We start from the raw sequence: 56675 nt of genomic DNA, 5'->3' as shown, positions 1-56675 counted from the left end.
CGGTCTGGGCGAGCTGGACCGGCCCGGGCGCCCCGGCGGCGCCGACGCCTGGGACGCGCGGTCGGAGGAATGGCTCCCGGGCGTGGCCGAGGGCGGCTCGGAGGACGCACTGTCCGGGAGCGGGTCGCCGAGGCCGGTTGCGATGTCCGGCGGGGGCTTCTCGGGCGGCATGGCGACCGCCAAGGACACCGCGGGCAGCCGCAGACCCACCCAACGACGTGGCGGTGCCGACCCCGTGAAAGCGCTGATGCACCGCCACCGCGCGCTCTGCGAGCGTGCCGTCGACCCGCTGGACATCGCGGCCGGCCTGGAAGCACACGGCGTCACCGACCGGACCGCCGCCCGCTTCCGGCACCGTGACGTCTTCTCACTCGCCGAGGAGCTCTACGCGCGCGTGCCCCGCGACGGCGACCGGCGCCCGCGCCCGGAACCGGCGCCCGCGCCCCGCGTGCGCGCCGACTGGGCACTGCTCACGCTGCTGCCGGGCGCGGTCGGCGTGGGGGTGGTGACCGGCGTACGGCTCACCGAGGGCCGCCCGCGTCTCCTGGTGGCGGCCGCCGGCATGCTGGCTCTCGCCCTGGCCGCAGGTCTGACCCTGCGCCGCGGCCCCCTGGCGGTGCCTGCGGGCACCCTCGCCCGGCACACCGTGACCGGCACGCGCGTGTGGACCTGCTGGCTCCTCGCCTACGCCCTCCTCGGCAACGGCCTCCTGCGTGCCGTCCTGGACGGCGGCCCCGACGCCCTCCCGACCGGCGCCGCGCACGGCCCCTGGCCGGTGACCACCGCGCCCGTCCTCGCCGTCGCCCTGTCCTGCGCCCCGGCGGCCTGGAGCGCCCACCTCTTCACGGCGGGTGCCCGCCGCAGGCTCACGGGCAGCCGTGGCCTGGAGGAGTTCACCGGGGCCGTACAGCCGCTGCTGCTCGGCACGTTCGCCCTCTACCTGGGTGTCCTCACCGTCCTGCTCGCCCTGTGCGGCGCGGGCCTGGGCGAACCCGCCGGCTACCCGGAGGCCCTCACCCTCGGCGCCCTCCTCCTGCCCGCCCGCCTCCTCACCGTCCACAACGTCCCGCAGGGCCCCGCCCTCGCCCTCGCCGCCGCCACCGAGGCGGCCGCCGTGGGCCTGGTCCTGGTCGGCCGGCTGCCCGGCTGCGCCTTCCTGGCGGCCCCCGTCGAGGCCCTGGCCGACGCGTGGGGCGCGGGCGGCGTCCCCGCTCTCGTCTGCGGCGCCGCCGCCCTGGCGCTGCTGTTCCAGGCGACCCGCACCCTCACCCGGGCCTCGGCCCACGCGCCGACCGGAGACCCGGAGTGAGCAGAGCCGCCGTTCTCTTCGTCTGCCTCGCCGTGCCGTCCCGGCGGCAGGCATCCGGCACCCCGCCGAAGGCAACCGCATCACCCCTTGAAGGAGACCACCAGATGACCACCTCCCGACCCGGACCCGGAGCGTCCGGAACCACCGGAGTCGCCGGAGCGCACACCCCGGGAGCCAAGCGATGAGGGTTCTGCTGATCGGAGCCAACGGATACCTCGGCCGCTTCGTCGCCGACCGGCTGCTCGCCGACCCGGCCGTCCAGCTGACCGCGCTCGGCCGCGGTGACGACGCCGACGTCCGCTTCGACCTCGCCACCGGCAGCCCCGGCGCGCTCACCCGCTTCCTCGACGCGGTCCACCCGGGCGTCATCGTGAACTGCGCCGGCGCCACCCGAGGCGGTGCCCGGGAACTCACCCGGCACAACACCGTCGCCGTCGCCACCGTCTGCGAGGCCCTGCGTCGCAGCGGCTGCGGCGCCCGCCTGGTGCAGATCGGCTGCAGCTCCGAGTACGGCCCGAGTCAGCCCGGCTCCTCCACGGCCGAGGACGCCGTACCGCGCCCCGGCGGCCCGTACGGCGTCAGCAAGCTCGCCGCCACCGAACTGGTCCTCGGGTCGGGCCTGGACGCGGTCGTCCTGCGCGTCTTCTCGCCCGCCGGGCCCGGCACCCCGGCCGGTTCCCCGCTCGGCCGCCTCGCCGAAGCCATGCGCCGCGCCATGCAGTCCGGCGACGGCGAACTCAAACTCGGCGGCCTCGGCGCCCAACGCGACTTCATCGACGTACGCGATGTCGCCCGCGCCGTCCACGCGGCCTCGCTCTCCGCCGCCCAGGGCGTCATCAACATCGGCTCCGGCCGCGCCATCCGTCTGCGCGACGCCGCCGGGGTCCTCGCCCGGGTCGCCGGATACGGCGGCGCCCTGCACGAACTCGACGGCCCGCCCGGCCCACTGCGCGGCCCCATCGGCCACCCCCGCCTGGACCCCGACCACGCGGCCACGGTCGCGTACCCGTACCCGGACGGCTGCGGCAGTTGGCAGCAGGCCGACGTGCGCTGCGCCCGCGACCGCCTCGGCTGGCGACCCCGTATCAACCTCGAAGAGTCCCTCGCGGACATCTGGATGGAGGCGGCATGCCGCATCTGACCAGCACCAGGGCGGGCGCCGCGACCACCGGCGTCCGCACCGCCTTCGGCATCCCCGGCTACGCCCACCCCCTCCTCGCCCCGGCGCAGTGGGCCGAACTCACCCGCCCGGGCACCCCTCTGCACTGGGTCGTCCTCAATGTGGCGAACGGCCCCGGCAGCCGCCCCGACCCGCACTGCCTGGAGTCGGCCGGCCGGCTCCGCAACGCGGGCGTCCGTGTCCTCGGCCACCTGGACACCACCTACGGCGCCCGCCCTCAGGGCGACCTGATCTCCGATGCCCACCGCTACTACGACTGGTATCGCGTCGACGGCTTCGTGCTGAACCGCTGTCCCAGCGAGCGCAGCGCGCTCCCCGGGATCCGCCGCGCCGTCGCCGCGCTCCGCACCATCGGCGACGACCTCCATATCGTCCTCGGCCACGGCACCCACCCCCACCCGGGCTACGCCGAGAACGCCGACCAACTGGTGACCTTCGCCGGCCCATGGAGCGACTACCGCTGGTCCCACGTCGCCGAGTGGACCGCGGACTACCCGCCGGACCGCTTCTGCCACTTCGTGCACAGCGTGCCCCGCGGCCACCTCGACGAGGCACTGCGCATAGCCCGCTGGCAGGGCGCCGCCACCATCTACTTCACCGACCGCACAGATCACGGCGGCCGCGTGGACCCCTGGGAGAACATGCCCGGCTACTGGGACGAGATCGTCTCGCGGGTCGGGACAGGTGTCTCGGAATGATGATGGCCGTGGCAGTGTTACAGGGAGAACAACTGTAGTGATTGACCGATCAACGGAGTCCCCGTGTCGCTGCCACCCCTGGTCGAGCCAGCCTCTGAGCTCACCGTAGACGAGGTCCGCAGGTACTCCCGCCACCTGATCATCCCCGACGTCGGGATGGACGGGCAGAAGCGGCTGAAGAACGCCAAGGTGCTCTGTGTGGGCGCCGGCGGCCTGGGTTCGCCGGCGCTGATGTACCTCGCCGCGGCCGGTGTCGGCACCCTCGGCATCGTGGAGTTCGACGAGGTCGACGAGTCGAACCTGCAGCGCCAGATCATCCACAGCCAGGCCGACATCGGCCGCTCCAAGGCCGAGTCCGCCCGTGACACCGTCAAGGGCATCAACCCGTACGTGAACGTGATCCTTCACGAAGAGCGGCTCGAGGCCGAGAACGTGATGGACATCTTCAGCCAGTACGACCTGATCGTCGACGGCACGGACAACTTCGCCACCCGCTACCTGGTGAACGACGCCTGCGTGCTGCTCAACAAGCCGTACGTCTGGGGCTCGATCTACCGCTTCGACGGCCAGGCCTCGGTCTTCTGGTCCGAGTACGGCCCCTGCTACCGCTGCCTCTACCCGGAGCCCCCGCCGCCGGGCATGGTCCCCTCCTGCGCCGAGGGCGGCGTGCTGGGCGTGCTGTGCGCGTCCATCGGCTCCATCCAGGTCACCGAGGCCATCAAGGTCCTCACCGGTACCGGTGAGCCGCTCGTCGGCCGCCTGATGATCTACGACGCCCTGGAGATGCAGTACCGCCAGGTCAAGGTCCGCAAGGACCCGAACTGCGCGGTCTGCGGCGAGAACCCGACCGTCACCGAGCTCATCGACTACGAGGCCTTCTGTGGTGTCGTCTCCGAGGAGGCCCAGCAGGCGGCCGCCGGCTCGACGATCACTCCCAAGCAGCTCAAGGAGTGGATCGACGACGGCGAGAACATCGAGATCATCGACGTCCGTGAGCCGAACGAGTACGAGATCGTCTCCATCCCGGGCGCCAAGCTGATCCCGAAGAACGAGTTCCTTCTCGGTACCGCCCTGGAGGGCCTGCCCCAGGACAAGAAGATCGTCCTGCACTGCAAGACGGGTGTCCGCAGTGCGGAAGTCCTCGCGGTCCTGAAGTCCGCGGGCTTCGCGGACGCCGTCCACGTCGGCGGCGGCGTGATCGGCTGGGTCAACCAGATCGAGCCGGAGAAGCCGGTCTACTGAGGACGGTCTCCGCGGTGGGCGGGGGCTTCGGGTGCGGCAGGCGCCCGGAGCCCCCGCCTCCGTCATGAGCAGACCTTGCCGTCCTTCGGGACCGAGCCGTTCAGCAGATAGGCGTTCACCGTCGAGTCCACGCAGTCGCTCCCGCTGCCGTAGGCGCCGTGACCCTCGCCCTTCCAGGTCAGCTCGATGCCGACACCCTTGCCCAGCTCGTTCGCCATCCTCCGGGCGCCCTCGTACGGGGTCGCCGGGTCGCCGGTGTTGCCGACCAGCAGGATCGGGGCCGCGCCCGGGGCGCTCACCTCGGGGGTGTCGTATTCCCCGGCCACCGGCCAGTCGTGGCACCAGCCGGCCGTGTCCCAGCCCAGGAAGTCGCCGAAGACGGGCGAGATCTTCTCGAACTCGGGCAGCAGTTCCTTCGTCCGGGCGAGCGTGGGCCGCTGCTTGTCGTCCAGGCACGATATGACCCGCTGGGAGTGGGTGGTCGTGCCGTAGTGCCCCGAGGAGTCACGTTCGTTGTACTGGTCCGCGAGCGACAGCAGCTCCGAGCCGTCGCCGTCCTCGGCCGCCTGGAGCGCGCTGGTCAGCGTGGGCCAGCTGTCCTTGCTGTACAGCGGCAGGACGATACCGGTGACCGCGAGGGTCTGGGTCAGCTTCCGCCCGGAGGACGTCGCGAGCGGCTTTGCGTCGAGCTTCTTCAGCAGGTCCACGATCTTCTGCGAACCCTGCTGCGGGTCCTGCCCGGTGGACTTGAGGTAGTCGTCCAGAGCCCGTTGGAAGCCCTGGGCCTGGTTCTTCGCGTGTCCGACCGAGTCCGCGGTCGGGTCGACCACCGCGTCCAGGATCAGCCGTCCCACCTTCTTCGGGAACAAGTGCGCGTACACGCCGCCCAGTTCGGTGCCGTACGAGATACCGAAATAGTGCATCTTCGAATCACCGAGAACCTGGCGCATCAGGTCCATGTCCCGGGCCGTGTCGGTCGTCGAGACATGCGCGATCAGCTCGCCGGCCGCCGTCTCGCAGCCCTTGCCGAAGGCGGCGGCGTCCTGGAAGTACGCCTGCTCCTCCGCCGTCGTGTCCGGCGTGGCGTCGATCGACTCGGCGGACTGGATGTCCTTGTCGCCGCGACACCGGATCCCCTCACTGGCGCCCACCCCGCGCGGATCCCAGCTCACCAGGTCGTACCGCTCGCGCAGCGTGGAGACGGTGGTGGCGTAGTACGGCATCATCGAGACGCCCGAGCCGCCCGGGCCGCCGAAGTTGAACAGCAGCGAACCGAGCCGCTTGCCCGAGCCCCCGCTCGCCTTCGCCCGGATCAGCGCCAGCCCTATGGTCTTCCCGTCCGGCTTCGCCCAGTCCAGCGGCACCTTGAGCGTCGCGCACCGCCACTCCCCACCGGGCGCGACGGAGTCCGAAGTGGCTTTGCAGCGGCCCCAGTCGAGCTTCTGGGAGGTGAGAGAGGAGGGCAGAGCGGCAGAGGTGGCCGAGGCGGCAGAAGAAGGTGACGGCTGTTCGGACCGTGTCTTTCCTTCGTCCCCGCCCGCGCCGGACGACCCACCGCCGCACCCGGCCACGAGCAACCCGGCGGCAACAGCGGCCGCCCACCGTGCAAAACGCAACATGCGCCCACACCCCCCTCACAGGCTCTCCGCAGGTTCGTCGCGGAAAGCGGTCAGGTCATAGTAGGCGGATCGAGCACAGGCCGTTGCAGTCTGTGGATAACCCTTTGACCTGCGGTTTCTTGACGATCTGGAGGCTGGCGCGACTCTCTTCCGCCCCCGCGCTCACGAACAGACCGTGCCGGCCCTCGGTACCTTCCCGTCCAGCAGGTAGCCGTTCACGGCGGACTGCACGCACTTGTTCTTGCTGTCGTAGGCCCCATGCCCCTGCCCCTTGTACGTCAGCTCCACCCCGACGCCATTCCCCAGCGACTCCACCATCTTCTTCGCACCCTCGTACGGTGTGGCCGGGTCACCCGTGTTGCCCACGACCAGGATCGGCGCCGACCCCGGCGCGCTGACGTCGGGATGGTCGGCGGCGCCCGGCACCGCCCAGTTCGTGCAGCTGACCATGCCCCACGCGAGGAAGTCGCCGAACAGCGGGGAGGCGGCGCGGAATTCGGGCAGTCTCTGCTGGACATAGTCGGTGGTGTACCGCGGCTTTTCGTCGGCGCAGTTGATGGCGATGTTCGCCGCGGTGATGTTGCTGTACTCGCCGTTCTGGTTGCGGCCGTTCATCGAGTCGGACAGCAGCATCAGGATCTTCCCGTCGCCGTTGTACGCCTCCTCTAGGCCCTCGGTGAGGTACTCCCAGAAGTCCTTGGAGTACAGGGACTGGGCGATGCCGTTGGTGGCGGCGGTCTGGGTGAGCTGGCGGGGGAGGATGCCGGGGATCGGCTTCTTGTCGAGGTCCGTGAGGAGCTTGGCGATGCGGTCCTTCACGTCCTGCGGGGTGTTGCCGATCGGGCAGTCGGTCTTCTTGGACGTGCAGTCCTCGGCGAAGTTGTCGAGCGCGAGCTGGAAGCCCTTGGCCTGCCCCAACGAGCTCTGCTCGGGGTTCTGGGTGGGGTCGACGACGGCGTCGAAGACGGCCCGCCCCACGTTCTTCGGGAACAAGTGGGCGTAGACGCCACCGAGTTGGGTGCCGTAGGAGATGCCGAAGTAGTGCAGCTGTCTGTCGCCGAGGACCTGGCGCATGAGGTCCATGTCGCGGGCCGCGTCGGTGGTGGGTACGTGCGGCAGGATCGTCTTGGAGTTCTTCTCGCAGGCGGCGTTGAACTGCTTGGTGCGGTTGATCAGCTGGGTGCGCTCGGCGCTGGTGTCGGGCGTTGCGTCCTGCTGGAAGTAGTTGTCGAGCTGGGAGTCGTTCTCGCACTCGACGGGGTCGCTGCGGCCGACGCCGCGCGGATCGAAGCTGACGAGGTCGTAGCGGGTGCGCAGGGCCGCGTAGTCCTCCGCGAACGCGGGGAGCGTGGTGACGCCGCTGCCGCCGGGCCCACCGAAGTTGAAGACGAGAGAGCCGATCCGTTTGCTCGCGTCGCCGCTGGCCCTGGCACGGATCAGCGCGATACCGATGGTGTCGCCCTTCGGCTTCGACCAGTCCAGGGGTGCCTTCATGGTGGCGCACTGCCAGGCGCCGCCGCCGGGCAGCGGCGAGGGGGCGCCGCCCCCGCCCTCGGCCTCGTCGGGGGCCGGGCAGTCCTTCCAGTTCAGCTTCTGTGCCGCCAGGTCCCCGTCCTTGGAGCCGTCGCCGCACCCGGTCAGCAGGGAGGACAGCACCAGGGCGGCGGTCAGGGCGGCGACACGGATCCGGAAGGGGTTCGGCATGCTCCCATCCTGGGGTCGCGCGCGGCCACGCGCGCGGGGCGCGAGCCGTACGAGGTACGACCCCGGTACGGCCGTAACGCCTCGCGCCCTCGTGCCTAGAGCGCGTCCTTGCGGGACAGGTGGTTGAAGGCCAGCCACCCGGGCAGGACCGGCAGCCACAGGGTCAGCAGCCGGTACAGCAGGACGGCGGGGGCCGCGACCTCCTTGGGGAGGCCGACGGCGATCAGGCCGACGGTCAGGGTCGCCTCCACCGCGCCGACACCGCCCGGGGTCGGCGCCGCGGAGCCGAGCGCGTTTCCGGCGAGGAAGACGACGGCGACGCTGGCGATGCTGAGGGAGGTCGACTGGTCACCGAACGCGCGGATGGAGGCGTCCAAGCACATCACGAAGCAGGCGGTCAGCAGCAGCATGCCGCCGATGCCGGTGACGAGCTTCTGCGGCCGCTGGAGCACGTCCAGCATGCGCGGCACCACACCGGCGAAAAGCGACCGCACGCGCGTGGCGACGAATTTCCGCAGGAACGGCACCGAGGTCACCACGAGGACGAGTACGGCGACGGTCAGCAGGCCCGCGATGACGGTGCGGGACGGCGACAGCGACGGGGTTTTCTCGGTGCCGGTCAGATAGCCGAAGGACAGCAGCATCAGGATGTGACAGCCGAGCCCGAACAGCTGCGAGGCGCCGACGCTCGCGACCGCGAGCCCGGGGCGCACGCCCGCGCGCTGCAGGAACCGTGTGTTGAGGGCGACACCGCCGACCGCCGCGGGCGCCACGATCTTCACGAACGACCCGGCGACCTGCGCCGCCACGGTCCGCACGAACGGCACCCGCTCGGGCACGAACCCGAGCAGTGCCATCGCGGCGGCGACGTAACTGACCGCCGAGAACAGCACCGCGGCGATCACCCAGCCCCACTGGGCGTTCGCGACCAAGGGGCCGAACTCGATGTGGGTGAGCTGGGTCAGCAGGTAGTACGCGCCGATCGCGCCGGCGATGAGGCTGATCAGGGTGCGCGGTCGCACCCGCTCCAGGCGGGCCGGTTCGACGGGCGCCTGCGGCCTGATCTTCAGCACCTGGTGCCGGATCTGGGTGAGCAGATCCTCCTCACGGGCCTCTTCCAGCGCGTCGTCCAGGGCCCGCTTCTCGGCCCGCTGCTCGGCGCGCACCGTCTTCTTGTCAGGCTTCTCGGCCTCCTCCGCGCGGGCCTGCTTGGCCTGCCGGGACGCCTCCAGGACCGCGTCGCGTTCGCGTTGGGCGCGCTCTCTGGCCAGTCTTCGCAGCGTCGCGCGCGTGGAGCGGGTGAGCGCGATCGGCTGGAGCATCGGCAGACAGTCGGCGACGGCGTCGGGACCGAGGACGCCGACCGCCGAGGCCACCGCCCGCTCGGCGCCGACCCGCAGACCCAGCGTGGTGACCAGCTGGGCGACGTCCATGCGCAGCAGCAGCTCGCCGGCGGCGATCTCGCCGCCGCGCAGGTCCGTGAGGATCACCTTGCCGGAACGATCCACCAGGATGGCGTCACCCGCGAGCCTGCGGTGCGCGATCCGGCGCGACTGCAACGCCTGTACCTGGTGCCAGGTGTTGCGCAGCAGTTCGTCGGTGATCTCCTCGTAGGCCAGCGAGTCGAGCGTGCGGCCGCCGGTGTGCTCGTAGATGAGCATCACGGCGTCGGGGCCCAGCTCGGAGGTGGCGATCAGCTTGGGCGCGTTGGCACCGGCCGCGATCGCCGCGTACGCCAGCAGCGCCTCCTGCTCCAGGGCCTGGCGCAGCGACTGCAGGCTGGAGCGGGTGGCGAAGCCGCGCAGCGTCAGGTTGCGCCAGGCGCGGTAGAAGAAGCCCTGGGCCTGCTGTTCCCGGTCGACGACCGTGACGTCCAGCGGCGGCCCGTCCTCCAGGGTGACGAAGTAGCGCCGGCCCCGGTCGCCGTTCTCGGTGTCCAGGGCCTCCTCGCGGGCCGCGCCGACCGGGTGGAAGCCGACGTGCCGCAGGCCGGCCAGCAGGGTTCGGCCGGTGGGGCGGACGTTGGGGGAGCCGACCGCGTAGAGCGTGCCGTAGGCGACGGTCCAGCCGATCAGTACCGTGAGGATGATCGAGAACGGTGTCGTGTAGCCGGTGACGAGCATGGAGAACGCGTCGAGCAGCAGCACGATCCACAGGACCGCGCGCCATCTCGGCCGCCGGGACATGCCGACGGCCGTCATGTAGGCGATGACGGGCGCGAGATAGCCGTGTACCGGGTCGGTGAGGGCGTGGATGTCGCCGGGGGAGGGCTGGGTGAGCGCCTCCTGGATGGAGTCCGGGGCGGCGCGGGCGACCCACAGGTCGGTGGCGAGGGTCACACCGTGCGCGAGGACGGCCGCGAGCACGCCGTCGGCGATGCGCAGCCCGTCCCGCTTGATCAGCCGCTCGATCGCGAACGCGACCGGCACCAGCAGGATCGCGATGCTGGAGGCCAGTCCCGCGATCCTGATCAGCAGGTCGGGGGCCTGTCCGGTGCCCTTGTTGATGTCCTGTTCGAGTCCGGAGGTGGTGCCGTGCGCGAACGCGGCGATGCCGAGCAGGAGGACGATGGCGAGCACGCCGGCCAGGAGGCGCATGAGGTCGGAGGGGCGGTGCACGCGCGCGGGGAGCAGCGGTTCGTCGCCCTCCACCTCGTCCGTGTGGGTCTCGTCCGGCACGTGTTCCGCCTCAGGGGCGTCGGGGGCGGCGGCGGGGTCCGGGTGTCCGGCGTCCGGCTCCACGGCGTCCGGACGCGTGGATTCCGGACCTGCGGTGCCGGATTCCGCGGCGTCCGGGCGTGCTGCGGCGTCAGAGGTGCCCGCCGCTCCGTCGGGGTGCACGCCCTGCTGCTCGCTCGTCTCTTCTTGGTCTCGTATCACCAGTCACCGCCCGCACGATGGTGGCATGCCCCACCGACACACGAGGGCATCAGGGTGCAGATGCGGGGGCGCACAGTCTGCCCCAAGCGCCGCCCGAGGGCGAGGCGGAGGCCTGACGCGCGCCACAGGGGTTGTCGGTGGGATGCGGCAGGATGGGGCGAATGAGCGAGCAGAGCCTTCCCGAGGACACCCGAGAGGGGTACGCGGACGAGCTGCCCGAGTACGCCGAGCGGGTCCTGGAGGTCGCCGAGCGGATCCCGCCCGGGCGGGTGATGACCTACGGCGACGTCGCGGAGTGGCTGGAGGAGGGAGGGCCGCGCCAGGTGGGACGGGTGATGTCCCTCTACGGCGGCTCCGCCCCCTGGTGGCGTGTGGTGCGCGCCGACGGGGTGTTGCTGCCGGGGCACGAGCTGGGCGCCCTGGACCACTACCGCGCCGAGGGCACTCCGCTGAAGGAGGCGGGCAGGGCCGCGGAGGGTCACCTGCCGCGGCTCGACATGAAGCGGGCGCGGTGGGACGGCGGCGTGGACGCAGGGGCTCACACCTGACAGCTTCCGCCATCCGAGGCCCTCGGGGGGAGCCAGTGGCCCGTTCGAGGGACACCCGGGACGTCCGTGGCATGACGTACGTTCGTGGGGTGCGGGGCGCGCGTGCCACGAGTGCCGCCCGAGGCGGACGGGAAGAAGCGGAAGCTCTGCTTCCGTCCGGTTCGCCGGCGTAGCGTCGGCTGCGCGTGTCCCCCTCACCCCGCGGCCACCACACCGCCCGCACGCCCGCGAGCCAACCAGCACACCCACCAGGACCGGCGAACCACGTGAGCTCCTCTTCCTCCACCAGGCGCCTGTCGCACCTCCCGGTGCGACAGGGGACCCGTGGCGCTTACCGACTGGTGCGTACGCCGCCGGCCGATGCGGATCCCCCTCCTCTGGACGCCGCACAGCGCGCCGTGGTTGACCACGGGCACGGCCCGCTGCTCGTCCTCGCCGGTCCCGGCACCGGGAAGACCACCACCCTGGTGGAGTCGGTGGCCGCGCGGATCGCCCGTGGCGGCGACCCCGAGCGGATCCTGGTGCTGACGTTCAGCCGCAAGGCCGCCGTCGAACTGCGCGACCGCATGGCCCTGCGCGTCGGCGCGGCCCGTGCGCCCCGGGCGACCACCTTTCACTCGTACTGCTACGCCCTGGTCCGCGCCCACCAGGACAGCGGCCTGTTCGTCGACCCGTTGCGACTGCTGTCCGGTCCCGAGCAGGACGTCACCGTCCGCGAGCTGCTGGCCGGCCAGGCCGAGCTGGAGCGGCTCGGGCTCGACCCCGTGCGCTGGCCGGACGAACTGCGCGCCTGCCTGACCACCCGGGGTTTCGCCGACGAGGTCCGCGCGGTTCTCGCCCGCAGCCGCGAACTGGGCCTGGACCCCGCCGCCCTGGACGCCTTCGCGCGCCGTATCGGCCGCCCCGACTGGCGGGCCGCGGCCGCCTTCCTCGCCGAGTATCTCGACGTCCTCGACCTCCAGGGCGTCCTCGACTACGCCGAACTCGTGCACCGCGCGGTGCTGCTCGCCCAGCGCCCCGAGGTCGCCCTGGACCTGGCCGGCCGCTACGACGCCGTGTACGTCGACGAGTACCAGGACACCGACCCGGCGCAGGTGCGGCTGCTGCACGCCCTGGCAGGCGGCGGCCGCACCCTGGTCGCGTTCGGCGACCCGGACCAGTCGATCTACACGTTCCGGGGCGCCGACGTGAACGGCATCCTGGACTTCCCGTCGGCCTTCGCGCGCGGGGACGGCCGTTCCGCCCCGGTCCGGGTACTGCGTACCTCCCGCCGCTCCGGCGCCGGCCTGCTGGCCGCGACCCGCCTGCTGACCCAGCGGATGCCGCTGACCCGGCTGCCCGCCGACAAGGTGCGCGCCCACCGCGACCTGACAGCCGCGCGGGACGGCGGCAGCGTCGAGGTCTACACGTACCCGACGTCCGGCACCGAGCTGGACAACATCGCCGACATCCTCCGGCGCGCGCACCTGGAGGACGGTGTCCGCTGGAGCGACATGGCCGTCCTGGTGCGCGCCGGGTCCGGCACCATCCCGACGGTCCGCCGCGCCCTCACCGCGGCCGGTGTGCCCCTGGACATCGACGGCGACGACGTTGCGCTGCGCCACGAACCGGCGGTCGCACCCCTGCTGACGGCGCTCCGGGCGGTGGCGGAGGCGGAAGCGGCACGCCCTGGTCCGGACGAGGGCGTGGCAGCGGCCCCCCGCTGGCTCGGCACAGAGACCGCGCTCACCCTGCTCACCTCCCCTCTCGCCGGCATGGACCCGGCCGACCTGCGCCGCCTCGGCCGGGCCCTGCGCGACGAGGAGCGGGCGGCCGGCAACGCGCTGCCGCCGCCCTCGGACGACCTGCTCGCGCGGGCGCTCGCCGAACCCGAGCGCCTGGCCGTCCACGACCCCGGATACGCGCGCGGGGCGCAGCGGCTCGGCGCACTGCTCAGGAAGGCCCGGGAGCGCCTGGCGGGCGGCGGTACGGCCGAGGAGGCGCTGTGGGACCTGTGGAACGGCACACCCTGGCCCTCGCGCCTGGAGCGCACCGCCCGGCGAGGCGGCGCGGCAGGCCGCAACGCCGACCGTGACCTGGACGCCGTGTGCGCGCTGTTCGCCACCGCCGCCCGCGCGGAGGAGCGCAGCGGCGGCCGGGGCGCGCTGAACTTCCTGGCCGAGATCGAGGCCGAGGACATCGCCGCCGACACTCTCGCCGGGCGTGCGGTACGCCCCGACGCCGTCCGCCTGCTGACCGCGCACCGCTCCAAGGGTATGGAGTGGCGCCTGGTCGTCGTCGCCGGCGTCCAGGAGGGCCTGTGGCCCGACCTGCGCCGCCGCGGCTCGCTCCTGGAGGCGGACCGAATCGGCCGCGACGGACTCGCCGAACCGCTCACCCCGGGCGCACTCCTCGCCGAGGAGCGCCGTCTGTTCTACGTCGCCGTCACGCGCGCGCGAGAACGCCTCGTCGTCACCGCCGTGAAGGCCCCCGCGGACGACGGCGACCAGCCCTCCCGGTTCCTCACCGAGCTGGGCGCCGAACCCCAGGACGTCACCGGCCGGCCCCGCCGCCCGCTCTCCGTGGCCGCCCTGGTCGCCGAGCTGCGCGCGACCACGGTCGACCCGCGCGCCTCCGACGCGCTGCGGGAGGCAGCCGCCCGGCGTCTGGCCCGGCTGGCCGCGCTCTCCGACGAGGACGGCCGCCCCCTGGTGCCCTCCGCCCACCCCTACCGCTGGTGGGGCATGTTCGAGCCGACCGAGAGCAAGGTGCCGCTGCGCGACCGCGACCAGCCCGTAGTGCTCTCCGGCAGTGCTCTCGACCAGCTCGCCAACACCTGCAGCCTGCAGTGGTTCCTGGGCCGCGAGGTGAAGGCCGACGCGCCTGCCACCACCGCCCAGGGCTTCGGCAACGTCGTGCACGTCCTGGCCGACGAGGTCGCCTCCGGACGCACCCCCGCCGACCTCGCCGTCCTCATGGAGCGCCTGGAGTCGGTGTGGAACGCGCTCGCCTTCGATGCCCCCTGGAAGTCGGCCCAGGAGAAGGACAACGCGCGCGTGGCGCTCGAACGCTTCCTGAAATGGCACGTCCTGGACCGCACCGCACGCACTCCCGTGGCCAGCGAGCAGGACTTCGACGTCAGCCTCGAAGCGGGCGACTACGAGGTGCGTATCCGCGGCCAGATGGACCGTGTGGAGACGGACGGCGAGGGCCGCGCGTACGTCGTCGACTTCAAGACCGGCAAACAGGCCCCGAGCGCGGCCGAGGTGGCCCGCCATCCGCAGCTCGCCGTCTACCAGCTCGCGGTCCGCGAGGGCGCCGTGGACGAGGCCTTCGACGGCGTACGCCCCGAGCCCGGCGGTGCCGAGCTGATCCACCTCCGGCAGGGCGCCGCCCAGCGCGACGGCGGTGAGACCCTGCCCAAGGTGCAGGCCCAGGAGCCGCTGGAGGGCGAGTGGGTCGGCGACCTGCTGGCCACCGCCGCCGGCAAGGTCCTCGACGAACGCTTCACGCCGACCACCGGCCAACACTGCACGCACTGCGCCTTCCGGGCGTCGTGCAGTGCGCGGCCCGAGGGACGTCACGTGGTCGAGTGACGTACGACGCCTGTCCCACCGTTGTCAGTGGTCACCGTTAGCCTCGACGGCATGCCCGCCCGTATCACCGACCCCGAGCAGCTCAAGGAGCTCCTCGGCATCCCGTTCACCCCGGAGCAGACGGCAGCCGTGATCGCGCCGCCCGCCCCGCAGGTGATCGTGGCCGGAGCCGGGTCGGGCAAGACCACGGTGATGGCGGCCCGCGTCGTCTGGCTGGTCGGCACCGGACAGGTGGCCCCGGAGCAGGTCCTCGGTCTGACCTTCACCAACAAGGCGGCCGGCGAACTCGCCGAACGCGTCCGCAAGGCGCTCGTCAAGGCGGGCGTCACCGACCCCGACGCCCTCCCGTCGCCCGGCCACCACCCCTCAACGACAGCACTTCGCGCCGCCCCCTTCTGGTCGGACCCGGACAACCCGCCCGGTGAGCCGACCATCTCGACGTACCACGCCTTCGCGGGCCGCCTGCTGACCGACCACGGCCTGCGCATCGGCCTGGAGCCGGCCTCCCGGCTGCTCGCCGACGCCACCCGCTACCAGCTGGCCGCGCGCGTGCTGCGCGAGGCACCCGGCCCCTACCCGGCCCTCACCCGCTCCTTCGCCGACCTGGTCAGCGACCTGCTCACCCTCGACTCCGAACTCGCCGAACACCTCGTACGCCCCGAGGACCTGCGGACCTGGGACGCCGGACTGCTGAACACCCTGGCAGGCGTCAAGCTCGGCAACGCCGACCTGCGCAAGGTCCCCGAGACGGCCGCCGCCCGCCGCGAACTGGCCGAGCTCGTCCTGCGCTACCGGACCGCCAAACGCGAGCGGGACCTGCTCGACTTCGGCGACCAGATCGCGCTGTCTGCCGCGCTGGCCGACATCCCCGAGGTGGGCCGGCTGCTGCGCGACGAGTTCCGTGTCGTACTCCTCGACGAGTACCAGGACACCTCGGTGGCCCAACGGGTACTCCTGGCAGGCCTGTTCGGCGGCGGCTCCGGCCATCCCGTGACCGCCGTCGGCGACCCCTGCCAGGCCATCTACGGCTGGCGCGGCGCCTCCGTCGCCAACCTGGACGACTTCCCCGAGCACTTCGCACACGCCGACGGGAGCCCCGCCACCCGTCAGGCGCTCAGCGAGAACCGCCGTAGCGGCGGTCGCCTCCTCGACCTCGCCAACGGCCTCGCCGAGCCGCTGCGCGCCATGCACGCGGGCGTGGCGGCCCTCCGCCCGGCCCCGGGCGCGGAACTCGACGGCATGGTCCGCTGCGCCCTGCTGCGCACTCATGCCGAGGAGATGGACTGGATCGCCGACTCCGTCGCCCACCTCGTCCGCACCGGCACGGCACCCGGCGAGATCGCGGTCCTGTGCCGTACGGCGACCGACTTCGCGGAGATCCAGGGTGCCCTCGTCGCGCGTGACATCCCCGTCGAGGTGGTCGGCCTCTCCGGGCTGCTGCACCTGCCCGAGGTGGCCGATCTCGTCGCCGTCTGCGAGGTGCTCCAGGACCCCGGAGCCAACGCCTCCCTGGTCCGGCTGCTGACCGGCCCGCGCTGGCGCATCGGCCCCCGCGACCTCGCCCTCCTCGGCCGCCGCGCCCGGCTGCTGGTGTCCCACGCGCGCGTGGGCGACGCCGACGACCCGGACCGCAGGCTCGCCGAGGCCGTCGAGGGGGTCGACCCGGCCGAGGTGATATCGCTCGCGGACGCCCTGGACACGTTCCTGGAGCTGCCGATGGACACCGAGCAGCGGGACGACGGCCTGCCGTTCTCGCCGGACGCGCGCGTGCGCTTCGCCCGGCTGGCCACCGAACTGCGCGAGCTGCGCCGCTCCCTGTCCGATCCGCTGATGGACGTCCTGCACCGCGTCCTCGCCGTCACCGGCCTGGAGGTGGAACTGTCCGCGTCCCCGCACGCGCTGGCCGCCCGCCGCCGCGAGACGCTCTCCAACTTCCTGGACGTCGCCGCCTCCTTCGCGGCCGGCGACCAGGAGGCGACCCTGCTCGCCTTCCTCGGCTTCCTGCGCACCGCCGCCCAGTACGAGAAGGGCCTCGACAACGCCCTGCCAGGCGGCGAGAACACCGTCAAGGTGCTCACCGCGCACAGGTCCAAGGGCCTGGAGTGGGACGTCGTCGTCGTCCCCGGGCTGGTCAAGGGCGCCTTCCCGAGCAGCCAGGGCCGCGAGAAGTGGACCGCCCAGGCCAAGGTCCTCCCGCACGCCCTGCGCGGCGACACCGACACCCTCCCCGATGTCGAGGCCTGGGACTCGCGGGGCATGAAGGCCTTTCACGAGGCCATGAAGGACCACCAGCACACCGAGGAACTCCGCCTCGGCTACGTCACCTTCACCCGCCCCCGCTCCCTGCTCCTCGGCTCCGGCCACTGGTGGGGCCCCAGCCAGAAGAAACCGCGCGGCCCCTCCGACTTCCTCAAGGCCCTGTACGACCACTGCGCCACCGGACAGGGCGAGATCGAGGCCTGGGCCGACGAACCGGAGGAGGACGAGGAGAACCCGGCCCTGCACACCGCCAGTGCCGACCAGGTGTGGCCGCTGCCCCTCGACGAGGCCGCCCTGGCCCGTCGCCGCGCGGCCGCCGAGACCGTCCTCGCCCACCTGGACGCGCTCACGACTGGGGAGGACGGTCTCCCCGCGGCCGGCCACGACCCCGTCACCCACGAGGACCCGGAGTGGCCCCCGCCGCCCGACGACGAGGAGCCCGAGCCGTACGAGGACGACCTCCCGGACGAGGACGGCCTCCCGGACGAGGACTCCGCCGACTGGGAGGCCTGGAGCGCCCACCGCCCCACGGTCCCGCACCAGGCCACGCCCGCCGAGCGCACGCCCCCGCGCACGCCGGAGCACGAAGGCGCCCAAGACCAGGAACAGGAACGCGTCCCGGAACCTGGGCACCCGCGCGTGCCGGATACCGAGCGCACCCTCCTCACCGCAGAGGAGGCCCGCGCCGTCGCCTCCTGGGACCGCGACCTCGACGCCCTCACCGGCGAGCTGCTGCACGCCCGCCGGAGCGTCACCGACGTACCCCTGCCGGCCACTCTCTCCGCCACCCAGCTGATGCGGCTGGCCGAGGACCCGGACGGGCTCGCCCAGGAACTCGCGCGCCCCATGCCGCGCCCTCCGCAACCGGCCGCACGCCGGGGCACCCGCTTCCACGCCTGGGTCGAGGCGCGCTTCGAAGAGCTCACCCTGCCCATGCTGGAACCCGACGAGCTGCCCGGAAGCGACGCAGAGATCGCCGACGAACGCGACCTCGAAGCCCTCAAGGAGGCCTTCGAACGCACCGAGTACGCCCATCGCACGCCCTACCGCGTCGAGGCACCCTTCCAGCTCGCTCTCGCCGGCCGGGTCGTACGGGGCCGTATCGACGCCGTATACAAGAGCGGGCACGGGGACGAGTCGACGTACGAGATCGTCGACTGGAAGACCAGCCGCACCCGGTCCGCCGACCCGCTCCAGCTCGCGATCTACCGGATCGGCTGGGCCGAGCAGCAGGGCGTGCCGCCCGAATCGGTCACGGTCGCGTTCGTGCACGTCCGCACCGGTGAGGTGGAACGGCCGGACGGCCTGCCGGACCGTGCCGCCCTCGAAAGGCTGATCGTCGGACAAGCCGAGTGTGACGAACCGCCCGCCGAGGATGTCGGTGCGGGCCGATAGGCTCATGACCATGAGCCAGACCCCGGACAGCGCCGTCCGTACGTACATCGAGCAGCAACGTGCCGCCTTCCTCGACGACCTCGCCGAGTGGCTGCGCATCCCGTCCGTGTCGGCCCAGCCCGACCACGCTCCCGATGTCCGTCGCAGCGCCTACTGGCTCGCCGCCAAACTCAAGGAGACCGGCTTCCCGACCGCCGAGGTCTGGGAGACGCCGGGCGCCCCGGCCGTCTTCGCCGAATGGCCCGCGGACGACCCCGAGGCGCCCACGGTCCTCGTCTACGGCCACCACGACGTACAGCCCGCCGCCCGTGAGGACGGCTGGGACAGCGACCCCTTCGAGCCGGTCGTCCGGGAGAACCGCCTCTACGCGCGCGGGGCCGCCGACGACAAGGGCCAGGTGTTCTTCCACACACTCGGCGTCCGCGCCCACCTCGCCGCCACCGGCCGCATCGCACCCGCGGTCAACCTGAAACTGCTGATCGAGGGCGAGGAGGAGTCCGGCTCCCCGCACTTCCGAGCCCTCGTCGAGGAACACGCGGACCGGCTCGCCGCCGACGCAGTGATCGTCTCCGACACCGGCATGTGGTCCGAGGACACCCCCACCGTGTGCACCGGCATGCGCGGCCTCGTCGAGTGCGGGATCGTCCTGCACGGCCCCGACCAGGACATCCACTCCGGTGCCTTCGGCGGCGCCGTCCCCAATCCGGCCACCGTCGCGGCTCGCCTGGTCGCCGCGCTGCACGACGAGCACGCGCGCGTGGCAATCCCCGGCTTCTACGACGGCATCGTGGAACTCAGCGACCGCGAGCGTCAGCTGTGGGCCGAGCTGCCGTTCGACGAGGAGAGCTGGCTGCGCGAAGCGCACTCGTACGCCACCGAGGGCGAGGCCGGGCACACCACCCTGGAGCGCATCTGGGCCCGCCCCACCGCCGAGGTCAACGGCATCGGCGGCGGCTACCAGGGCCCCGGCAGCAAGACGATCATCCCGTCCTCGGCCATGGTCAAGCTGTCCTTCCGGCTGGTCGCAGGGCAGGAGCCCGACCATATCGAGAAGGCCGTCCGCGCCTGGGCCACCGAGCGGATACCCGCCGGGATCCGCGCCGAGATCACCTTCCTGCCGGCCACGCGCCCCTGTCTGACCCCGCTCGACCACCCAAGCCTCCAGTCGCTGGCCCGCGCCATGGGCCGCGCCTTCGAGGGACCGGTCCGGTTCACCCGTTCGGGTGGCTCAGGGCCCGCCGCGGACCTCCAGGACGTCCTCGGCGCACCCGTCCTCTTCCTGGGCATCTCCGTCCCCTCCGACGGCTGGCACGCCCCGAACGAGAAGGTCGAGCTGGACCTCCTCCTCAAGGGCGTCGAGACCAGCGCCTACCTGTGGGGTGACCTGGCCGAGAACTGGCGCCATGCCCCTGACCCGTCGGCGCCGTCCGGAGCGGCATCACGCGCGGGGCACACTGGAAGGGCCGCCCCGCCCGCCCCGCCCCCGCCCGACCTGGTCTCCTCCCGCCCTTCGTCCCGCTGAACCGCCCGCTGAAACATCCGTTGCACTGGGGGAGTTGGAAGCACCCGTGACCACCTGGACCGACCACACCGCCGACCGCCCCATCTCGCTCACCGCCCCGAGCGGCATCGACCGCGCTGCCCACCACCGGCTCGACGAGGCCTGGCTCGCGGCGGCGTGGAGCCACCCCGACACCCGCTGCTTCGTGGTCTCCGGCGGCCAGGTCCTCATCGACGAGACGCCCGACGGCCGGACCGAACTCGTCATGACCCCTTCCTTCGAGGCACCCCTCACCGAAGCGCACCGCTACTTCCTGGGCACCGACGAGGCCGGCGTCAGCTACTTCGCGCTCCAGAAGGACGCCCTGCCCGGCCGTATCGACCAGTCCGCCCGCCCGGCCGGCCTGCGCGAGGCAGGACTGCTGCTGTCACCACGCGACACGGGCCTGATGGTGCACGCGGTCGGCCTGGAGAACTGGCAGCGCACCCACCGTTTCTGCTCCCGCTGCGGCGAGCGCACGGTCATCGCCGCGGCCGGCCACATCCGCCGCTGCCCCGCCTGCGGCGCCGAGCACTACCCGCGCACCGACCCCGCCGTGATCATGGCTGTCACCGACGAGGACGACCGCATCCTGCTCGGCCGCCAGGTCCACTGGCCCGAGGGCCGCTTCTCCACGCTCGCCGGCTTCGTCGAGCCCGGCGAGTCCACCGAGCAGGCGGTGCGCCGGGAGGTCTTCGAGGAGGCCGGGATCACCGTCGGCCCCGTCGAGTACGTCGCCAGCCAGCCCTGGCCGTTCCCGTCCAGCCTCATGCTCGGCTTCATGGCCCGAGCCACCTCGACCGAGATCAACGTCGACGGCGACGAGATCCACGAGGCCCGCTGGTTCTCCCGCGACGAACTGGGCGCCGCCTTCGACTCCGGCGACGTCCTCCCGCCGTACGGGATCTCCATCGCGGCCCGCCTGATCGAGATGTGGTACGGCAAGCCGCTGCCGACCAGGAGCTTCGTCTGAGACGGCGACCCGGCTGATGACCGACACCTACGACACCTACTGGAACCACAACGTCCACTATCACCCGGTGGTCCTGGACGCAGTGCCGCACGGCTGCCGTGCCGCCCTGGACGTCGGCTGCGGCGACGGCCTGCTGGCCGCCAAGCTCGCGACCAGGGCGGAGTCGGTGACCGGCGTGGACCGGTCACCGGAGATGATCCGGCTGGCGCACAAACGGGACGCGGGAAACGTCACCTTCCTGGAGGGTGACTATCTCGACGCCGGACTCCTCGACGAGGGAGGCTACGACTTCGTCAGCGCGGTCGCCGTCATCCACCACGCCCCTTTCGACGACGTGATCGAACGGCTGGCGGGGCTGCTCGCGCCGGGCGGCCGGCTGGTCGTCGTCGGCATGGCGCACAACCGCACCCTCCTGGACCGCGTGATCAGCGGTTGTGGAGTCCTCGTGAACCTGCTGCTGCGCGCGCGCAGACGCGGCGGCGAGCGGGGTCCGTCCGGCATGCCCGTCGAGGACCCCATCATGAACTGGCGAGAGGTCCGGCAGGCCACCGCACACCTGCTCCCCGAACGCAGGTACCGGCGCCGGCTGCTGTGGCGTTACACCCTTGTGTGGGACAAGCCGGGTGACATACGCGAAGGCGGCCCCTGAACCGAGTCAGGGACCGCCTTGCGCGAAGAGTGCGAAGAAAACACGAAGGAGATTACGCGCCGATCTTCTGCTTGACCTGAGCCAGCGAGGGGTTCGTCAGCGTCGAGCCGTCGGCGAAAAGCACGGTGGGGACTGTCTGGTTCCCGCCGTTCGCCTTCTCCACGAACGTGGCCGAATCCGGGTCCTGCTCGATGTTGATCTCGGTGTACGCGATGCCCTCGCGGTCCATCTGGCTCTTCAGCCGGCGGCAGTAGCCGCACCACGTGGTGCTGTACATCGTCACAGTGCCCTGCATCTCGCTCGCGCTCCTTCTGGCAGCTCGGGGAAGGTCGTCCAGGAGAGGAACACATGCGGTCCGTCCGCCATTCCCGCAGCACGAGCCCTGTACGGCGCCTGCCGCATTAGTACGACTGCGAGGGGCTGCCTGTGGACAACCGGCACAGCAGCCCCCGGCGACCTGGCAGCATGGCCGTGTGACAGCAGCAACGCATTCCTCCCTTTTCCCGCAGGCACCGGACTCTGCCGACGCGGTGCTCGAAGGGCTCGACCCCGAGCAGCGTGAGGTGGCGACCGCCCTGCACGGTCCGGTGTGCGTGCTGGCCGGAGCCGGTACCGGCAAGACCCGGGCGATCACCCATCGGATCGCCTACGGGGTGCGGGCCGGTATTCTCCAGCCGTCCAGCGTGCTCGCCGTCACCTTCACCAACCGTGCCGCCGGGGAGATGCGCGGCCGGCTGCGCCAGCTCGGCGCCCAGGGGGTGCAGGCCCGCACCTTCCACTCGGCCGCGCTGCGCCAGCTCCAGTTCTTCTGGCCGAAAGCGATCGGTGGCTCGCTGCCCCGGCTCGTCGACCGCAAGATCCAGCTTGTCGCCGACGCGGCCGCCGCCTGCCGCATCCGCCTCGACCGGGGAGAGCTGAGGGACGTCACCGCCGAGATCGAGTGGTCCAAGGTCACCCAGACCGTCCCCGCCGACTATCAGCCCGCCGCTGTGAAGGCCGGCCGCGAGGCTCCCCGGAACCCGGCCGAGATCGCCCAGATCTACTCGGTCTACGAGGACCTCAAGCGTGACCGAGGGGTCATCGACTTCGAGGACGTCCTGCTGCTCACCGTCGCTGTCCTGCAGGACCGGCACGACATCGCCGAGCAGGTCCGCGCCCAGTACCAGCACTTCGTCGTCGACGAGTACCAGGACGTCAGCCCCCTCCAGCAGCGCCTGCTGGAACTGTGGCTCGGCGACCGCGACAGCCTGTGCGTCGTCGGCGACGCCAGCCAGACCATCTACTCGTTCACAGGAGCAACCCCCGACCATCTGCTCGACTTCCGCACCCGCCACCCCGGGGCCACCGTCGTCAAGCTGGTCCGCGACTACCGCTCCACACCGCAGGTGGTCCACCTCGCCAACGGGCTGCTGGCCCAGGCCCACGGCCGCGCCGCCGACCACCGCCTGGAACTGATCTCCCAGCGCCCCGCGGGACCCGAGCCCGTCTACACCGAGTACACGGACGAGCCCGCCGAGGCCGAGGGCGCCGCCCGCCGTATCCGCGAGCTGGTCGACGCAGGGGTCCCGGCCGCCGAGATCGCCGTGCTGTTCCGCACCAACTCCCAGTCAGAGACCTATGAGCAGGCCCTCGCCGACGCCGGGGTGCCCTACCAACTGCGCGGTGCCGAGCGGTTCTTCGACCGGCCCGAGGTGCGCAAGGCGGGCGTGGCCCTGCGTGCCGCGGCCCGCTTCGGCGGCAACGACGCGCTGCTCGACGACACCGTGGACCTGCCCTCCCAGGTGCGCGCTGTCCTGTCGGGGGAGGGCTGGACCACCGAGCCGCCGGCCGGCTCCGGCGCGGTCCGGGAGCGCTGGGAGTCACTGGCCGCCCTGGTCAACCTGGCACACGACGTCGCCGCCGCCCGGCCCGCCGCCACCCTCGCCGACTTCGTCACGGAACTCGACGAGCGTGCGGGCGCCCAGCACGCCCCGACCGTCCAGGGCGTCACCCTCGCCTCCCTGCACTCGGCGAAGGGCCTGGAGTGGGACGTCGTCTTCCTGGTCGGTGTCGCCGAGGGCATGATGCCGATCACCTATGCGAAGACCGACGAGCAGATCGAGGAGGAGCGCCGTCTCCTCTATGTCGGTGTGACCCGTGCCAGAGAACGGCTCCATGTCTCCTGGTCCCTCTCCCGCACTCCCGGCGGCCGCCCGAACCGCAGGCCCAGCCACTTCCTGGACGGCCTGCGCCCCGGCTCCACCGGCGCCGTCGGCCGCGGCTCCGGTGCCGGCCCCGGCGGAGTCGAACGCGGCTTCACCGGCGGCCCCGTGGCCGCACCCCGGCGCACTCAGCGCACTCCCGCCCGCTGCCGGGTCTGCGGACGCACCCTCACCGACGCCGGCGAGATGAAACTGATGCGCTGCGACAACTGCCCCTCCGACATGGACGAGGGCCTCTACGAGCGGCTGCGGGAGTGGCGCGCGGACCAGGCCCGGCTCAGCGGCCAGCCCGCCTTCTGCGTCTTCACCGACAGGACGCTGATGGCCATCGCCGAGAGCGCGCCCGACGACGACCGGGAGCTGGCCCGCATCCCCGGTGTCGGCATGCGCAAGCTCAACCGTTACGGTGCCGATGTTCTGGCCATCTGTGCAGGCCAGCAGCCCGGGGGAGCAGCCGAGGGGGACTGATGCGAACTCGTCGAAAAAATAGTTTGCGCATGCCCCGGCAATCCCCATAGGTTCTAGGCACGGAAGCGGCGGCCTTCTCGAAGGCCCAGTTCCGTGTTGTACTTGCATATCCGAGCGGACTGGCTCATCCCAGTCCCCCAGACGCCGAGAGGAGGCGAGTCCAGTGATCAGCATCAAGACCAACATCAGCGCGGCCAAAATGACCGATCTCTCGGCCGTCTCCGTGTGCATGCTCGGCGTCTCGAACCTGGGCACCGGTCTGTCCGGCATTCGTGCCGTGCGTCCGGCGTCCTCCTCCGTTTCTCTCGCGGGCCTTCCCGTTCGTGAGCGCAATGAGCGACCGACCAAGGCACTGGAAGCAGTAGGGGCACAGGCCAAGGCCTATGCCTTTGTGGCAGCCGGTGCCGGAAGCCGGAAGCAGACGACGCAGCACCACCTGATGTGGGCCTTCCGTGGGCCAGAACCCTGGAGTGATCCAGCCTGATCGATCAGGCCGGCGCCTTCAGGGCCGCGGAACCCCACCCGGGATCCGCGGCCCTTCTGTTTGTCCCCACCACAGGGACAGACGGGCGAAGGGGCCTCGGGGCAAGAGCAGAACCCGGTACCAGCCGCCAACCGGTCCAACCGGACCGGAACGACCAGACGAGGAAGAACAGCCGTGCAACTCGAAGCGCACGCCCCGTCCGTACCGCCTTCCGAAACGATCCCCCCGCCCTGCCTCACGGAGGACTCCACCTTGACTCCGCTCACCGCGCTCACCGCGCTCGACGACGCCATCGAGAACCTCGGCGTGCCCGTCCCCTGCCGTTCCTACGACCCGGAGGTCTTCTTCGCCGAGTCGCCGGCGGACGTCGAGTACGCCAAGTCCCTCTGCCGCACCTGCCCGCTGATCGAGGCCTGCCTCGCCGGTGCCAAGGAGCGGCGTGAGCCCTGGGGTGTCTGGGGTGGCGAGCTGTTCGTCCAGGGTGTCGTCGTCGCCCGGAAGCGGCCGCGTGGCCGTCCGCGCAAGAACCCGGTTACGGCATGAACATCCAAGGAACGATCGACCGCCCCCTCACGCACGACCCCAAGAAGCAGGCCCCGATGAAGCCGTCCACCAGCGAGCCCACAGGCTCCGCGATCCCAGACTTCACCACCGCCGGTACGACCACCGGCTCGCGTCAGAACAGGACCCGCGAGATGCAACTCATCCCAGAAGCCCTGGCTCGTGCGCATATGCACGAGCGACTGCACGAGGCCGAGCAGGAACGCCGGGCCGTGCGCCTGGCGGCCGCTCGCCGGATGCAGCGCCGGGCCGAGCGCGCCTCGATGCGCGCCCGCCGGGCGCTCGCCATGGCCGTCATGCAGTGATCCCGAACACCTGAAGCGGTGGCCTCCCGGCTGAGGGAGACGAAAGCTTCACGCGGGGGCCGGTCCGGTCGAACGGACCGGCCCCCGCGGTGCGTTGCGCCCGCGGATCCGTGCACCGCGGCGTTATCGTCGCCGGGTGACGAGTCTTCCCGGAGGCAGTGATCACGGTTGCTCCGCCACGGAGCCCCACCCTCCTGTGTGCGCCCGCTGCGGCATCCCGGCCGACGGCCCCCAGCCCACCACGTGGACCTGCTCCGTGGAGAACGGCATCCGCCAGTTCTTCTGCGACGCCTGCTCCAGGGAGAACCTCAGAGCGATCGAGGGCCGGCTCGACTCGTCCTGGTGGTGATCGCCGTCACCGCGCCTACTGCGCCTCTACGGCCACCTCCGCCTCCTCGGCTGCCACGACTTCGTCGGCACCTTCGGGCACGAACCCGGGCAGCCACGCCTCCAGTTCCTCCCGCAGCCGCACCGTCGCGCCCAGCTGACACAGCACGCCGATGGTGCTCAGGGTCACCCGGTGTATCAGCAGGTAGGCAGGCGGCAGGTTGAGCTGTTTGCCCAGCTGGTGGGCGGGGTTGCGGGGGTCGGCGATGCGGGCCGCCTGGCTGCGCATCCAGTTGCGGGTGAAGGTGAACTCGTCGACCCGTGCCGGTTCGATGATCGGCAGCAGATAGTCCAGGACGGCGTCGGGGTCCAGCTCTATGGAATCCTTGACGAATCCCTCGGCGCACAGCAGCTCGTAGACCGCCTCGGCATCACCGTCCAGCGTCATCCGCAGGGAGTCGCCGATCGGGCTGGGCAGGCCGCCCGCGAGGCGGTCGACCGTGCCGAAGTCCAGCACGCCCAGGAGCCACTCCTCCTCGTCCTCCGGCCCACCGGGCAGCAGACGGAAGTTGCCCGGGTGGGGGTCGGCGTGCAGCAGCCCGGTACGGGCCGGGCCCGAGAACAGGAACCGGGCCAGGAGTTGACCGGCCCGGTCACGCTGCTCCTGCGTACCCTCCGAGATGATCTCGGAGAGCGGTATTCCGTCGATCCACTCCGTGACCAGGACCTGCTCGCACTGGTACACCACCGCGGGAACCACCACATCGGGGTCGTCCGCGAACTCCTCCGCGTGCGCCGCCTGGGCCTGCGCCTCCAGGGCGTAGTCCAGCTCCTCGGAGACCCGGTCGCGCAGCTCGGCGATCAGTGGCTTGATGTCCATGCCCGGGATCAGCGGACCCAACAGACGCGCGAAACGACTCAGTTGCCCGAGATCGGACAGCAGGGCCTCGCCGGCTCCCGGATACTGCACCTTGACCGCGACCGCACGGCCGTCGTGCCATACCGCCCGGTGCACCTGGCCGATCGAGGCCGCCGCCGCGGGTTTCTCCTCGAACTCCAGGAACAGCTCCCGCCAGCCCTCGCCGAGGCGCTCGGCGAGCACCGCGTTCATGGTGCGGGTGGGCATCGGCGGCGCGGCGTCCTGGAGTCTGGTGAGGGCCGCCCGGTAGGGGCCGGCGATCTCCTCGGGGAGGGCGGACTCGAAGACGGACAGGGCCTGCCCGAACTTCATGGCCCCGCCTTTCAACTCTCCCAGGACTTTGAAGAGTTGCTCCGCCGTGCGCTGTTGCAGCTCACGCCCGACGATCTCCGCGGACTCACCCACGATGCGCTTGCCCAGACCCCAGGTCGCCCGGCCTGCGAAGCCGAGCGGGAGCGCGGCGAGCTTGGCGGTCCGGGTGACCGCCTTGCGGGGAAGATCAGACATGCGCCCTCCAAGTCCCAGTCGGCCGTGCGGCGTCCGTGTGCTCTTGTCGCTCCGCCGACGGCCGTTGCACCACCATTGTCTCGTGCCGAGCCTCATTGGTTGAGGAGTGTTCCCCCTTAGCTTTCTCCGCCGCTCCGCACGGGCATGCGGAATGCGGCCAGAGCGGCCGCGCATGCCAGTGCAGAGCCGGCACAGAAGCCTCCCAGCGCACTCCCGTACCTGACGGCGACTCCCCGTCGAGGAAGGCCAGGGCATGCGCGGCGGCCAGCCCGGCCACGGCCGTCGCCAGCGTCAGATCGCAGGCCCCCACTCGGCGGGCCTGCCCGGACCGCCACTGGGCGATCAAGCGTGGCCACGCCGGATCACGGTCGGAGCGATGCTCGTGCAGACAGCGGGCGCAGCCCGTCCCGCCCGGCAGGACGAGCGGACCGACGACGCCGGTGCCCTCCACGACCCCCGTGTAGAGGTGAGGCGTCCCGGAGGCCATGAGCGGCTCGGCGGCGCGCGCGTCCGGGGCGTGCACCAGGACGTCGTCGCGCGGGGCGATGATCACCAGGGAGAGGCCGGGCTCTTCCGCGGCCGGATCCGGGCGGCGCGGTGTGCGGTCCGGAGCGGCCCGGCGGACGACCCTGCGCGCGGCCTCTTCCCGCCGCTCGCCCACCGCCTCCGCGGGCAGCCCGCCCGGCGCCACGTCCCACGGCTGGACGCGGCCCACGTCACGCACGTCGACCTCGCCGACGCCCGCGCCCGACAGCAGCGCGGCCAGCGTGACACCGACCCGGCCCGCGCCCCGCACCTGCACCCGCAGCGCACGCCGGGCCGCCAGCCGGCCGATCGCGCCGCCCGGCTCCGGAGTGATCAGGGACAGCGACGCGAGATCGGGGCCGAGCCGGTCCATGACCTCCTGCTTCGCGCGCAGTGTCTCCACCGCCGGCCCGCCGCCGCACGCGTCGTCGACAAGGCCGGCCCGCGACAGCCGCTCCACCAGCGCGTCGACATGCCCGTCCGGCAGGTCCATGCGCCGCCCTTCCGTACGCAGCAGCGCGAGCCCCCGGGTGCCGTTGAGCAGGTCCAGAAAGCTGCCGGTCGCCGTGTCCATCGGCCCGACTGTCATCGCGTGTGCCGGGGTCATCCCGAACTGCACGGTGTTGAGATCACGCCAGCCGCGCCGGAGCGCGGGCTTCACCAACGGATGCATGACAGGCCCCCGTAGCTGTCGAAAGGTCATGGAACGTCCCCGTCTGCCGGTGGAGCCGGTCACGCTCCGCCGACGACTGCCAGCATGCCCGGCCCGCTCGACGGACATCGAAAGTTGTCCACAGGCGGTGGGTATTCGTCGTACAAATCAGACGCATGGTGGGGGCTTGGCATCGAACCGCCCCGGACCCGGGACTTCCCCCGTGTGCAGCGGGTAACGTCGGGGCGTGCCCGCCGACCCACTGCACCGCGCCGGAAAGCCACAGCGCAGCATGACGAGCCAGCCGCCCAGCGGCTTGGGGGTGAGCGCGATCGAGGTTCGCAGGAGCGCCCGGCGCCGCCGGACGGTCTCCGCGTACCGCGAGGGCGATCGAACCGTCGTGCTGATCCCCGCCCGGATGTCCGAGGCGGAGGAGAAACGCTGGGTGACCGTCATGCTCAACAAACTCGCCGCCCAGGAGAGCAAGCGGGTGCTGGGCGACGCCGAACTGGCGGAGCGCGCCGAGCGGCTGTCGGCCCAGTACTTCGACGGCCGGGCCCGCCCCGCCTCGGTGCGCTGGGTCACCAACCAGAACACCCGCTGGGGTTCCTGCACCCCCGCCGAGGGCAGCATCCGCCTCTCGCACCGGCTCCAGGGCATGCCCGAGTACGTCGTCGACTATGTGCTCTGCCATGAACTGGCGCATCTGCTGGTGCCCGGGCACGGTCCCGACTTCTGGCGGCTCCTGGAGGCGTATCCGCGGACCGAGCGGGCCCGGGGCTACCTCGAAGGGGTGGTCGCCACCGGCCGGCTGCCCCATGCGCCAGGTGCGCGCGATGAGTGACACGCCCTGCGAGCGCTCGCTTCGGGGCCGCTGAGCGCGGTTGTGTACCGGGTCTGTACCGACTTCCTCCGATGTCCGAGTTAGCCGTTAGCCTGGCGCGACGCACTCACATTCGGGATGGGGGACGGTCGTAGCGCATGGCCAGGGAATTCCAACGCGGCCACAAGGCCAGGATCAGTGACCTGACGGCGGGCACGGATCTGTACGTAGGTGTGCAGATCGCCGGGCCCGGACTGACCTTCGACATCAGCTGCTTCGGCCTGGACGCCGACGAACGGCTGTCGGACGACCGGTACTTCGTCTTCTTCAACCAGCCGAAGTCTCCAGAGGAGTCCATCCAGCTGCTGGGTGCGCAGGCGGGCGACACGGAGTCCTTCCGGGTCACGCTGGACCGGATCCCGCCGCGGATCCAGAAGCTGGCGTTCACGGCGACCATCGACGGCGCCGGGCAGATGTCGCAGGTCGCGCCCGGTTACATCCGGATCGTCGCGGGCGGCGAGGAGGTGGCCCGGTACTCCTTCAACGGCTCGGAGTTCTCCACCGAACGCGCCGTGATGCTGGGCGACTTCTACCTGAAGGACGTGTGGCGCTTCGCCGCCGTCGGCCAGGGCTTCGACGGTGGTCTGGATGCGCTGCTGAAGAACTTCGGCGGCGAGGTGATGGAGGAGGAGGCGCCCGCCGCGCCCGAGCCGCAGCAGTCGCAGACCGGCCCTGCGCCCGGATTCGCGCCGCCCGCGTTCGCCGCCCCGGCCCCGCACGCGCCCGCCCCGGCACCCGTGCCCCCGCCCGCCCCCGGCACCGTGCCGCCGCCGGCCCCGGCCCCGGCACCCGCGCCCTACGGCCGGCCGACCCCGAGCGCGCCCATGCCGCCCGGTTACGGTCAGCCCCCGGCGGCCCCGCAGGCCCCGGCCCCGCCGCCCGGACACCCCCAGGCACCCCAGCCCCCGACCCCGTCTCCGGGCTACGGCCAGCAGCCGCCGTTCGGGCAGGCCCCAGGCCGGCAGACCTACGGAGTCCCCCAAGGAACTCCCCAGGGCGGTGCCGGAGTCGGTGCGGCGCTCCAGCAGTTCAAGGAGACGCCCACCGGCCAGCGCTGGACGCAGCAGAACAGCAAGCTCGTCCGGGTCGACCTCGGCATGGGCGGTCAGCCGGTGCTGGCCCGGCAGGGCAGCATGGTGCTCTACCAGGGCAAGGTCGACTTCAGCTACAAGGGCGCCGGGTTCATGGGCCGGGTCGTGGGCAACGCGACCGGCCAGGAGATGCAGCTGATGCGCTGCACCGGCCACGGCCAGGTGTTCCTCGCCGAGAACTCCGCACATCTGCACCCCGTCGAGCTCCAGGGCGACGCGATCTGTGTCTCCGCGGAGAGCGTCCTCGCCTTCGACGAGAGCCTCCAGTACGAGGTCCGCCGGATCGAGGGCCACGGCATCCCCGGCGGCGCGCTGTTCACGATGCAGTTCCAGGGCACCGGCACGATCGTCGTCAAGACGCACGGCACGCCCGTGGTGCTGCCCGTCACGCCGACGACGTTCGCCGACTGCAACGCGGTGGTCGCCTGGTCGGCGGCCTCCCAGGTGATCGTCTCCAGCCAGGTCCGGATGCGCCGCAACGCCTACCCGGGCGACACCGGCGAGAGCGTCAACCTGCAGTTCCGGGGCGCCCCCGGCAACTTCATCGTCGTCCAGCCGTACGAGGTCTGAGGGAGCCCGTCATGAACCAGCCGCTCGCGGGCTACGCCCCCGCACCCGTCACCGCCCGCATGGAGAACCACGGCAACCACATGCTGAAGGTCGCCATGCAGACCGGAAACGACCTCCTCGCGCGTGTGGGGTCGATGGTCGCCTACGAGGGCTTCGTGCAGTACGAGCCCAACCCGCCGGCCGTGCGCCAGATCGCCCGTGACTGGATGACCGGCGAGGGCGCGCCCCTGATGAAGTGCTCCGGCGACGGACTGCTCTACCTCGCCGACTACGGCGCCGATGTCGTCGTCATCAACCTCAACGGCGACGGCATCTCCGTCAACGCCACCAACCTGCTCGCCTTCGACGCGCACCTCACCTGGGGCGTGGAGCGGGTCAAGGGGCTGGCGAAGTTCGCCGGGCAGGGTCTGTGGAACACCAAGATCTCCGGGCAGGGCTGGGTCGCGCTGACCTCCCGGGGCAAGCCGATCGTCGTCGACTGCGGCGGCGGCGAGGACGAGACGTACGTCGACCCGGACGCGCTGGTCGCCTGGTCGCCGAACCTCAAGGTGAAGGGCAAGCGCAGCTTCAAGGCGCAGTCCCTGATCGGCCGGGGCAGCGGCGAGGCCTACCAGATGGCCTTCTCCGGGCAGGGCATCGTCGTCGTCCAGCCCAGCGAGGACAGCACCGACCGCCTTCGTTTCCGGGGCTGAGGGGGAGTCAGAGAATCATGCAGAGCCCGCTTTTCGCGCACAACGACTCCCAGGCCCGGGACCGCTACAGCCTGCAGAACAAGCAGATGCTGCGGGTCGTCCTGGAGGGCCACGACGACATCCTCGCCCGCAAGGGCACGATGGTCGCCTACCAGGGGCTCGTCGAGTTCGACGCCGAGTACACGAGCAACCAGCAGTCGCGCGCGCGTGCGTACACCGGCGAGGGCCTGGACCTGATGCGCTGCCACGGGCAGGGCACGGTCTACTTCGCCAACCTCGCCCAGTACGTCCACGTCCTGGACGTCGAACAGGACGGCCTGACCGTGGACAGCGGCTACGTCCTCGCCATGGATTCCTCGCTGCACCACGAGGTGGTCGCCGTCGACAGCCTCTACGGCATCTCCGGGTCCGGGAAGTACCAGCTCAACATCACCGGCCGCGGCAAGGTCGCCCTGATGACCTCAGGCGCGCCGCTGCTGATGCAGGTCACGCCCGACAAGTACGTCAACTGCGATGCCGACGCGATCGTCGCCTGGTCCACCGGGCTGCGCGTTCAGATGCAGGCCCAGACGCATTCCTCGGGCGTGTGGCGGCGTCGCGGCAACACCGGAGAGGGCTGGGAGCTCAGCTTCATGGGAAGTGGCTTCGCGTTGGTCCAGCCGAGTGAACTGCTCCCGCCGCAGAACGCCCAGATCGGCCAGGGCCTCGCCGCGCAGTTCGGGATGGGCCAGCAGGGCGCGCGCGGGATGAACCAGGGGAACGTCTGGAGCTGACGGGCCAGGAAGACCCGCAAAGTAAGGGGCGCACGCAGTGGCGGGCGCCCCTTACGTGCACATGGGGATCACAGCCGGGCGCGGGTCGCTTCCAGCAGTCGTACGACCGAGTCGTCGGCGACCTCCGCGACCCCGTCGTACGCGAACCAGCGCAGGTCCAGGGACTCGTCGCTGATCGCATGGGCGGCGCCCGGCGGGGCCACGGCCGCGTACTGGATGTCGAAGTGCCAGTGGCACGGCGCCGGGATCGGGTGCCGGTCCAGTCGGACCGGGCCGCCCGGCAGCAGCGTCAGCCCGGGGATCCCGGACTCCTCGGTCGCCTCCCGCAGGGCCGCCGCGGCCGGCGTGGCGTCGCCCGCCTCGCAGTGGCCGCCCATCTGCAGCCACATCCGCAGCTTCCGGTGCAGTGTCAGCAGCACCCGACCGTGCTCGGCGTCGACGACCAGCGCGCTCGCCGTGACATGACCCGCGTGACACGCCTTCCACATGCCGTCGGGGTGCGCCGCGAGATGGTCCAGGTAGGCCTGGCGCAGCTCTTCCTGGCCCTCGTACCCCTTGAGGACGAGGACCGTGTCGTCGTACAGGCTCACTCGGTGTCGTCGCCCTTTTCCTGGTCGTCCTTCTTGCGCAGGTCGGGCTTCTGGGCCGCCTCGCCGAGCATCTTGTCCAGCTCGGAGAAGTCCAGCTGCTCGCGGTGGACGAAGCCGTCCGGGTCGTCCAGGTCGCTCGCCGTCGGCAGCATGTCCGGGTGTGCCCACAGGGCGTCCCGGCCGTCGACACCGCGCGCGTCGGTGAGCGAGGCCCACAGCCGGGAGGCGTCGCGCAGTCGGCGCGGGCGCAGCTCCAGGCCGATCAGCGTGGCGAACGTCTGCTCCGCGGGGCCGCCCGTGGCGCGGCGGCGGCGCAGGGTCTCGCGCAGCGCGTCGGCGGACGACAGGCGCGGCTTCGCCGCCGCGTGGACCACCGCGTCGACCCAGCCCTCGACGAGGGCCAGCGCGGTCTCCAGACGGGCCAGGGCCGCCTTCTGCTCCGGTGTGTCCTCGGGCTGGAACATGCCCTGCTGGAGGGCGTCCTGAAGCTGCTCGGGGTTCTGCGGGTCGAACTGGCCGACCACGTCCTCCAGCTTGGCCGTGTCGACCTTGATCCCGCGCGCGTACCCGTCGACCGCGCCGAACAGGTGCGAGCGCAGCCACGGCACATGCGCGAACAGGCGCTGGTGGGCCGCCTCGCGCAGCGCCAGGTACAGCCGCACCTCCTCCTTCGGCACACCGAGGTCCTTGCCGAACGCCTCGATGTTCACCGGCAGCAGCGCGGCCCGGCCGACCGGGCCGAGCGGCAGACCGATGTCGGTCGAGCCGACGACCTCGCCCGCGAGCACACCGACGGCCTGTCCGATCTGCGTGCCGAACATGGCGCCGCCCATCGAGCGCATCATGCCGATCAGCGGGCCCGCCATGGCCTGCATCTCCTCCGGCAGGACATCGCCCATCGCGGCGCCGACCCGCTCGGCGACCGGGTCGACCAGCTCCTGCCAGGCGGGCAGCGTCGCCTCGACCCACTCCGCGCGCGACCACGCCACGGCCGAGCCGGAACCCGACGGCAGCGACGTCGCGTCGTCCAGCCACAGGTCGGCCAGGCGCACGGCCTCCTCGACCGCCGTGCGGTCGGAGGGGCCCACGCTCGCGTCCTTGACGCCGTCCGAGGTGCCCTGGGAGACCGTCTGGCGGGCGATCTGCTTGGCCATGTCCCAGTTCACCGGGCCGCCCTCGTACGAGAGCATCTGGCCCAGCTGCTGGAAGGCCGCGCCCAGGTCGGTGGGGTTCAGCGAACCGAACATGGCAGCGAACGGATTGTCGGCGCCGGGGCCGCCGAACCCGGGCGTGCCGAAACCGAACGGGTTGGCCGGTCCCTGCCCACCACCGCTCTGCTGGTCCTTCTCCTTGCCCTCGTCGCCGTCTTCCGGCTCCTCCGGCGGAAGGCCGAAACCGAATGGGGTGTCACTCACGGGAATCCTCGGCTGGTAAGGCCACCGGTTCTCTCCGGCGGCGCGGCTGCCCGACAACACCACCCAGCGTAGACACCCCGGCGCGATCGGGCCTCGGTGCTTCGCCGACAGTCGGCCTGCGGCAGGATGGATGCCACCTGGTACGTACGCGTCACTCACGCTCGTACTGAAGACAACCGCTGGAGACGCCCGGTGAGTTCCCCAGATCCGCAGGTTCGCGCAGCGCGAAACCCGTCAACCCCTGCCGCCGTGCGCGGGCCCGTCGTCGCCGTCACCGGCGCCGCGACCGGGGTCGGCGCGCTGCTCACCGAGCGGTTGGCCGCGTCCGAGGAGATCAAGCAGGTCATCGCCATCGACGAGCGGCGCGGGGAGTGCGCGGACGCCCAGTGGCACATCCTCGACGTACGGGATCCGGCCATCGCGGACAAGCTCCGCGGGGCCGACGTGGTGGTGCATCTCGCGCTCGATCTGGATCTGGAGACCGATCCGGTCGCCCGTACGGCCTACAACGTGCGCGGGACGCAGACCGTGCTGACCGCGGCGGCCGCGGCCGGGGTGCACCGCGTGGTGCTGTGCACCTCCGCGATGGTCTACGGCGCGCTTCCGGAGAACGAGCTGCCGTTGTCCGAGGACGCGGAGTTGCGCGCCACGGCGGAGGCCACGGGCGTGGGGGACCTGCTGGAGATCGAGCGGCTCGCGCGCCGGGCGCCCCGCGCGCACCCCGGGCTCAATGTCACCGTCGTGCGCCCCGCGGTGCTTGTCGGAGGCACCGACACCGCGCTGACCAGGTATTTCGAGTCGCCCCGTCTGCTTGTCGTCGCCGGGTCGCGGCCCGCCTGGCAGTTCTGCCATGTCGAGGACCTGTGCAGCGCGCTGGAGTACGCCGTGCTGGAGCACGTCGACGGGGAACTCGCCGTCGGGTGCGACGGATGGCTGGAGCAGGAGGAGGTCGAGGAGCTCAGCGGGATCCGGCGGATGGAGCTGCCGTCGGCGGTGGCGCTCGGCGCCGCGGCCCGGCTGCACCGGATCGGGCTGACGCCGTCGCCTGCCGGGGATCTCGCCTACACCATGTATCCGTGGGTGGTGAGCGGGAGCCGGCTGCACGACGCCGGGTGGCGGCCGGGGTGGACGAACGAGGAGGTCCTCGCCGAGCTGCTGGAGGAGGTGTCCGGGCGGCACACCGTGGTCGGACGGCGGCTCGGCCGTAAGGACGCTACGGCCGCGGGTGCGGCGGGTGCGACGGTCGCGCTGCTGGGCGCGGCGGCCGTGGTACGGCGGGCACGGAAGGCCCGGCGGCGGATCTGACCACGGACCGGAGGCAGCGGCCCCGGGCCGGTACCGGCGATCGAGAGCCGGGAGTAGGAGGAGTCTCCAAACGCGCACGCGCGTGTGCCGGGTGTTGGGCGTATTCCCTCTGGTCCCGGGCGTGCGGCACGATGGAGGTATGGCTGCTGTGAACGATCATCCTGGTGAGCTGGGTGCCGAGGATCCCGTCAAGCTGATCGGGATCCGGGAGAGTGCGCTCTCCGTCGACGAGGTCTTCGCGGCCGTGGGGGACGACGCGGCCGGTGGGATCGCGCTGTTCGTGGGGACCGTGCGGAACCACGACGAGGGCGCCGACGTGGACGCGCTCGGCTATTCGTGCCATCCCAGTGCCGAGAGCGAGATGCGGCGGATCGCGGAGAAGGTCGTCGCCGAGTACCCGGTGCGGGCGCTGGCCGCGGTGCACCGGGTGGGGGACCTGCGGGTGGGTGATCTCGCCGTGGTCGTCGGCGTGTCGTGTGCGCATCGCGGGGACGCCTTTGAAGCCTGTCGGAAGCTGATCGACGATCTCAAGCACGAGGTGCCCATCTGGAAGCACCAGAAGTTCTCCGATGGGACGGAGGAATGGGTCGGGGCCTGCTGAAGGGCCCCTGTCCGGCTTCCGGTTGCGTAACCGAACCCCCCGCGTGAGCGTTGTCAGTGCGGATGATTAATCTGCTGATCAGTCAGTCGCGGACGCTCATGGGGTTGGGAGGTCGGCATGGGGGCCCTTGTCTGGTTGCTGATTCCGCTCGTGGCCGCGGTCGCTGCCGGTCTGTGGGGCAGCTGGGCCAATCGGACCAGGAGAGCCCGGAGCGACGGGCCCGAACTCGACGGGTACGCGCGCTTCCGCGAGGCCATGGAGAAGCCCCACTCCGGCAGCTGAGCCCCCTCTGACGGGTGGCCCTGACGGTGCGCTGACAGACACGTCCCGTACTGTCTTTGCATGCCACGCCGCACCGCGACGATGCTCGCCTCCACCCTGATGCTGATCGCGCTCCTGTGCGCCGGAGTGCTCATCAACGTGCCGTACTCGGAGATGTCCCCGGGCCCGACCGTCAACACGCTCGGGGACCACGGCGGCGAGCCGGTGCTGCAGATCTCCGGTCACAAGACCTACGCGACCTCCGGGCATCTGAACATGACGACCGTCCGGGTCACCAGCGCCGACTACAAGATGAACCTCGTCGAGGCCGTCTACGGATGGCTCTCGCACGACAACAGGGTCGTCCCGCACGACACGCTCTACCCGGACGGCAAGACCGAGCAGCAGTCCACCCAGGAGAACGCCGAGGAGTTCAGCCAGTCCCAGGAGAGCGCGAAGGTCGCCGCCCTGAAGGAGCTGGGCGTCCCGGTGAAGTCCTGGATCATCGTCTCCACGGTGCTCAAGGGCTCGCCGTCCGAGGGCAAGCTGCACGCCGGTGACGTGATCCAGGCCGTCGACGGTACGGCGGTCAAGCAGCCGGCCGACGTCGCCATGCTGGTGACCAAGCACAAGCCCGGCGAGGACGTCGTCTTCACGGTCGTGCCCGCCAAGGAGCAGGCCGCCGCCGAGAAGGCGAACAAGACGGCCACCAAGACCGAGAAGGTCACCGTCACCACGACCACCTCCGACGACGGCGGCACGAAGCGCGCCATCGTCGGGATCTCCGCCGGGACCGATCACACGTTCCCGTTCTCCATCGACATCAAGCTCGCCGACGTCGGCGGACCGAGCGCGGGGCTCATGTTCGCGCTCGGCATCTACGACAAGCTCACCCCGGGCAGCCTCACCGGCGGCAAGTTCGTCGCCGGCACCGGCACGATCGAGGACGACGGCACGGTCGGCCCGATCGGCGGCATCTCGATGAAGACCATCGGCGCGCGCAGCAAGGGCGCCCAGTACTTCCTGACCCCGGCCGACAACTGCGCCGAAGCAGCCAAGGACACCCCGAGTGGGCTCACCCTGGTCAGGGTCAAGACGATCAACGACGCCCTCGGCGCCCTCAAGGACATCCGCGGCGGAGACACCGGCGCCCTGCCGAAGTGCAGCACCAAGAGCTGACGACCCGTAGAGAACCTGAAGAGGGCCCGTAGCGGACCCAGAAGACCGGGGGCGCCCCTTCCTGACGAGGGGCGCCCCCGGTGCCGTGTGCGAGCCGTGTGCGCGTGTCTCAGTCCGCGAACGTCGCCTTCAGGGCCTCCGCCAGCCCCGGGACCAGGTCGGGACCGGTGAGGACCTCCGTAGGCGAGTCCTTCTCGCGCAGCCGCACCGCCGAGTCGCGGCTGCCGTCCCGCAGCACGCCGACCGTCATCCGGACCTCCTGGCGGTCGGGGTGCTGTGCCACCCACCTGGCCAGGTTGGCCTCGCTCAGCCCCTCCGGGACCTGGGACTCGGCGGACGGCGGCAGCATCAGCCGCTCCACCGTGAGCGCGCAGCCGACCACGGCGTCCGGCCAGGCGATGGTGCCGAGGAACTCATCCAGCGCTTTGTCCGTTGGCACTTCGTCCTGCTCGATCGGGGTGAGACCGGTGGTCACGGACTCCTCCTCCAGACCGAGCTGGGCGGCGAGAGCCGGTTCCTGGGTGCGCAGCCGTGCGGTGTCGACAAGGGCGAAGAGGCGAGCGGGCTGGTCCCAGCCGAGGCCGGAGGCGTACTCGTCGATCTCGAGGACGGCCCGGGTGAGCGGGTTGGCTGCCATGGGAGTGTTGGACATGGTCACAATCCTGCCTCGTTCATGGCCGGAATCGGGAACCGAGTAAACGGTGAGTAAGTTGCATAGGTGTGGCCCCACGATCACGGGGGGCCACGAAAGGCCCCCGATCACGGGGGTCTGACGGATTCAGAAGCGGATCAACAGCGAACTTCGAGGTGCGCACCTTGGCTTTCCAGATGCCGGACCGCGGCGGAGGCCCGACGGGGCCGCGGATCAGAGCGGCCCGCCCGTCGCGGCGTGTCCGGACCCTGCTCATGACACTGGGCGTGCTCGCCGTACTCGGCATGGTGTTCACCATGTTCGCGGGCTTCTGGACGGACTGGCTCTGGTACCGGTCGGTGCACTACTCCTCGGTGTTCACCACCACCCTGTGGACGAAGATCGGGCTGTTCTTCGTCTTCGGCCTGCTGATGGCGGCCGCGGTGGGCTTCAACATCTGGCTCGCGCACCGGTTGCGCCCGCCGCTGAGCGCCATGTCCATGGAGCAACAGAGCCTGGACCGCTACCGGATGGGCATCGCGCCGTACAAGAAGTGGCTGCTGCTCGCGGTCACCGCGCTGGTCGGGCTGATCGCCGGTGCCTCCGCGGCCGGCCAGTGGCGGACCTGGCTGATGTGGGTCAACGGCGTGCCCTTCCACCAGAAGGACCCGCAGTTCCACCTCGACATCTCCTTCTACACCTTCGACCTGCCCTGGTACCGGTTCCTGTTGGGCTTCGGCTTCGCCACCGCGATCCTCTCCCTGATCGCCGCCGCGCTCACCCACTACCTGTACGGCGGGCTGCGGGTCACCAGCCCCGGCGCGCGTGCCACGGGTGCGGCTACCGGGCACCTCTCGGTGCTGCTCGGCTTCTTCGTCGCCCTCAAGGCGGTCGCCTACTGGCTCGACCGCTACGGACTGGCCGTCAAGTCCAGCGACTTCAAGGCCACCGGGAACTGGACGGGCCTCAGGTACGTCGACGCGAACGCGTATCTGCCGGCGAAGACGATCCTGTTCTGCATCGCCGTCATCTGCGCGCTGCTGTTCTTCGCCACCCTGTGGCGGCGCACCTGGCAGCTGCCCGTCATCGGCTTCGGCCTGATGGTCCTGTCGGCGATCCTCATCGGCGGCCTGTACCCGGCGATCGTCCAGAAGTTCCAGGTCCAGCCCAACGAGCAGGCCAAGGAAGCTCCGTACGTCCAGAAGAACCTCAGGGCGACCCGCGAGGCGTACGGCATCGACGACACCAAGGTCACCGAGTACACGGGCAGGAGCACCACCCCGGACAAGACCAAGCTCCGCGACGACGTCGGCGCCACGGCGAGCATCCGGATCATGGACCCGAACATCGTCTCGCCCACGTTCCAGCAGCTCCAGCAGATGCGTAACTACTACGCGTTCCCGAACAATCTGGACGTGGACCGCTACACCAAGGACGGCAAGATCCAGGACACCGTCATCGGTCTGCGTGAGCTGAACCTCGCCGGCATCCCGAAGAACAACTGGATCAACGACCACTTCCGCTACACCCACGGCTACGGCGTGGTCGCCGCCAAGGGCACCGAGGCCGACAGCCAGGGACAGCCGGTCTTCACCGAGTCCGACCTGCCGTCCACGGGCGACCTGGGGACATACCAGCAGCGGGTCTACTACGGCGAGAAGACCAACACCTACTCGATCGTCGGCGGTCCCCAGAAGGAGATCGACTACTCCGACGACAACGGTGAGAAGACCACCAGCTACGAGGGCAAGAGCGGGGTCAGCCTCTCCAGCCCGGTCAACCGGGCCGCGTACGCGGTCGCGTTCAACGAACCGCAGATCCTCTACTCCGGTGCGATCGGCAAGGGCTCGCGGATCCTGTACAACCGCACGCCCAAGGAGCGCGTCGAGGCGGTCGCCCCCTGGCTGACCATCGACGGCGACGCCTACCCGGCGGTCGTCCAGGGCCGTATCCAGTGGATCGTAGACGCGTACACGACGACCAACGGCTATCCGTACGCCTCCCGTACGACCCTCGGTGACACGACGGCCGATTCGCTGACCGCGACCAACAACTCGCGTGCAGTGGTGGCCCAGCAGGACCAGGTCAACTACATTCGCAACTCGGTGAAGGCGACCGTCGACGCGTACACCGGCGAGGTCAAGCTCTATCAGTGGGACACCGAGGACCCGGTGCTGAAGACCTGGATGAAGGCCTTCCCCGGCACGGTGCAGCCGAAGTCGGCCATCTCGTCGGACCTGATGGGCCATCTCCGCTATCCCCAGGACCTGTTCAAGGTCCAGCGCGAGCTGCTCACCCGCTACCACGTGACGGACGCCCAGACGTTCCTGACCGGCAGCGAGGTGTGGCAGGTGCCCGACGACCCGAGCAACAGGTCGGGCAACGCGGTGCCGCCGTACTACCTGAGCATGAAGATGCCCGACCAGAGTCAGCAGGCGTTCTCGCTGTCGACGACGTTCACGCCCAACGGCCGGGACAACCTCAGCGCGTTCATGTCGGTCGACTCCGAGGCCGGTTCGAAGGACTACGGCAAGATCAGAATCCTGAAACTGCCGACCAGTACGACCGTCGACGGCCCCAAACAGGTCCAGAGCAAGTTCAACTCCGAACAGGACATCGCCGCCGCGATCAAACTCCTCAAGGGCGGCGACTCCGAGGTGGAGTACGGCAATCTGCTGACCGTGCCACTGGACGGGGGCCTGCTGTACGCGGAGCCCGTCTACGTACGCGGTGCCGGGGTCAAGTACCCGCTGCTGCGCAAGGTGTTGGTGACCTACGAGGGCAAGACCGCCTTCGAGAACACCCTCGACGAGGCGCTCAACAAGGTGTTCGGCTCGAACGGTTCGGGCACGGGGTCCTCGGACACCGGATCCTCGGACACCGGGACGACCACGCCGCCGACGTCCGGTAATCCGACGGTCCAGGAGGCGCTGAACGACGCCCAGAAGGCCTTCGAGGCGGGACAGGAAGCCCTGAAGAAGGGTGACTGGACGGCGTACGGCAAGGCGCAGGCCCAGCTGCAGGACGCGCTGAGCCGGGCCGAGAAGGCGCAGTCCAAGGCCGACAAGACCGGTGGGGGCGCATCGCCGAGCAGCAGTCCGAGCCCCGGTGCCAGTGTGAGTCCCAGCGCGAGCAGCAGCCCCGGCGCGAGCAGCAGTCCCAGTCCGAGCGGGTGATCACGCCCGCCCCGCGCCGTGGTACGGTTTGAACACAACGGCGCGGGGTGGAGCAGCTCGGTAGCTCGCTGGGCTCATAACCCAGAGGTCGCAGGTTCAAATCCTGTCCCCGCTACTGAAGTCGAAGGCCCGGATCCAAGAGGATCCGGGCCTTCGTGGTGTCCGGACGGGCGGCGAACGCATGTACCGATGCGTGAGGTAGCCGTGCCGCTGTGGGGAGTTGGCGGAGATGTGTTTGACTTGTCGTTCTGTGGGCATGTCGACAAAACGCTGAAGTGACCTTACGGGTTGCGCTATACCGGATGTACCCAGGTTGCAGGTGGTGCGACGATGGACGTTATGGGGGACAAGGCAACTCTGTTCGAGACAGGGCGATTTGTGCAGCCTTCGGGCGAGGAGCCGACCCGCGACGAGGCCGCTGAGGCCGCTGAGGAGGCACGCTGCCGGCTCCATGCCGAGGCCGGTGACGTCGAGTCGATGAGTGTCCTCGGCGCCATGCTGCTGCGCCGCGGCGACCTCGACGGAGCCGAACCCCAGTTGCGTGCCGCCACCGCCGCCGGTGACCGTGCCGCCGCCAACAACCTCGGCGTCCTGCTGCACCAGCGCGGCTATCCCGAGGAGGCCGCCGGATGGTGGCGGATCGCCGCGGTCGCCGGCTCCGCGGCCGCGGCCCACGCGCTGGGCCGGCACCACCGGGAGCGCGGGGACGAACCCGCCGCCGAGTACTGGCTGCGCCAGTCCGCCGAGCAGGGCCACGCTCTCGGCGCCTACGCGCTGGCCGACCTGCTGGAGCACCGGGGGGACGCGGACGCCGGCCAGTGGATGCGGGCCGCCGCCGAGCGCGGGCACCGGGAGGCCGCGTACCGACTGGCGCGCGCGCTCGACCGCAGAGCGTTGGCGGGCGAGGGCGAGACCGGGGGTGACAACGGTGTCGGTACGGAGGCCGCCGCCGGGGCTCCGGAGGCCGAAGAGGCCGAGCAGTGGTACCGGCAGGCGGCCGCACGCGGCCACCGACGGGCCGCGCTGCACCTCGGGGCGATCCTGGAGAAGCGCGGCCAACTCAAGGAGGCGGGGCGCTGGTACCTGACCTCCGCCAAGGACGGCGAGGCCCGAGCCGCCTGTGCGCTCGGCTTCCTGCTGCGCGACGCCGGGGACACGGAGAGCGCCGCCGTGTGGTGGCTGCGAGCCGCGCAGGACGGCGACGGCAACGCGGCCAACGCACTCGGCGCGCTGCACGCCGAGCGCGGCGAGACACAGACCGCCGAGCGCTGGTACCGGGCGGCGATGGATGCGGGCGACGACAACGGGGCGTACAACCTCGGGCTGCTCTGCGCCGAGCAGGGGCGGACCGCGCAGGCCGAGCAGTGGTACCGGCGGGCGGCCTACGCGGGGCACCGGGAGGCGGCCAACGCCCTCGCCATCCTGCTGCTCCAGGGCGGCGACACGGCCGGCGCCGAACCGTGGTTCTCCAAGGCCGCAGAGGCCGGCAGCGTGGACGCCGCGTTCAACCTCGGGATCCTCTACGCCGGGCGCGGTGAGGACCGTGTCGCGCTGCGCTGCTACGAGCAGGCGGCCGCCGCCGGGCACACGGAGGCGGCACTCCAGGTCGGCATCGCCCGGCTGCGGGAGGGCGACGAGGCCACCGCCGAGCGGCATCTGCGGTGCGCCGCGGGCGGCGGGAGCGCCGAGGCCGCCTACCGGCTCGCCGCCGTGCTCGACGCACGTCGGCCTGCGGTGTCCGAGCACGAGCTCGGTGAGTCCTCGCTGCACACCAAGACCGAGTGCGAGGAGTGGTACGAGCGGGCCGCCTCGCAGGGACACCGGCGTGCCCAGGTGCGCGTCGGGATGCTCGCCGCCGCCCGCGGAGACGTGGTGGAGGCGGCGCGGTGGTACCGGATCGCGGCCGAGGCCGGGTCGCGGAACGGGGCGTTCAACCTGGGGCTGTTGCTGGCCCGGGAGGGAAGCGAGCCGGAGGCCGCCGTGTGGTGGCAGAGGGCCGCCGACGCGGGGCACGGGCGGGCGGCGTTGCGGCTGGCCCTGGTCTACGCGCGTCGTGGCGAGCTGGCGGAGGGGCAGCGGTGGGCGGACCGGGCGGTGACGCTTGGACCGGCCGAGGTGACCGAGCGGGCGGGTCGGCTGCGGGACGCCCTACGCGAGGAGCTGTCGGCCTGAGCCCGAGCCTTTCCGCAGGTCAGGCGGGCTGACAGCAATGGATTTGCTTCTGCTGGCGTCCCTCACGTAATGTTCCATTCATCGCCGCGGGGTGGAGCAGCTCGGTAGCTCGCTGGGCTCATAACCCAGAGGTCGCAGGTTCAAATCCTGTCCCCGCTACTGAAGGCCGAGGGCCGGAATCCAGAAATGGACTCCGGCCCTCGGTGTTTGCATGGGCACGCGCACGGCTACGCAAGGGCGTCGAGCCCAGTTGCCACGAAGGCCCCGGCGCCACAAGGGTGCCGGGGCCCTTCGGGGACGTCCGTCAGGCGGCCGTCGCGCAGTCCGGGCACAGGCCTCGGTACGTCACCTCGACGTCGGAGACCGTGAAGCCGAAGCGCTCGGAGGAGGGGAGGTCGGCCAGCGGGTTGCCGGTGGGGTGGACGTCGCGGATCGAGCCGCAACGGGCGCAGACCAGGTGGTGGTGGGGGCGGTGCGCGTTCGGGTCGTACCGCTTGGCGCGCTTGTCTGTCGAGACCTCGAGGACCTCGCCGAGCGAGACCAGCTCACCCAGCGTGTTGTAGACGGTCGCCCGGGAGATCTCCGGCAGCTTGGCGACAGCCCTGGCGTGGACCTCGTCGGCCGTCAGATGGACGTGCTCGCCGTCGAGGACCTCGGCCACGACACGTCGCTGCGCGGTCATCCGCCATCCGCGTCCACGCAGCCGTTCCAGAAGGTCACTCATAGACACCAGCTTAACAGCAGGCGGACCATTTTCCGAATAGGTGTGACTTTGGAACTCAACTTGACTTGGACTAAGTCCAACATGCGGGCCGGATCCCCGGAGGTCGGAGTCCGGCCCCTTCGGCGTGCGGTCGGGAGTGCTAGACGGGTTGCGGTGTGCGGGCCCCGACCCAGCAGCGGATGATGTCGCGGACCGAGACGATGCCGGCCGGCTCACCGCCGTCGAGGACGATCAGATGGCGGAAGCCGCCATGGGCCATCGCCCGGGCCGCCTCCTCCAGGGTCCAGGTCGGGGCGGCGAACACGACGTCGTTGGTGGTGTGGGCGTGGATGGGCTCCGTGTCCGGGTTCTGGCCCAGGCCGACGGAGTTCAGGATGTCGCGCTCGGTGAGGATGCCGATGCCGCCGGCGTCCGGGTCGTGGACGATCGCCGCGCCCACGCGACGCGCGGACATCAGGGCGGCTGCCTGGCGGAGTGTGTGGGCTGGGCCGACGGTGAGGACCACCGTGCTCATGGCGTCACGGACGAGCATGAAGGGTGCCACCTCCTTAGGGAACCGCGGAGATAGCTCAGCGATTCACAAATGCACAAAGTGGGGATTCTCACAGGGTGGCAGGTAAAGCCCGGGTCAACAAGGGGGTGCGGGCAGCCAACTGAGGGCGCACGCGCTCATATGTGCTGTAGAAGACTGCTCTGTTCTGCCTCAGAAGCCTGTTTCAGTAACGCTGGGTGAGGTATGACAGCAGCTCGTCGTGGAGCAGACCGTTGGAGGCGGCCGCGTTGCCGCTGTGCGGGCCGGGGCGGCCGTCCAGGCCGGTGAAGGTGCCGCCGGCCTCCGTCACCACGATCGCGGTGGCCGCCATGTCCCACAGGGACAGCTCCGGCTCGGCGCAGATGTCCACCGACCCCTCGGCGACCATCATGTACGGCCAGAAGTCGCCGTACGCGCGCGTGCGCCACACCTCGCGGGTGAGGTCCAGGAAGCCGCTCAGCTGGCCGCGCTCCTCCCAGCCGCTCAGCGAGGAGTACGCGAAGGAGGCGTCGGCCAGTTTCGAGACCTTGGAGACATGCAGGCGGGTGGCCGAGGTGAGGCTGCGGCCGGTGTAGGCGCCGTGACCCTGCGCCGCCCACCAGCGGCGGCCAAGCGCGGGCGCGGAGACCACGCCGACGACCGGCCGGTAGCCGCCCTCGGCCGCCTCCATCAGGGAGATCAGGGTCGCCCAGACAGGGACGCCGCGTACGTAGTTCTTGGTGCCGTCGATCGGGTCGATCACCCAGCGGCGCGGGCCGGTGCCCTCGATGCCGTACTCCTCGCCGAGGATCGCGTCCCGTGGGCGGGCGCGCTGCAACTGGCCGCGGACCAGTTCCTCGGCGGACTTGTCCGCCTCGCTCACCGGGGTCATGTCCGGCTTGGTCTCGACCTTGAGGTCGAGGGCCTTGAAGCGGGCCATGGTGGCGGCGTCGGCCGCGTCCGCGAGCACGTGGGCGAGCCGCAGGTCATCGTGGTAGTCCGGCATGTGACGAACGCTATCTGCCGGGGTGGGGGCGGGGCTACACAGGGATGAGGCGCATACGGGGGATGCCCGAGGATTTGTGCAGGATCCACTGCCCGCGTGCGTTGGCCGAAGGGCGCCCCCCGGTGCCTTCGCGAACCCTTGACAGTGGGATCGTGCGCGTCAAATCTGGGCGCAGACTCGCTCGCCCCAGGAGGCGATGATGCCTGCAGCCCGGGAATCCCTGCTGGACGCCGCGTTCACGGCGCTGGCCCGCCGGCCGTGGGCCGCTGTGCGGATGGTCGACGTGGCCGCGGCGGCCGGGGTTTCCCGGCAGACGCTGTACAACGAGTTCGGCAGCAAGGAAGGCCTGGCGAGGGCGCTGGTGCGTCGGGAGGCCGACGGGTATCTGGCGGGGGTCGAGCGGGCGCTCGGCAGCCATACCGAGGTGCGGGAACGCCTGACGGCGACGGCCGAGTGGATGGCGGTGGCGGCTCGTGAGAGCGTGCTGGTACGGGCGATGCTCACGGGAGGCTGGAGCGAGCGGCTGCCGTCGCCGACGTTGACCGCTGTGCCGTCGTCCTCCGCGGTGCCGGCGCAGCGGCGGGCGGATGGGCCGTTGCCCTCGCCCGGGGAATTCGTGCAGATCGTGCGGGATCGCGCGGTGGCGGTGCTGTCCGGGCCGGGAGCGGTGAAGGGGAACGGTGAGCTGGTCCGGTCCTGTGAACTCGTCGTCCGGCTTGCGCTGTCGTGTGTGGCCGCGCCGCCGGTGGAGGGCGGGTTGGCGGAGTTGGTGCGGGGGGTGTTGCAGCGGCAGCCGGTGTGAGAAGGGCCGCGTGTGACTAGTGGGTCGAGCCCGAGAGCTGGAGGCCGATCACGCCGATGATGACCAGGCTGATGGAGACGATCTTCAGGGTGGATACCAGGTCGCCCAGGAAGATCATGCCGTAGATCGCCGTGCCGGCCGCCCCGATGCCTGTCCACACCGCGTACGCCGGGCCCACGTCCAGCTTCCTGAGGGAGAGGGTCAGGAGGCCGAAGCTGCCCAGGGCGAAGGACGCGAAGGCGATCGTCGGCCATAGGCGGGTGAAACCGTGGGAGAGCTTGAGGCACACGGCGAAGCCGGTCTCCAGAATCCCGGCCACGATCACCAGCAGCCACGCCATGTGCCGTCCTCCCGTAAGTCCAGGTGCGATTATGCACTTACCGAACGCCGGCCAGGACAAACAACGCGGTGGTCAGTCGCCTTCCCTGCGCTCCCGCGTGGCCAGCAGCCGGCGCAGCGAGTAGAGACGGGCCGGGTCCGCGTGGCCCTCGGCGACCCACTCGTCCAGCGCGCAGTCCGGCTCGTCGTGGCTGCACGCGCGCGGACAGTTCACCGTGCCGGGCTCCAGGTCCGGGAACGCGTTGATCACCCGGGACGGGTCGACATGGGCCAGTCCGAAGGAGCGGATGCCCGGGGTGTCGATGACCCAGCCGCCGTCTTCGGACAGGGGGAGGGCGAGCGCGGACGTGGTGGTGTGACGGCCCCGGCCCGTCACGGCGTTCACATGACCCGTGATGCGGCGACGGTCTTTCGGGACCAGCGCGTTCACCAGGGTCGTCTTGCCGACGCCCGAGTGGCCGACGAACGCGGTGATCTTGCCGTCGATCTGCTCCCGCACGCGCTGGGCCGCGTCGCCGGTCTCCAGCTCCTCGCGGCTCGTGACGACGTACGGGATGTCCAGCGCGCCGTACAGCTCCAGGAGTTCGTCCGGTGGGGCCAGGTCCGACTTGGTCATGATCAGGAGCGGTGTGAGTCCGCCGTCGAAGGCCGCGACCAGACAGCGGTCGATCAGGCGCGGGCGCGGTTCGGGGTCGGCCAGGGCCGTGACGATCGCCAACTGGTCGGCGTTGGCCACGACCACCCGCTCGAACGGGTCGTCGTCGTCCGCGGTCCGGCGCAGCACCGACGCGCGCCCCTCGATCCGGACGATCCGCGCGAGCGTGTCCTTCCTGCCGGACAGGTCACCGACGAGGGCGACCCTGTCGCCCACCACCGCCGCCTTGCGGCCCAGCTCACGGGCCTTCATCGCCAGCACGGTCCGGTCGTCGACCAGGCAGGTCAGCCGGCCCCGGTCGACGGTGAGGACCATGCCCTCGGCCGCGTCCTCGTGTGCGGGGCGGATGTGCGTACGGGGCCGGGTGCCCTTGCGGTTGGGGCGCTGGCGGATGTCGTCCTCGTCGGTGTGCTTGCCGTAGCGGCGCATGGTCGTACGCCCCTAGGCCCCGTCGCTCCCGAGCATCCCGGTCCACAGGTCGGGGAAGTCCGGCAGGGTCTTCGCCGTGGTCGCCACGTTCTCGATCTGAACACCCTCCACGGCCAGGCCGATGATCGCACCGGCCGTGGCCATACGGTGGTCCTCGTAGGTGTGGAAGACCCCGCCGCGCAGCCTGCGCGGGCGGATGTGCAGGCCGTCGGCGGTCTCGGTGACGTCACCGCCCAGCTCGTTGATCTCCTTGGTGAGCGCGGCCAGCCGGTCCGTCTCGTGGAGACGGAGATGGGACACGCCCCGGAGGGTGGAGGGGGAGTCGGCGAGGGCGGCGACCGCGGCGATGCCGGGGGTCAACTCGCCCACGTCACCCAGGTCGACGTCGATGCCGTGGATCCGGCCGGAACCGGTGAACTCCAGGCCGTACTCGGTCAGTTCGCAGGTACCGCCCATCTCGGTGAAGATCTCGCGCAGCCGGTCACCGGGCTGGGTCGTACGCGACGGCCAGTCCGGGATCAGCACCTTGCCGCCTGTCACCAGGGCGGCGGCGAGGAACGGCTGGGCGTTCGAGAGGTCCGGCTCGACGGTCAGGTCCCGGCCGAGCAGCGCGCCCGGGGTGACCCGCCAGACGTTCGGCTCGCCGCCCGACTCCGGGGTGTCCACCTGGGCGCCGACCGCGCGCAGCATGTCGACGGTCATCCGGATGTGAGGGAGGGAGGGGAGCGTCGCGCCGATGTGGCGGACCTCCACGCCCTGGTTGAACCGCGGGCCGGAGAGCAGCAGGGCCGACACGAACTGGGACGAGGACGAGGCGTCGATCGACACCGGGCCGCCCTCCAGAGCGCCGCTGCCGTGCACGGTCAGCGGGAGCGCGCCCCGGCCGTCGTCGTCGATCCGGGCGCCGAGGGCACGCAGGGCGTCGATCACACCGTGCAGCGGGCGTTCGTAGGAGCGGGGGTCGCCGTCGAAGCGGATGTCGCCCGCGGCGAGGGTGGCGACGGGCGGCAGGAAGCGCATCACCGTGCCGGCGTTGCCGACGTCGACCGTGGCGGGGCCGCGCAGGCCGGCCGGGAGCACACGCCACGCCTCGCCGGAGCCGTCGGGGCCGACGCCTTCGTCGATGCCGACGCCCATCGCCCGCAGGGCGCCGGCCATCAGCAGGGTGTCACGGGACCGGAGGGGGCGGCGGAGCCAGCCGGGTTCGGAGGCGAGGGCGGCGAGGACGAGCGCGCGGTTGGTGACCGACTTGGACCCGGGCACGTGGACCGTCGCGTCGACGGCTCCGCTTGCCTGGGGGGCGGGCCAGAGGGCGGTTGGTGCGGTGGGGTTTGCGGCCATGGGGTCACTTTAGTGGGAGGCCGCGAGTAGAGCCTTCGTGTGCGGCTGTGTGGGGGCCGCCCGTGCCCGCGGCGGAGCCGCCGACCGACACGGCCCCGCGCCCCCGAACAGGAGGGCCGGTCATGCCCCCAGCAGCCACCTGCCCCCACCGATCAGCGAACACAGCGACACCGCGTGGAACAGGAACAGCCACATCCCCGCCGGTACGTGGGTCAGCCGTGACAGTTGGTCCGCGTCCGAGTCACCGGCTCCGCCCCGGGAGCGCTTCGCCTGTAGTTCGAACGCCGGGCGCACGCCGCCCAGCAGCAGGAACCACACCACCGCGTACGCGAACGCCGCCTGCACCTGGGGCCCGGCCAGCCAGGACACCAGCAGGAACGCGCCGCCCGTCAGGAACACCGTCAGGACGCCGTACGCGTTGCGGATCATCACCAGCATGGCGATGAGCAGGGCCGTCGCGACCCACAGCAGAAGGGTGATGCGGCCGGCGCCGAGCAGGGCCGCGCCGCCCAGGCCGAGGAGCGGCGGCGCGGTGTAGCCGAACGCCGCCGTGAGGATCATGCCCAGGCCGTGCGGCTTGCCCCGGCTGACCGTGAGGCCACTGGTGTCGGAGTGCAGACGGATGCCGGTGAGCTGGCGGCCGGTGAGCAGGGCGACCAGGCCGTGGCCGCCCTCGTGGGCGATCGTGATGGCGTTGCGCGCTATCCGCCACACGGTGTGCGGGACGACCACGGCGGCCGCGGCGGCCAGCGTCACGATCACCACCCACAGGTCCGGGTCGGGCTGGGTGCCGGTCAGCTCGTCCCAGAGAGAGGTCGCTGTGCTGGTGTCCATGGTCTCCGGTCGTTCCCTCTCGTCGTACGGAACCGGCAGTGTGACACGTATGTATGTGTGGACGGCATCCCAACGGCCAGGAGAAAGGGAACGTCCCCGGATCACCGGGATCCGTCGGCGAGTTGGGCGCGAGACGCGGGCCGGTCCGCCGTCCCGTCCTCAGTCCCGGGAGTGAAATGTAGGGTTGTGAAGATGTGCGGACGGTACGCGTCGAGTCGTAGGCCCGAGGACCTGGCCGGAATCTTCGAGGTCGAGAAGTGGGAGCCCGAGGAGACTCTGGAGCCCGACTACAACGTGGCCCCCACCAAGGAGGTCTACGCGGTCCTGGACCGGCCCCTGAAGGACGCCGACGACAAGCGGCCGGTCCGCCAGCTGCGCAGGCTCAAGTGGGGCCTGGTGCCCTCCTGGGCCAAGTCGCCCGAGGGCGGAGCCCGGATGATCAACGCGCGCGCCGAGACCGTGCACGAGAAGCCGTCGTACCGCCGCGCCTTCGCCGCCCGCCGCTGCATCCTGCCCGCCGACGGCTACTACGAGTGGGTCACCGCCAAGGAGGAGCGGGACCTGGAGGTCGAGGGCAGGAAGAAGCGGCCGCGCAAGCAGCCGTACTTCGTACTGCCCGCCGACGGCTCGGTGTTCGCCATGGCCGGGCTGTACGAGTTCTGGCGGGACCGCACGCTCCCCGACGAGCACCCGCTGGCCTGGTGGGTGACCTGCTCGGTGATCACCACGGAGGCGGAGACCTCGCCGCTGGCGGTGGCGCCCGCGGAGGGCCCCCGGTCACTGTCCGACATCCACCCCCGGATGCCGCTGATGCTGACCCCGGACCGCTGGGACGCCTGGCTCGACCCGGCCCGCACGGACGTCGAGGACCTGCGGTCGCTGCTCGCCCCGCCCCCGGAGGGCCTGATGCGGGCCTACCCGGTCTCCACGGCCGTCAGCAACGTCCGCAACAACAGCCCGGAGCTGCTGACGGAGCTGGAGGCACCGGAAGAAAGCACGCTCTTCTAGCCTTCCGGCGTGACCTAGCCTTCAGGCGTGACCACTTCGAAGATCGTCGGTACGGAGGCGGGGGACGCCCGCATCACCTGGTACGAGGCGGAGAAGGCGCGGCTGGTGCTCGCCGTGAGCCATGGAGCGGGCGGGGGCATCGAGGCACACGACCTCCAGGCGATCGCCGCGGTACTGCCGGAACACGGTGTGACCGTCGCGCTCGTGGAGCAGCCCTGGCGGGTCGCCGGCAAGAAGCTTGCCCCCGCGCCGAAGACCCTCGACGTGGGCTGGCGGGGCGTGTGGGCCGCGCTCGCCGCACCGGGGCTGCCGGTGGTGTCCGGCGGGCGCAGCGCCGGGGCCCGGGTCGCCTGCCGTACGGCCACGGAGCTGGGCGCGGCCGCCGTCCTCGCGCTCAGCTTCCCGCTGCACCCGCCGGGCAGGCCGGAGAAGTCGCGGGCCGAGGAGCTCCTGGGGGCCGGGGTGCCCACGCTCGTCGTCCAGGGCGGGAACGACCCGTTCGGGAAGCCGGCCGAGTTCCCGGAGGGTGACTACGCACTCGTCGAGGTGCCGTACGGCGATCATGGGTTCGCGGTGCCCAAAAGGGCAGACATCGAGCCGGAACGGGCAGTGGCGATCATCACGAACGCGGTCGTCGAGTGGACCGCACCACTCGGGTGACACCCGGGAATGTTGAGTGGCGGACCACTGTTGAGGCGGACAGAAGTGCTGGGGCACCAGCGCCGACGCCGAAGGAGAGGAAGTCCGCCGCATGGGTTCGACCATCTGCCCGAGCCGCAGCAGCAGCGCTGACCTGGACTGGACAGTGCTGCACGCGGCCAAGACCGCTCCTATTCGAGCGGCGGCAGGCACGGGTCGTGTTCTATCCTCCGAGTCGAGTGGGATCGGTTTCGGTCCTGCCCTGGATCTTGAGGAGGTGGGTCCGGTCACTGGGACCGACGCAGGGACCGACAACGGCCAGGCGGAGCTGCCCGAGGGCCAGGGCACGAGCGCGGAGTCGACCTCGGAGCGCACCGCGCGCTTCGAGCGGGACGCGCTGGAATTCCTCGACCAGATGTACTCGGCCGCGCTGCGCATGACGCGCAACCCGGCCGACGCCGAGGACCTGGTGCAGGAGACCTATGCCAAGGCGTACGCGTCGTTCCACCAGTTCCGTGAGGGCACCAACCTCAAGGCCTGGCTGTATCGCATTCTGACCAACACCTTCATCAACTCGTACCGCAAGAAGCAGCGCGAACCCCAGCGCTCAGCGGCCGAGGAGATCGAGGACTGGCAGCTCGCCCGCGCCGAGTCGCACATGTCGACCGGTCTGCGCTCCGCGGAGTCGCAGGCGCTCGACCACCTGCCCGACTCGGATGTGAAGGAAGCGCTGCAGGCGATCCCCGAGGAATTCCGCATCGCCGTCTACCTCGCTGACGTAGAGGGCTTTGCGTACAAGGAGATCGCGGACATCATGGGGACACCCATCGGTACGGTGATGTCCCGGCTGCACCGGGGCCGCCGTCAACTGCGCGGCATGCTGGAGGACTACGCGCGTGATCGCGGCCTCGTCCCGGCCGGCGCCGGAGAGTCGAACGAAGCGAAAGGCTCGGGCTCATGAGCTGCGGAGAGCCGCACGAGACGGACTGCAGTGAGGTACTCGACCATCTGTACGAGTTCCTCGACAGTGAGATGCCGGACGTCGATCGCGTCAAGTTCAAGCAGCACTTCGAGGAGTGCTCGCCCTGCCTGGAGAAGTACGGGCTGGAGCAGGCCGTGAAGAAGCTGGTCAAGCGGTGCTGCGGCCATGACGACGTACCGAGTGACCTGCGGGCCAAGGTGCTGGGGCGGCTGGACCTGATCCGCTCCGGCCAGGCCGTCCCGGAGCACGACGTCACGGCCACGCAGACCGCACCGGCCAAACAGGCCGCTCCGGTCACTTCGCAGGAGAGCTGAGCGGCCCTCGCCGAGTGCTCCCCGCGGGGCGTCGCCGCCCCGGTGGTCCGTCACCCGAATGTGCTAATCCTCCGGTCATATCCCCCGGACCCTCCGGCTCCCGCCTAGGCTCCTGAGCCTGGACAGGCATGGTCGGGGGAGGGGCGAGATGGAGGCGGTTCCGGCGCGGGTGCGCGCGTACGTGACCTGTGTCGCCCTCGGCGCCCTGTGCTGTCTGTTGCCACTGCCGTCCCTGCGCACGCCCTGGTGGGCGGTGGCCCTGCTGGCCGCGCTGTACGCGGGCTGCGAACACGTCGTACGACGTCGGCTCGGCGGCACCTTCTACCCGGTGCTGCTCGCCGGTGCGTTCCTGCTGCCACCGCCGGCCGCCGCGCTCGTACCGCTGCCGGGTGCGCTGCTCGCGCACGTCGAGCAGCGGCCGCAGGCGCTACGGCGGATCTGGCGGGCCGCCGAACTGGCGCTCGCCGTCTGGGGCGCGGGGCGTGTCCACTGGGCGCTGGGCGGCCGGGACTCCGTCGTGGACTGTGAATTCCCGTACGCGCTGCTGCCCTGCGCGGCGGCGGTCCTGGCGTTCTGCGGGGTGCTCGCACTGCTGGACGGCGGGATCCTCGCCCTGGCCGAGCGCGTCCCGGCACGGCGGGCCTGGCGCGGTCTGCTCTCCCGGTCCCTCGCGTCGATCGGGGTGCACGGGCTCGCCGGGCTGATGATGGCCGTGCTGTGGCGCAGCCCCTTCGGTCCCGTCGCCGCGCTGCTCGTCCTGCTGCCGATGTGCGTGTCCTGGTGGGTGTTCGCCCAGTACCACCGGGAACGGGCCGCCCACCAGGCCACCATCCGCGCGCTCGTCCAGGCCGTCGACATCAAGGACGGCTACACCCGCGGGCACAGCGAGCGGGTCGGACAGGCCTCCGTGATGATCGCCCGTGAACTGGGCATGGACGACGAACGGGTGGAGGTGCTCCGCTTCGCGGGCATCCTGCACGACGTGGGGAAACTGGGCGTCCCGACCCGGCTGCTGCGCAAGGACGGCCCGCTCACCCCGGAGGAACGCCGGATCATCGAGCTCCACCCCGAGTACGGCCACGAGATGGTGCGCGGGATCTCCTTCCTCGGCGAGGCCCGCGCCGCGATCCTGCACCACCATGAGCGCATCGACGGCAGCGGCTACCCCTACGGTCTGGTCGGCAGTCAGATCCCCGAGTCAGCCCGCGTGGTGGCCGTCGCCGACGCGTTCGACGCGATGACCTCGACGCGCTCCTACAGCCGGGCCCGGCCGGTAGGGGCGGCGGTGGAGGAGTTACGACGCTGCGCCGGCCGGCAATTCGACTCGCGGGCTGTCGACGCCCTGGTCCGAGCCCTGGCCAAGGAGGGCTGGCACCCCGCGGTCACCGCCGACGTCCTCCCACCCGGCCCCACCGGTTCCGGTCGGCCGAGAAGCGAGGCGCAGAGCGTCGTGCGGGGCACCCCATGACACCGGGCAACCTGGCGTTCGGCACCGGGCCGAGAGCGGATCGTGGCCCCGCCGGTCCACCTGTCGGACTGCGTTTCCACTTCCCCCGGGCCCTCTGGTGCATCCGGCTCGCCGCCCTTCTCCTCGCTCTCGGCTGTCTCGCCGGCACCCTCTGGGAAGGGCTCGACGGCCGGGGGGTCGCGCTCGCCTTCGGGGGCCTCGTCGCCGTCGGGGAGCTGAACCGCCGGACCGGTGCCGAGGCGCGCGAGGCCGCTCCGCTCGGGGCCGCCGGAGGGCTCGCCTACGCCCTGCTCGGTGCCGACGGCGGGGTCGCCACGCACGACGGGGCCTTTCAGGTCGTCACCGTCGTCTGCGCGGCCTCGCTGCTCGGCAGCGTGCCCCACATAGCCGGCGGCCGCCGGCCCACCCTCGACCATCTCGCCCGCCGGGTGCTCACCGTCGGCTTCGCCGCCGTCTGCTTCCAACCCCTCTACAGCAGGGGCGTGTTGGAGCAGTGGGGCGGACCGGCGTACGCTCTGCTGCTGGTCGCGCTGCTGGTGCTCACCGCGCTGTGCGACGCCGTACTCGCCGCCGCGCAGGCGCACTCCCGCACCGGATGGCCGTTCGGGCCGCTGCTCCGGGACGAGCTGCGCGGACTGCTCGGCATCGGGTCCGCAGTCTGTGCCACCGGGGCGGTGATGGCGCTGGCCGTCGCCGTCGTCGGCCTCTGGGCGCTGCCCGTCTTCTGTCTGCCCCTCCTCCTCACCCAGCTGTCCCTGCGCCGGTACACGGCCGTGCGGGCCACCTACCGGCAGACCATCGCCTCCCTCGCCCGCGCCACCGAGATAGCGGGGTACACCCCGGCCGGGCACGCCCGCCGGGTCGCCACACTCAGCCAGGCCGTCGGGCGTGACCTGGGGCTGTCCGGAGCGGAGCTCACCGTGCTGGAGTACGCGGCGCTGATGCACGACATCGGCCAGCTGAGCCTGGTCGACCCGGTACCGGCCGGGGCCACGGCCGCGCTGCCGCCGGCGGAACAGCGCCGCATAGCCCTGCTCGGCGGGGCCGTCGTACGGCAGACCGGGGTGGACGCGGCGGTCGCCGTGGTCGTGGAGCGGCAGGCCGATCCGTACCGGGAGCAGCCGCTCGCCGCGCGGATCGTGCGGGTCGTCAACGCGTACGAGGAGAAGGCCCGGGATTCCGGGCCCGGTGGGCCGTTGACCGCGCTGGAGGAGTTACGCCTGGCCACTGCGGGGGACTACGCTCCCGAGGTCGTGGAGTGCCTGGCACGCGTACTCTCCAGGGACTGTCTGACCTTGCGCACGGCTGGGTAACCCATGGGTAATGAGCGGCCCTCCCGTCGTACGTGGTTGGATGCGAGGGAGAGGGTGTCCGGGGGCACAAGCCAGCCCACTGTGCGGAAATGGAACTGGCAGGCGGGAATCGTGAGGATCTTCGGCAAGGGACGGCACCGGCCCTCCGCCTCCTGGCGGCAGGCCACCGATCGCGCGTTCACGCTGATCGGCGACGGCCGGTACGAGGACGCGGGCGAACTGCTGACACGTGCCGCCGACCTGGAACCGTGGCTGTCCGAGTCCTGGTTCAACCTCGCCCTGCTGCACAAGTTCCGGCACGACTGGGAGCAGGCGCGGGCGGCCGGGCTGCGCGCGGTGGCCCTCCTTGACCGGGAGACCGGGGCGCCCGACTGGTGGAACGTCGGTATCGCCGCGACCGCCCTGCAGGACTGGCCGCTGGCCCGGCGGGCCTGGCAGGCGTACGGGCTGCG

Annotated in this window: 49 protein-coding genes and 2 tRNA genes (2 of these 51 running past the window's edge); 35 read left to right on the top strand and 16 right to left on the bottom strand. The window is 71.3% G+C overall.

The features are described 5' to 3' along the window. The 4 genes from ACZ7OO_RS00775 to moeZ form a co-directional block, all read left to right on the top strand. Positions 1-1309, top strand: the 3' portion of a protein-coding gene (locus tag ACZ7OO_RS00775; RefSeq protein WP_471500126.1) for a hypothetical protein. Its footprint begins 32 nt before the window's first position; the window shows 1309 of its 1341 coding nt (coding positions 33-1341); its start codon lies off the left edge, out of view; it ends in the stop codon at positions 1307-1309. A gap of 181 nt (positions 1310-1490) precedes the next feature. Beyond that, positions 1491-2450, top strand: coding sequence for an NAD-dependent epimerase/dehydratase family protein (locus tag ACZ7OO_RS00770; protein WP_471500124.1), 960 nt, complete (start codon positions 1491-1493; stop codon positions 2448-2450). Further along, positions 2438-3187: a spherulation-specific family 4 protein gene (locus tag ACZ7OO_RS00765; RefSeq protein WP_471500122.1), complete on the top strand. Its 750-nt coding sequence runs from the start codon at positions 2438-2440 to the stop codon at positions 3185-3187. The genes ACZ7OO_RS00770 and ACZ7OO_RS00765 overlap by 13 nt, the downstream gene beginning before the upstream one ends. Before the next feature lie 63 nt (positions 3188-3250). Beyond that, a complete protein-coding gene (gene moeZ, locus ACZ7OO_RS00760) occupies positions 3251-4429 on the top strand; it encodes an adenylyltransferase/sulfurtransferase MoeZ (RefSeq protein ID WP_352219791.1) in 1179 nt (392 codons plus the stop codon). A gap of 62 nt (positions 4430-4491) precedes the next feature. Here the strand turns inward: moeZ and ACZ7OO_RS00755 are convergent, their stop codons facing one another. The 3 genes from ACZ7OO_RS00755 to ACZ7OO_RS00745 form a co-directional block, all read right to left on the bottom strand. Beyond that, positions 4492-6048, bottom strand: a complete 1557-nt coding sequence (locus tag ACZ7OO_RS00755; RefSeq protein ID WP_471500120.1) for an alpha/beta hydrolase — start codon at positions 6046-6048, stop codon at positions 4492-4494. Between the two features lie 162 nt (positions 6049-6210). Then, positions 6211-7752, bottom strand: a complete 1542-nt coding sequence (locus ACZ7OO_RS00750; protein ID WP_471500118.1) for an alpha/beta hydrolase — start codon at positions 7750-7752, stop codon at positions 6211-6213. 95 nt (positions 7753-7847) lie between these two features. Then, positions 7848-10631: a lysylphosphatidylglycerol synthase domain-containing protein gene (locus tag ACZ7OO_RS00745; RefSeq protein WP_471500116.1), complete on the bottom strand. Its 2784-nt coding sequence runs from the start codon at positions 10629-10631 to the stop codon at positions 7848-7850. Positions 10632-10792: 161 nt separating this feature from the next. Here ACZ7OO_RS00745 and ACZ7OO_RS00740 point away from each other — a divergent pair, with 161 nt between their 5' ends. The 6 genes from ACZ7OO_RS00740 to ACZ7OO_RS00715 all read left to right on the top strand — a co-directional run bounded on the left by ACZ7OO_RS00740 (position 10793) and on the right by ACZ7OO_RS00715 (position 21570). Further along, positions 10793-11179, top strand: a complete 387-nt coding sequence (locus tag ACZ7OO_RS00740) for an MGMT family protein (RefSeq protein WP_471500114.1) — start codon at positions 10793-10795, stop codon at positions 11177-11179. Between the two features lie 266 nt (positions 11180-11445). Beyond that, complete coding sequence (locus ACZ7OO_RS00735) at positions 11446-14754, top strand: ATP-dependent helicase (RefSeq protein WP_471500112.1); 3309 nt, start codon at positions 11446-11448, stop codon at positions 14752-14754. Positions 14755-14805: 51 nt separating this feature from the next. Then, on the top strand, positions 14806-18408 hold the full coding sequence (locus ACZ7OO_RS00730; RefSeq protein WP_471500110.1) for a UvrD-helicase domain-containing protein: 3603 nt from the start codon (positions 14806-14808) through the stop codon (positions 18406-18408). A 10-nt stretch (positions 18409-18418) separates the two neighbouring features. Then, on the top strand, positions 18419-19930 hold the full coding sequence (locus ACZ7OO_RS00725) for a dipeptidase (protein WP_471500108.1): 1512 nt from the start codon (positions 18419-18421) through the stop codon (positions 19928-19930). Positions 19931-19976: 46 nt separating this feature from the next. Further along, positions 19977-20921 carry an NAD(+) diphosphatase gene (gene nudC / locus ACZ7OO_RS00720; protein WP_471500106.1) on the top strand — a complete coding sequence of 315 codons (945 nt, stop codon included), beginning with the start codon at positions 19977-19979 and terminating at the stop codon, positions 20919-20921. Between the two features lie 16 nt (positions 20922-20937). Then, complete coding sequence (locus tag ACZ7OO_RS00715; protein WP_471500104.1) at positions 20938-21570, top strand: class I SAM-dependent methyltransferase; 633 nt, start codon at positions 20938-20940, stop codon at positions 21568-21570. Positions 21571-21622: 52 nt separating this feature from the next. Here ACZ7OO_RS00715 and ACZ7OO_RS00710 read toward each other — a convergent pair whose 3' ends face one another. Beyond that, complete coding sequence (locus ACZ7OO_RS00710; protein ID WP_471500102.1) at positions 21623-21865, bottom strand: mycoredoxin; 243 nt, start codon at positions 21863-21865, stop codon at positions 21623-21625. A gap of 178 nt (positions 21866-22043) precedes the next feature. On the opposite strand from ACZ7OO_RS00710, the gene ACZ7OO_RS00705 reads away from it, so the two are divergent. From ACZ7OO_RS00705 to ACZ7OO_RS00685, 5 genes are all read left to right on the top strand, one after another. Next, on the top strand, positions 22044-24239 hold the full coding sequence (locus ACZ7OO_RS00705) for an ATP-dependent DNA helicase UvrD2 (protein ID WP_471500100.1): 2196 nt from the start codon (positions 22044-22046) through the stop codon (positions 24237-24239). 199 nt (positions 24240-24438) lie between these two features. After that, on the top strand, positions 24439-24723 hold the full coding sequence (locus ACZ7OO_RS00700) for a hypothetical protein (RefSeq protein ID WP_471501210.1): 285 nt from the start codon (positions 24439-24441) through the stop codon (positions 24721-24723). A 174-nt stretch (positions 24724-24897) separates the two neighbouring features. Beyond that, entirely contained in the window at positions 24898-25266 is a 369-nt protein-coding gene (locus tag ACZ7OO_RS00695; RefSeq protein WP_471500098.1) for a WhiB family transcriptional regulator, read from the top strand. Beyond that, positions 25263-25589 carry a hypothetical protein gene (locus ACZ7OO_RS00690; RefSeq protein ID WP_471500096.1) on the top strand — a complete coding sequence of 109 codons (327 nt, stop codon included), beginning with the start codon at positions 25263-25265 and terminating at the stop codon, positions 25587-25589. Before ACZ7OO_RS00695 ends, ACZ7OO_RS00690 begins: the two co-directional genes overlap by 4 nt. Before the next feature lie 136 nt (positions 25590-25725). After that, on the top strand, positions 25726-25938 hold the full coding sequence (locus ACZ7OO_RS00685) for a hypothetical protein (protein WP_471500094.1): 213 nt from the start codon (positions 25726-25728) through the stop codon (positions 25936-25938). A gap of 15 nt (positions 25939-25953) precedes the next feature. On the opposite strand, the gene ACZ7OO_RS00680 is transcribed toward ACZ7OO_RS00685, so the two are convergent. Further along, positions 25954-27342, bottom strand: a complete 1389-nt coding sequence (locus tag ACZ7OO_RS00680; RefSeq protein WP_471500092.1) for an ABC1 kinase family protein — start codon at positions 27340-27342, stop codon at positions 25954-25956. Next, positions 27335-28540 carry a TOMM precursor leader peptide-binding protein gene (locus ACZ7OO_RS00675; RefSeq protein ID WP_471500090.1) on the bottom strand — a complete coding sequence of 402 codons (1206 nt, stop codon included), beginning with the start codon at positions 28538-28540 and terminating at the stop codon, positions 27335-27337. Before ACZ7OO_RS00675 ends, ACZ7OO_RS00680 begins: the two co-directional genes overlap by 8 nt. 226 nt (positions 28541-28766) lie before the next feature. On the opposite strand from ACZ7OO_RS00675, the gene ACZ7OO_RS00670 reads away from it, so the two are divergent. The 4 genes from ACZ7OO_RS00670 (at position 28767) to ACZ7OO_RS00655 (ending at position 32528) form a co-directional block, all read left to right on the top strand. After that, positions 28767-29363, top strand: coding sequence for a M48 metallopeptidase family protein (locus ACZ7OO_RS00670; RefSeq protein ID WP_471500088.1), 597 nt, complete (start codon positions 28767-28769; stop codon positions 29361-29363). 137 nt (positions 29364-29500) lie between these two features. After that, positions 29501-31063 carry a TerD family protein gene (locus ACZ7OO_RS00665; protein WP_471500086.1) on the top strand — a complete coding sequence of 521 codons (1563 nt, stop codon included), beginning with the start codon at positions 29501-29503 and terminating at the stop codon, positions 31061-31063. Positions 31064-31074: 11 nt separating this feature from the next. Next, entirely contained in the window at positions 31075-31755 is a 681-nt protein-coding gene (locus tag ACZ7OO_RS00660) for an AIM24 family protein (RefSeq protein ID WP_352219810.1), read from the top strand. A gap of 17 nt (positions 31756-31772) precedes the next feature. Then, positions 31773-32528, top strand: a complete 756-nt coding sequence (locus tag ACZ7OO_RS00655; protein ID WP_471500084.1) for an AIM24 family protein — start codon at positions 31773-31775, stop codon at positions 32526-32528. A gap of 68 nt (positions 32529-32596) precedes the next feature. Here ACZ7OO_RS00655 and ACZ7OO_RS00650 read toward each other — a convergent pair whose 3' ends face one another. Together ACZ7OO_RS00650 and ACZ7OO_RS00645 are read right to left on the bottom strand one after the other, a co-directional pair. Beyond that, entirely contained in the window at positions 32597-33118 is a 522-nt protein-coding gene (locus ACZ7OO_RS00650; RefSeq protein ID WP_471500082.1) for an NUDIX hydrolase, read from the bottom strand. Next, the gene (locus tag ACZ7OO_RS00645; protein ID WP_471500080.1) at positions 33115-34533 is read right to left on the bottom strand and encodes a zinc-dependent metalloprotease; all 1419 of its coding nucleotides are present in this window, start codon (positions 34531-34533) and stop codon (positions 33115-33117) included. The genes ACZ7OO_RS00650 and ACZ7OO_RS00645 overlap by 4 nt, the downstream gene beginning before the upstream one ends. Before the next feature lie 192 nt (positions 34534-34725). Between ACZ7OO_RS00645 and ACZ7OO_RS00640 the strand changes: the two genes are divergently transcribed. From ACZ7OO_RS00640 to ACZ7OO_RS00625, 4 genes are all read left to right on the top strand, one after another. Continuing rightward, positions 34726-35838: an SDR family oxidoreductase gene (locus tag ACZ7OO_RS00640; RefSeq protein ID WP_471500078.1), complete on the top strand. Its 1113-nt coding sequence runs from the start codon at positions 34726-34728 to the stop codon at positions 35836-35838. A gap of 139 nt (positions 35839-35977) precedes the next feature. Then, positions 35978-36439, top strand: a complete 462-nt coding sequence (locus ACZ7OO_RS00635; protein ID WP_352219815.1) for a molybdenum cofactor biosynthesis protein MoaE — start codon at positions 35978-35980, stop codon at positions 36437-36439. A 117-nt stretch (positions 36440-36556) separates the two neighbouring features. Continuing rightward, on the top strand, positions 36557-36721 hold the full coding sequence (locus ACZ7OO_RS00630) for a hypothetical protein (protein WP_352219816.1): 165 nt from the start codon (positions 36557-36559) through the stop codon (positions 36719-36721). 60 nt (positions 36722-36781) lie between these two features. Next, complete coding sequence (locus ACZ7OO_RS00625) at positions 36782-37879, top strand: YlbL family protein (protein WP_471500076.1); 1098 nt, start codon at positions 36782-36784, stop codon at positions 37877-37879. Between the two features lie 109 nt (positions 37880-37988). Here ACZ7OO_RS00625 and ACZ7OO_RS00620 read toward each other — a convergent pair whose 3' ends face one another. After that, the gene (locus tag ACZ7OO_RS00620; protein WP_471500074.1) at positions 37989-38531 is read right to left on the bottom strand and encodes a PPA1309 family protein; all 543 of its coding nucleotides are present in this window, start codon (positions 38529-38531) and stop codon (positions 37989-37991) included. Between the two features lie 176 nt (positions 38532-38707). Here ACZ7OO_RS00620 and ACZ7OO_RS00615 point away from each other — a divergent pair, with 176 nt between their 5' ends. The 4 genes from ACZ7OO_RS00615 (at position 38708) to ACZ7OO_RS00600 (ending at position 44017) form a co-directional block, all read left to right on the top strand. Continuing rightward, entirely contained in the window at positions 38708-41686 is a 2979-nt protein-coding gene (locus tag ACZ7OO_RS00615; RefSeq protein WP_471501208.1) for a UPF0182 family membrane protein, read from the top strand. A 41-nt stretch (positions 41687-41727) separates the two neighbouring features. Beyond that, positions 41728-41801 (top strand) — tRNA-Met (locus ACZ7OO_RS00610). 215 nt (positions 41802-42016) lie between these two features. Beyond that, the gene (locus ACZ7OO_RS00605; protein ID WP_471500072.1) at positions 42017-43858 is read left to right on the top strand and encodes a tetratricopeptide repeat protein; all 1842 of its coding nucleotides are present in this window, start codon (positions 42017-42019) and stop codon (positions 43856-43858) included. A gap of 85 nt (positions 43859-43943) precedes the next feature. Then, a tRNA-Met gene (locus ACZ7OO_RS00600) sits at positions 43944-44017 on the top strand. A gap of 145 nt (positions 44018-44162) precedes the next feature. Here the strand turns inward: ACZ7OO_RS00600 and ACZ7OO_RS00595 are convergent. From ACZ7OO_RS00595 to hisN, 3 genes are all read right to left on the bottom strand, one after another. Next, positions 44163-44582, bottom strand: a complete 420-nt coding sequence (locus ACZ7OO_RS00595) for a Fur family transcriptional regulator (RefSeq protein ID WP_471500069.1) — start codon at positions 44580-44582, stop codon at positions 44163-44165. A gap of 139 nt (positions 44583-44721) precedes the next feature. Continuing rightward, positions 44722-45114: a CBS domain-containing protein gene (locus ACZ7OO_RS00590; protein ID WP_471500067.1), complete on the bottom strand. Its 393-nt coding sequence runs from the start codon at positions 45112-45114 to the stop codon at positions 44722-44724. A 184-nt stretch (positions 45115-45298) separates the two neighbouring features. After that, positions 45299-46099 (bottom strand): histidinol-phosphatase, encoded by an 801-nt coding sequence (gene hisN, locus ACZ7OO_RS00585; protein ID WP_471500065.1) that lies wholly within the window; start codon positions 46097-46099, stop codon positions 45299-45301. Between the two features lie 196 nt (positions 46100-46295). Between hisN and ACZ7OO_RS00580 the strand changes: the two genes are divergently transcribed. Beyond that, positions 46296-46901 (top strand): TetR/AcrR family transcriptional regulator, encoded by a 606-nt coding sequence (locus ACZ7OO_RS00580; RefSeq protein WP_471500063.1) that lies wholly within the window; start codon positions 46296-46298, stop codon positions 46899-46901. A 16-nt stretch (positions 46902-46917) separates the two neighbouring features. On the opposite strand, the gene ACZ7OO_RS00575 is transcribed toward ACZ7OO_RS00580, so the two are convergent. From ACZ7OO_RS00575 to ACZ7OO_RS00560, 4 genes are all read right to left on the bottom strand, one after another. Beyond that, on the bottom strand, positions 46918-47241 hold the full coding sequence (locus ACZ7OO_RS00575; RefSeq protein ID WP_471500061.1) for a DMT family transporter: 324 nt from the start codon (positions 47239-47241) through the stop codon (positions 46918-46920). 72 nt (positions 47242-47313) lie between these two features. After that, on the bottom strand, positions 47314-48324 hold the full coding sequence (gene rsgA, locus ACZ7OO_RS00570) for a ribosome small subunit-dependent GTPase A (protein WP_471500059.1): 1011 nt from the start codon (positions 48322-48324) through the stop codon (positions 47314-47316). 12 nt (positions 48325-48336) lie between these two features. After that, positions 48337-49665, bottom strand: coding sequence for a 3-phosphoshikimate 1-carboxyvinyltransferase (gene aroA, locus ACZ7OO_RS00565; protein ID WP_471500057.1), 1329 nt, complete (start codon positions 49663-49665; stop codon positions 48337-48339). Between the two features lie 120 nt (positions 49666-49785). Beyond that, positions 49786-50499, bottom strand: a complete 714-nt coding sequence (locus ACZ7OO_RS00560) for a M50 family metallopeptidase (RefSeq protein ID WP_471500055.1) — start codon at positions 50497-50499, stop codon at positions 49786-49788. A gap of 192 nt (positions 50500-50691) precedes the next feature. On the opposite strand from ACZ7OO_RS00560, the gene ACZ7OO_RS00555 reads away from it, so the two are divergent. The 7 genes from ACZ7OO_RS00555 to ACZ7OO_RS00525 all read left to right on the top strand — a co-directional run. Continuing rightward, on the top strand, positions 50692-51507 hold the full coding sequence (locus ACZ7OO_RS00555) for an SOS response-associated peptidase (protein WP_352219827.1): 816 nt from the start codon (positions 50692-50694) through the stop codon (positions 51505-51507). A gap of 27 nt (positions 51508-51534) precedes the next feature. Further along, positions 51535-52167, top strand: coding sequence for an alpha/beta hydrolase family protein (locus ACZ7OO_RS00550; RefSeq protein WP_471500053.1), 633 nt, complete (start codon positions 51535-51537; stop codon positions 52165-52167). 256 nt (positions 52168-52423) lie between these two features. Next, on the top strand, positions 52424-53107 hold the full coding sequence (sigR, locus tag ACZ7OO_RS00545) for an RNA polymerase sigma factor SigR (RefSeq protein WP_471501206.1): 684 nt from the start codon (positions 52424-52426) through the stop codon (positions 53105-53107). After that, the gene (gene rsrA, locus ACZ7OO_RS00540) at positions 53104-53442 is read left to right on the top strand and encodes a mycothiol system anti-sigma-R factor (protein ID WP_471500051.1); all 339 of its coding nucleotides are present in this window, start codon (positions 53104-53106) and stop codon (positions 53440-53442) included. The genes sigR and rsrA overlap by 4 nt, the downstream gene beginning before the upstream one ends. 148 nt (positions 53443-53590) lie before the next feature. Then, positions 53591-54910 (top strand): HD-GYP domain-containing protein, encoded by a 1320-nt coding sequence (locus ACZ7OO_RS00535; RefSeq protein ID WP_471500049.1) that lies wholly within the window; start codon positions 53591-53593, stop codon positions 54908-54910. Continuing rightward, positions 54907-56223 (top strand): HD-GYP domain-containing protein, encoded by a 1317-nt coding sequence (locus ACZ7OO_RS00530; protein ID WP_471500047.1) that lies wholly within the window; start codon positions 54907-54909, stop codon positions 56221-56223. The genes ACZ7OO_RS00535 and ACZ7OO_RS00530 overlap by 4 nt, the downstream gene beginning before the upstream one ends. 111 nt (positions 56224-56334) lie before the next feature. Continuing rightward, positions 56335-56675: the 5' portion of a hypothetical protein gene (locus ACZ7OO_RS00525; protein WP_471500045.1), read on the top strand. The gene runs 640 nt beyond the window's last position; 341 of the gene's 981 nt are visible here — the first part of the coding sequence; the start codon lies at positions 56335-56337; the stop codon falls past the right edge of the window.

Source organism: Streptomyces sp. NPDC111744 (assembly GCF_055634995.1).
The sequence above is the reverse complement of the archived record's forward strand: the minus strand, read 5'-3'. Positions and strand labels throughout refer to the sequence as shown.

What these genes read in the sequence shown, in the direction of transcription:
- ACZ7OO_RS00595 (WP_471500069.1), bottom strand. Translation starts at nt 44,582, where the DNA reads ATGAGTGACCTTCTGGAACGGCTGCGTGGACGCGGATGGCGGATGACC.
- ACZ7OO_RS00560 (WP_471500055.1), bottom strand. Translation starts at nt 50,499, where the DNA reads ATGGACACCAGCACAGCGACCTCTCTCTGGGACGAGCTGACCGGCACC.
- ACZ7OO_RS00625 (WP_471500076.1), top strand. Translation starts at nt 36,782, where the DNA reads ATGCCACGCCGCACCGCGACGATGCTCGCCTCCACCCTGATGCTGATC.
- ACZ7OO_RS00580 (WP_471500063.1), top strand. Translation starts at nt 46,296, where the DNA reads ATGATGCCTGCAGCCCGGGAATCCCTGCTGGACGCCGCGTTCACGGCG.
- ACZ7OO_RS00725 (WP_471500108.1), top strand. Translation starts at nt 18,419, where the DNA reads ATGAGCCAGACCCCGGACAGCGCCGTCCGTACGTACATCGAGCAGCAA.
- ACZ7OO_RS00555 (WP_352219827.1), top strand. Translation starts at nt 50,692, where the DNA reads ATGTGCGGACGGTACGCGTCGAGTCGTAGGCCCGAGGACCTGGCCGGA.
- ACZ7OO_RS00590 (WP_471500067.1), bottom strand. Translation starts at nt 45,114, where the DNA reads ATGCTCGTCCGTGACGCCATGAGCACGGTGGTCCTCACCGTCGGCCCA.
- ACZ7OO_RS00605 (WP_471500072.1), top strand. Translation starts at nt 42,017, where the DNA reads ATGGACGTTATGGGGGACAAGGCAACTCTGTTCGAGACAGGGCGATTT.
- ACZ7OO_RS00615 (WP_471501208.1), top strand. Translation starts at nt 38,708, where the DNA reads ATGCCGGACCGCGGCGGAGGCCCGACGGGGCCGCGGATCAGAGCGGCC.
- ACZ7OO_RS00730 (WP_471500110.1), top strand. Translation starts at nt 14,806, where the DNA reads ATGCCCGCCCGTATCACCGACCCCGAGCAGCTCAAGGAGCTCCTCGGC.
- rsgA (WP_471500059.1), bottom strand. Translation starts at nt 48,324, where the DNA reads ATGCGCCGCTACGGCAAGCACACCGACGAGGACGACATCCGCCAGCGC.
- ACZ7OO_RS00675 (WP_471500090.1), bottom strand. Translation starts at nt 28,540, where the DNA reads ATGCATCCGTTGGTGAAGCCCGCGCTCCGGCGCGGCTGGCGTGATCTC.
- ACZ7OO_RS00635 (WP_352219815.1), top strand. Translation starts at nt 35,978, where the DNA reads ATGGCTGCTGTGAACGATCATCCTGGTGAGCTGGGTGCCGAGGATCCC.
- ACZ7OO_RS00750 (WP_471500118.1), bottom strand. Translation starts at nt 7,752, where the DNA reads ATGCCGAACCCCTTCCGGATCCGTGTCGCCGCCCTGACCGCCGCCCTG.
- ACZ7OO_RS00700 (WP_471501210.1), top strand. Translation starts at nt 24,439, where the DNA reads ATGACCGATCTCTCGGCCGTCTCCGTGTGCATGCTCGGCGTCTCGAAC.
- ACZ7OO_RS00740 (WP_471500114.1), top strand. Translation starts at nt 10,793, where the DNA reads ATGAGCGAGCAGAGCCTTCCCGAGGACACCCGAGAGGGGTACGCGGAC.
- ACZ7OO_RS00690 (WP_471500096.1), top strand. Translation starts at nt 25,263, where the DNA reads ATGAACATCCAAGGAACGATCGACCGCCCCCTCACGCACGACCCCAAG.
- ACZ7OO_RS00575 (WP_471500061.1), bottom strand. Translation starts at nt 47,241, where the DNA reads ATGGCGTGGCTGCTGGTGATCGTGGCCGGGATTCTGGAGACCGGCTTC.
- ACZ7OO_RS00680 (WP_471500092.1), bottom strand. Translation starts at nt 27,342, where the DNA reads ATGTCTGATCTTCCCCGCAAGGCGGTCACCCGGACCGCCAAGCTCGCC.
- ACZ7OO_RS00710 (WP_471500102.1), bottom strand. Translation starts at nt 21,865, where the DNA reads ATGCAGGGCACTGTGACGATGTACAGCACCACGTGGTGCGGCTACTGC.
- ACZ7OO_RS00755 (WP_471500120.1), bottom strand. Translation starts at nt 6,048, where the DNA reads ATGTTGCGTTTTGCACGGTGGGCGGCCGCTGTTGCCGCCGGGTTGCTC.
- ACZ7OO_RS00715 (WP_471500104.1), top strand. Translation starts at nt 20,938, where the DNA reads ATGACCGACACCTACGACACCTACTGGAACCACAACGTCCACTATCAC.
- ACZ7OO_RS00630 (WP_352219816.1), top strand. Translation starts at nt 36,557, where the DNA reads ATGGGGGCCCTTGTCTGGTTGCTGATTCCGCTCGTGGCCGCGGTCGCT.
- ACZ7OO_RS00535 (WP_471500049.1), top strand. Translation starts at nt 53,591, where the DNA reads ATGGAGGCGGTTCCGGCGCGGGTGCGCGCGTACGTGACCTGTGTCGCC.
- ACZ7OO_RS00660 (WP_352219810.1), top strand. Translation starts at nt 31,075, where the DNA reads ATGAACCAGCCGCTCGCGGGCTACGCCCCCGCACCCGTCACCGCCCGC.
- ACZ7OO_RS00665 (WP_471500086.1), top strand. Translation starts at nt 29,501, where the DNA reads ATGGCCAGGGAATTCCAACGCGGCCACAAGGCCAGGATCAGTGACCTG.
- ACZ7OO_RS00620 (WP_471500074.1), bottom strand. Translation starts at nt 38,531, where the DNA reads ATGTCCAACACTCCCATGGCAGCCAACCCGCTCACCCGGGCCGTCCTC.
- ACZ7OO_RS00770 (WP_471500124.1), top strand. Translation starts at nt 1,491, where the DNA reads ATGAGGGTTCTGCTGATCGGAGCCAACGGATACCTCGGCCGCTTCGTC.
- rsrA (WP_471500051.1), top strand. Translation starts at nt 53,104, where the DNA reads ATGAGCTGCGGAGAGCCGCACGAGACGGACTGCAGTGAGGTACTCGAC.
- aroA (WP_471500057.1), bottom strand. Translation starts at nt 49,665, where the DNA reads ATGGCCGCAAACCCCACCGCACCAACCGCCCTCTGGCCCGCCCCCCAG.
- ACZ7OO_RS00655 (WP_471500084.1), top strand. Translation starts at nt 31,773, where the DNA reads ATGCAGAGCCCGCTTTTCGCGCACAACGACTCCCAGGCCCGGGACCGC.
- ACZ7OO_RS00765 (WP_471500122.1), top strand. Translation starts at nt 2,438, where the DNA reads ATGCCGCATCTGACCAGCACCAGGGCGGGCGCCGCGACCACCGGCGTC.
- hisN (WP_471500065.1), bottom strand. Translation starts at nt 46,099, where the DNA reads ATGCCGGACTACCACGATGACCTGCGGCTCGCCCACGTGCTCGCGGAC.
- ACZ7OO_RS00530 (WP_471500047.1), top strand. Translation starts at nt 54,907, where the DNA reads ATGACACCGGGCAACCTGGCGTTCGGCACCGGGCCGAGAGCGGATCGT.